A 56,174-nucleotide genomic window follows, 5' to 3' on the forward strand; every position below is an offset into this window, starting at 1 on the left:
GTGAGTGGGTGCAAAGTATCCTGACGGATGTTGGCAATACGCGCATGGAGCTTTGCCAGTTTTGCCTTGGCTTTGGTGCGGTTGGCACTGCCTTTGACCTTGCGGGACAAGCTACTGGAGAGCCGTTGCAGGCGGGAAAGCAGGGCTTTATGTGGCTTCGCCCCTGCCACCACCTCCCCCGTTGATAGCGTTGCCAGTGTGGATACGCCCAAATCCACGCCTACCACACCTTGGTCTTCGGTGGGTGGCAAGTGATTTTGGTCGGTATCCACGGTGATGCTGGCGAACCACTGGTCAGCAGTGCGGGAGACGGTAGCAGATAGGATTCTGCCGGAAAAGCGTAACGGTTCCCGCATCCGCACTTGCCCAAGGTTGGGAATGCGGATGCGGCAAGCGTCAATGTTGAATTGGTCATTCGTCAGGGTGAAACTGTCACGGCTTTTGCCTTTCTTTTTGAATTGCGGGTACTTTGCCCGACCCGCAAAGAAGTTCTTGAAGCTTGCACCCAGTTGGATAATCGCCATTTGGGGGGCATTTTTGGTGACTTCCAGCATCCACGGGAATTGCTCGCGTTTGATGGCATTCAGTTGTTTGCGGGGTGAAAATTGTGAAGGTTTGGGTTGGCTATTGTCGTCTTTCCATGCGGCGTATTGGGTTTGCCATTCGGCTAATGCCCAGTTGTAGGCAAACCGTGCCGTGCCTGCGGCTTTGGCGAAGTAAGCCGCTTGCTTGTCGTTGGGGGTAAGGCGGATTTTGTGGCTGATGATCATTGGCGTGAATCTTCCACCGCTTGCTTTACGCCGTCCAGCAACTTTTTGTTTTTGTGGGAACGTGAGCCGTACAAACGGGCGGAAAAGACGGTGATGATTTCCAGCACATCCGTTGCCAAGTCCTCTTCAAACGTGGTGTCTTCACCTGTATTCACAATCACCACTTCCACTGCTTTGGCTTCGCAGATGGAAAACACCAGTTCAGCCCCAAAGCGCAGCAAACGGTCTTTGTGAGTGATTACCAAACGCCCAACATGACCCGCAATGATTTCGTTCAACAGGCGTTTCAAGCCCTTTTTGTAGTAGTTCATGCCTGAACCCAAGTCAGACACCAACTCAAATGTCCAGCCTTGTTGGGCGCAATACAATTCCAGCACTTGCTTTTGCCGTTCAAGGCCGTCTTGCTGGTCATGGCTGGAAACGCGGGCGTAGGCAAGCGTCTTACGGACGGATGGGGGCAGAATGCTTGCTGTCGGGTCAATTTGGGAAAGGCGGTAACGGCGTTGGTTGCCTGCCGTCCTTTCTGGGATCAACTTGCCGGACGCTTCCCAACGGCGCAGCGTCATGGTACTGACACCGAGCCAGTCTGCTGCTTCACCAATTGATAGTAACTTATCCATATTGTGCATGTCAGTATAACTATGTATAAGTTTCAAGTGAACTGTAACTTACCCTTATTGGGGAGCAGGGGGAAAATATGCTGGGTAAGCGTAATCGGCCATTACCGGACTGCTTAGACCAACCAGTAACAACAAACTGGAACCCCGCATCATACCACCCTCCTGAACTTACTATTAACTTATACAAAATACCATTCAAATTGAACTAATATTAGCACGATACTTGTACATTATGGATAATCAAGTACAGGAATTGCGGTTTAAGGAGAGGTTATGAATATCAGCATCATTGGCGGCACGGGCTTTGTCGGCTCTTACGTCATCGACGCATTGCTTGATGCAGGGTACGCCCCGCGCGTGCTGGTGCGTTCCGGCAGCGAATACAAACTGACGCAGGCGGAACGCTGTGTCACGGTTCCCGGTGACATCAGCGATCCTGCCGCGCTGGGAAACTGCCTGCAAGGCGCAGATACGGTGATTTACCTGATCGGCATCCTGCGTGAATTCCCCGCCAAAGGCATCACCTACGAGGAAACCCAGTTCCGGGGCGTGGAGCGCACGGTAGCCGCAGCGCAAAAGCAGGGCGTGAAACAGTTCATCCTGATGAGCGCCAACGGCGTGAAGGCAGGCGGAACCGCTTATCAGGACACCAAATTCCGCGCCGAACAATGCGTACAGGCATCCGGGCTGGGCTGGACGATTTTCCGCCCCTCGGTCATTTTCGGCGACCCACGCGGCAACATGGAATTCTGCACTCAACTGGACAAGGAACTGGTGCAACCACCGATTCCTGCCCCGTTGTTTTTCGGCGGCCTGAATATCATGCAGGCAGGCCAGTTCCAGATGGCTCCCGTGCATGTGCAGGATGTGGCGAGCGCCTTTGCCGCTGCGGTGGGCAACCCGGCAGCCAACCAGCGCGTATTCCCATTATGCGGGCCGGATGCGCCAACCTGGAAAGCAATCCTCCAGACCATCGCGCAAGTTGCGGGCGGCAAGGGCAAACTGATGCTGCCTGCCCCGGCGGATGTCATCAAGCTGGTTGCCAGCGTGCTGGATGGGCAAGCGTGGTTCCCGATCACCCGCGACCAGATCACCATGCTGCTGGAAGGCAATACCTGCACTGACCATTCCGCCTGGGGCGTGTTCGGCATCCACCCCAAACGGTTTGCCGTTGAAAACCTCGGCTACTTACAAGGGGTATGACGTCAGCATGTACCGCGCCAAACTCCAGCGACAACTCCAAACCCTCAGCCAGCCCAGCTCCGAAACCGGTTGCTGGGAATGGCAGGGGCAGATTTCCAACAGCGGACGTGGCCGCACCATGATCCAGGATGAAAGTGGCGCAACCCGCACCGTCAGTGCCGAAGACGCCAGCTATATCGCTTTTTTCGGTACTATTCCTGACAAAGCCTTGGTGCGGCAAACTTGCGGCAACAGGTTGTGCATCAACCCTGGGCATCTGGAACTCATGCCGTTGCCGTGATGGGCAGAAACCCGAGCATAAAGCCCGGCGTTTCTGCTGGCGGACGTGCATAATGATTTCACCACGGCTAATATCTTCGCCAGGCTGGGTGGTTTGTGCCTGCTGGCGGCAAAATTGTGCGCACGGGTGGATGTGCACGGGCTTTTCTCAGCCCATCTTTGCTAGACTGGTCTTAACGGGATGATGGGGAGGTAAATCAGGATGGCGTTTCTGGCTTCAATAGGGGTTTTGCTGGTGCTGTTTGGCTTGACAGTGTTGGTCATTGGTAGCGTGCGCCATTTTTTCCCGTTTGTGGAGGACTATATCCCACAGGAATTCAAGAAGCCCCTCTCGATCCAGTTTTCTGCTTACTATTTGTTGGCGGGATTGTTACTGATATTGATCCAGCCTACCTGAGCGGCATGAGTTTTCCCTGCACATTACCCAACAGCGGCGTCTATACTTGAAAAAGTTGTGTTCTGAGCACGCGGGGTATGTATGAGGGAGCAGCGCTTGCGACGGGTGGCGGCTTATCTGGCTGTTGTCCAGTTTTTATTTTTCACGACCTGGATTGTGTATATCGTTTACCTGGGTGACCTGCTCAAGCAGGTGGGGATCGGTGAAGACAAACTGTTGTGGTTTGTATTGTTGGATCAGCTCCTGTTTGCGGTCATGGATGTGTTGATGGGGTTTGCGGCAGATCGCATCCGCTACCTGATAGGGCGGATTGGGCCTTTTATCTTGGGGGTTAATACGCTTTCCTGCATAGGTTTTGTTGCCATGCCGTGGTTGGCTGAAACGGGTAGTTTGGGTGCGCTGGGGCAGGCCGTGTGGGTAGGGGCGCTGGTCTTGTGGGTGGCAACTTCTTCGGTATTGCGCGCGCCGGCTTTTGTGCTGGTGACGCAACATGCAAGCCAGTCGCAGGTTTCGTGGCTGGTGGCGCTAAGTCTGGTGGGGCTGGCTGTGGGTGGGGCCGTGGGGCCTTATCTGGGCGTGGTGCTGAAAACGGTTGACCCGTTGCTGCCGTTTTTGCTGACTGGCGTGACCTTGTGGCTGACGACGGTCGGCCTGATTTTCATGGAACGCTATCTGGCTGAGGGGGGTAAACCTGTTGAACCAGCGCAGCCCCCGCAGACGATTGATGACCCCGCCGCGCGTAAGTTGTTGTTTAGCCTGTTGGCAGGGGCATTGCTGTTGGCATTGGGCTTTCAGGTGCATTTTTTCGTCAACAGCGCAGCGCAATACCTGCAATTTGCCGAGCCGGAAAAGCTGGCCTGGCTGATGCCGGTTTTCTGGATTGGTTTTAATTTGCTGGTGTTTCCGGGCAGTGGTTTAAGCGCAAAGCACGGCCCCTGGCTGGTGATGTTGCTGGCGGTGGTCTTGGGTGTCGTTGGGTTGTGGGTGGCCTCTTATAATTTTGGCCTGGACTCACTCATCATTGCCCAACTGTTGGCAGGTGGGGCATGGGGGGTGCTGTTCATGGCGGGTATATCGGCTTCGTTGCATATTGGTGGGGAAGCACATGGCGGTTTGGTGCTGGGTTCGTGGTTCAGCATGTTGGCCTTGGGTGCGTTGGTGCGGGTGTTGATTGTCTTGAATGGCTTGCCTAAACAGACTGCGTTTGCCGATTGGATGAATGCCTTACCGGCGATTTGCTGGGTGTTGGCGGGCATCTGTTTGTTGCTGGCGCAGCGGTTTTACCAGCAGCACCAGGATCGTTTGGCGGAAAACCGCTTGGGTGCGTAGCGGCTTGCTGGTGTTTACTGTCCGCGCAACATACGCATCAGTACCCTGTCGTGGTCGATTAGGTGGTGTTTCAATGCAGCGCCGATGTGGGCAATTATTAGCAGCGCCAAGCCATAACCGATCCAACGATGCAGGGTTACTACTTGCTCGAACAGTTCCTTGTCCTCGCTAAACAGCATGGGTACGTCGAATAACCCGAAAACGCTCAGGTGGTAACCGCCCAGCGATGAATCAAGATAGCCGGTGACTGGCAGGGTGATCATGGCTGCATACAGCAGCATATGGCCGGTATGCGCGGCGAGTTTGTCGAAACTGCTCATTGCGGCAGGCAAGGGTGGTGGTGGCGTAATGCGCCGCCACGCAAGCCGGATTAATACCAGGACAAAAACCAGTGAACCGAGGCTTTTGTGTAGGTCATAAAGTTCCCATTTTGGGTCGCCGTCAGGCAAGCTGGTCATATACAAGCCAAGCCCGATCAGGCTGATGATGATGGCAGCCATCCACCAATGGATGGCTCGTGTTACTGGGCCATAGCTGTGATCAGTGTTGCGTAGGTTCATGAGTATGTCCTGGGTGTTGTTTGAAAATGACGGTCTGAATCCGTATTAGGGTAGTCTGAATTTTTGGGATTTTCTGTAGGTTCTGCTGGGGTTGGCGAGGGTAACGGAGCTACATTGTACGCAATGCCGAACTCCATAAAACTTGTGTCGGCTAGCATCGCCAAGGGTTGACCCTAAGTTAATTAAGGCGCAGACTTGAGTGCAATAAAACCTATTGGATTATAAGCATTTTCTAATTTTCTGTAGGAGGAGTGGTGAGCTATTGGTATCTCTTATTTCCTGTCGTAGCAGTATTGCTGTTGTGCTTTTCTACGGGTGTCTGCCTCTGGGCTTTCAAAAAAGGGCGCTTCATCACCCTTGAATATCTGTTCTGGCGCAATATGGTGCGTTGGTCTGTGAAAAGCGGACACCTCAAGGAGGAGTTGCTTAAAGAGTCCCGGGGAAGGTTGAGAAAGCGCCAATATCAGTAACAACTTGCCCCAGTCTGGTTCCGCTTTTAGACTAATCGTTTTGCTTTTGCCAGAGCAGGGCAATGGATAGCGGGAGAACCTCATGCTGTTAAAGATCAAGAATGTGCTCGATGCCCAGCGCTTGCAGGAAGTGCAGGAGTTGCTGGCAACCGGCGAATTCGTGGACGGACGTTTTTCCGCTGGCATGGAAGCGGCCAAAGTTAAAAATAATCAGGAGCTTTCCCTCAATAGCCCCTTGCACCGCCGCTTGAATGCCATGGTGATGGGGCCGTTGGTGCAGCATCCCGAGTATCAGGCTGCCGTGTTGCCATTGCGTGTTGCCACGGCTTTTTACGCCCGTTACACACCCGGCATGACCTATGGGTTTCATGTGGATGACCCTGTGATGGGGCCGATGTCGGGACGCTACCGCACCGATGTTTCCACTACTGTATTCCTCAACGACGATTACGAAGGTGGCGAAATTGTCATCCGCACTTCGTATGGTGAAGAAAAGATCCGTGGTAAAGCCGGTGATGCGATTGTTTATGATTCAGGGAGTTGGCACAAGGTCGCGGAAGTGACCGCAGGCACGCGGCTGGTGGCGGTAACTTGGGCGCAAAGTCTGGTGAAAGACCCCTATCAGCGTGAATTGCTTTACCAGTTGGGCAAGGCGCGGGAAGGTGTCATGGAAAAACTGCCACAATCCGATGAAGCCTCTGCCATCAGTACGGTGCATATCAACCTATTACGGATGTGGAGTAATGTATAATTTCCTTTAATAGTTAGCCTCTTGACGGGAAAATTCATTTTTTTGTCTGGAATGCCTGTTGCGGCAAGCTGTTTTCATGCATAAAAATAAGCGGCTTTGGAGTCTGGCTTGCTGGTAAAAGGAGTTTTGCATGGCGCAACTGGTGATGAAACGCGCGTCTTGGTGGGAGTTTAATACGAAACAGGCAATGGTCTGGGTACCGGTTGCCACCCTGCAAATGGGTACGCTGGCGGGTCTGGGTTATTTTTATCACCGCCTAACCGATCTGGAAGCGCAGACGGAAGAACTTTCCAGTTTTGAAGCTGCATCCGGACAATCAGCCCGTACCGCCTTGCGTCAGGCAGACAAGCCCCAGAACGGGTCAGTCAGCGAACGCATCCTCCCCAAACCTGCTGCTGTTCCCCTTCAGATAGCACTGGATCGCCAGGATATTGTAGGCACAATGTCGGCGGGCGCAAGTTTCCTTGCCACGCTGTCACCCCCCCTCCAGCCGTCGGAAAATATTGCGCTAACTGTTGATAACAGGGCAGGGAAAGCGGTTAACAAGGAGGTTCTTCCGGCAGCGAGGGTGGTTAACTCGCCTGCCAAGTCCAGGGCGAATAGTGATGGGGCGAAAGCTAAAAAGGTTTCCACTACCCGCCTAGCACCCGTAACCAGGGCAAAGCGTGTGGGGCGCTCCGTGACAAAGCCCGTGGTTGCTGCCCGCCCGGCCAGCAGTATCCCGAGAGCCGCCACGTTACTCCATGCTGATGTGGAGGCTGCCCGTACCGCTGCGGCTAATCGTGCGGGCTTGTATGGGGTCGATGCCATGCCTCAGCTGCCAGAGCTGAGCCTGGAAGAGGCGGCGTTGCCGCCAGTGGTTCAGGCAGTTGCCGTGGTCGAGCCTGAAGCAGTTAGTTTGCCTGTTCCCGCGCCGCCCACAGCCAGCAAAAAGCCTTTGCCGGTTGGCACGGTTACCTGGGTTTATCTGGGTGAGTTGCGGGCTTACGGTTGGCATGGGCAGCGCCTGCATGTTGCGCCGGATAGTGGTTTACCGGTGGTGGGAGACAGCTATCATACCCAGGAATTGCACGGCCTTTATGATCGGCCACATGGCAACCGCGCCATGGGTGGTTTCCAGCAAGGGGATTTGATCACTATCTTGGAGGTGGTGCATGAGCCCAACAATGGTGTTTGGGCCAAAGTGCGCAAAGTGCAGTCGGTTGGACGGGTCAATCGTTAACTTTACTGGAAGAAAGTGCTGGAGATGAGAAAAGCCGCTGAAGAGCGGCTTTTTTACGTATATGCAGGCTGTGTGACCAGCTTATTTCCAGAAATTGGCTTCGGTTGAAGCGATTTCGCGGACTTGGTTGGTCAGTTCCTGATAACGCTCACGGTAAGCTTTCCATTCACCAACATAGTATTCTTCAGCGTTGAATTGGCCAGATTGTTCATACGCAATGAATTTTTTCTGCATTTCCAGCATTTCGCTAATCAGCTCTTGCTTTGTGCTCATGTCCGATGCCTCTCTATATAAAACCAGAATCCTGTCGGGCAGGATAAACGGATTGGGGTAAAAGGGGGAATACCCCCTTTCGGATAGGATTAGTAACCGCCTTTGCGGTTGGTAGCTGGCAGGCCAGCGACTTTCAAACCTTGCTTGCTAGGTGCGCGCGGGAACAGGTTGTACATGTCCTTGCTGCTCAGCTTTTTGTTGTCCCACTTTTCAGCCATGGCTTTCTGGATGATGCGTTCCATCGGCTGGTTGCCGTTGTTATTGATGTATTCATCGCGCAGGAAGTTGATAACATCCCAGTGCTTGTCAGTCAGTTCGCCGATGCCTTCTTCGTTGGCGATGACCTGGGCAACTGCTTCATTCCAGTCAGTCAGATTGACCAGATAGCCTGCTTCTGTGGTTTCGATGGTTTGACCGTTTACTTCGTAAGCCATTGTTTCCTTCCTCAAAACTTAAATGAACGGGTTCATTTCAGTGAAATACTTGACCGCAAAATTATACTGTACGGCGTGCTATCTCCCATTCCTCAAAAGGGATACGTGAAACGGGCGGGAGCTATTCCGTTGGTTTTAGGGTTTTTATGCCTTTGTGGGGCATGAACAGGCCGCATCCCAGTTTACGCCCACCACCCAGGCCATATTGTTGCAGGCGGATGGAAGGGTCATTGTCCAAGTCGGCAATCATCAGGTGGCGGGTGTGCAGGATACCATCCGGGGTGCTGATGGTATGGCTCTTGCCGCACATCATTTTCTTGACCTTGAAGCCGGCAATGTCGCGGACTTCCTTGGCCATGCGTTGCAGGAAGTCGGGTTCTTCCTCAGTCGCGTCCGACAAGACATAACGGGCGAAAATGACGGAGGCGTTGATCAGAGTTTTTTCCTTGCCTTCGCCTACAGTCAGCGCGTGCCCATCAATATCCAGCGTTGCGCCTATTAATGCCTGGGCATCCTGTAGGCGGTGCTTGGGGATGCGTAATGCCATGCGGGTGCGGCGGGAGGGCAGGAGCAGCTGGTTTGCAGCATCTTCCGGGCGTAACCAGCCATTGCCACTTTCGGCAACATGGATGGTGTGGATCCCTGCGACATCTTCTTCATGGAACCAGGGTAGCGCGTCGTGGATTGCCTGCGATAACGGCCAGGCATGATCCAGTGGCAACTGCTTGCACTGGATGGCGAAGCTCAGGTCGAGAACGTCATCCGGCGCTTGATAGGGTAGGGTCTTATCTTCATCTTCCTGCCAGAACATGCTTTACCTCGCCGAAGAAAATGCGATTTCCAGCTGGTCATACCAGTCATCTGGGCGGTCACTGTAACCGGGCGGCTCAATGTCGATCTGGAAAAAAATGGAACCGGTTTCCAGTGCACGCTTTTGCACGGTGGTTTTCAGTTCCTCGAAGGTGCTGATCGCTTCACCTTCTGCCATCAGAATCTGGCTCAAACTCAGCATGTTGTCTCCTAAAGTGTCAGGTCGGTATTGGCTACCCGGTCGTAATAACGTCCCCGGTAGAGCAGGCGCTTTTGTTCGGGTTCATCACTGTCTGTGAATGCAGTCCGGCAGTGCAGGACGTTATTGCATATCAGGCCTTCGCCCGCCCGCAATGTGTACCTTATTTTATAAGGTGAGTCCTGTTGCCATAAATTCAATAGGAATGCTTCAGCTTCTTTGGTTGCTGTGTCATCGCGCCAGATGACATTGCGTTGGCGGGCAGAGTAGCGCATGTGCAGGTTGCCCGCCGGGGTGATGCTGAAAACCGGGCCGGACTGTTCCGGGCGCACTACTTCGCCGTTCAGTATATTGGCTGGGATGGTGAGCGCCTGTGGGTGCGTGAGTGCGGCAATCCACTCGGGATTGGCGTCACGCAACAGGATGTAGGCAATATCGTGATCCATCAACCAGCTTTCACCGCCTTCAATGGCCTGCTGGGCGCAATGTAGCACCATGCCGTGGATTTGCTCTTCCGGCAGGTTGTAGTAACCGTCGGTATGCCAGCTTAGCTTTTTATCGGTATAGGGGATGTAATCGTGTTGCCCGGCATGGGTAGTGACATGCAGGGAAGTGAGGCTATCTTCGTCGGCGCACAAGTTATTATCCAGGCGGTACAGTCCTGCTGAGGCTCCCAGCCGATGGACGGAACGCTTGCTGCGTAGATCCCCTTGCTCAAAGTGATAGAGCGCCATGTTGTGCTGGCGGCAGGTCGTTTGGATACGCTCAAGTTCCGCCGCTGAAGGGGATTCTGGCGTAGTAATCGGCGTCAATAGGCTTTCGGTAGACAAAGGGTACGCAGATAGTTTTTTTTCGCGCCACTGCTGATAGGTTTCCAAGTCATTGATGTTGAAGGGTGATGGGGTCATATGCTGGATCCTGCCTAATCCACTAGGATTGATTGGCTATTTGCAATATTAAAAAATGCGAATATGCTATTGTACCGCTCTTGAGGCACTTATGACGGTTATGTTGTAGACCTATCCCCTTGGGGATACAGCCCGGATTCAGGTAGCACCCCATGGGTGAGATTCTCTGATCAGGATGCTACGCATACACTTAGCGCACTCGTAACTTGAGCAAACCAAGTTCTGTTAATTGTTTACTTTTTCGTCTGACCGTCTGATTTGTAGAGCACGTGTCAGAGGGAAACGCCATAGATCGTTTTACTGAGGAGGCAGGTATGGCAACGAAACATTATCCAACGCCGATGCTAGACGTGCTGGAAGAAGGCCCATGGCCTAGCTTTATCAGCGGCTTCAAGAAACTGCGCGATGAGCATCCAGATGAGCGCATCCGTAATGTCATCAATGGCCTGATGGGTCAGTTGGAACATTCCTACGAAACCAAAATGGGTTACTGGAAGGGTGGTACCATCTCTGTCTTCGGTTACGGTGGCGGCATCATCCCGCGCTTCTCTGAAGTCGGTCATATGTTCCCTGAATCCAAAGAATTCCACACCCTGCGTGTCCAGCCGCCAGCAGGCAACTACTACACCACCGACATGCTGCGTCAGCTGGCTGATAGCTGGGAAAAATGGGGTTCCGGCCTGCAAACTTTCCACGGCCAGACCGGCAATATCATGTTCATCGGCGCGAATAGTGTCAACTACCAGCATTTCTTTGATGAAATCAATGAATACGGCTGGGATCTCGGTGGCGCTGGCCCTTGCGTCCGTACTGGTATGTCCTGCGTGGGTGCTGCCCGTTGCGAAATGTCTAACTGCAACGAACATGCGATCCATCGCCGTCTGATGAATAACTTCACTGACGACGTGCATCGCCCTGCGCTGCCTTACAAGTTCAAGTTCAAGGTTTCCGGCTGCCCGAACGACTGCCAGAACGCTATCGAGCGTGCTGACTTCGCTGTTATTGGTACCTGGCGTGACGACATGAAAGTCAATCAGGAAGCCGTCAAGGAAATGATCATGAAGAAGGCCAAGGAAATTGGCAAAGAAGGTGATCGTTCCGCAGGCCGTCAATACATGTTCGACAACGTTATCAGCCGTTGCCCAACCCAGGCTATCAAGCTGAATGACGACGACACTATCACCGTTGACAACAGCAACTGCGTGCGCTGCATGCACTGCCTGAACGTCATGCCAAAAGCACTGCAAGTCGGCGATGACAAGGGCGTAACCATCCTGATCGGTGGTAAGCGTACCCTGAAAATCGGCGACCTGATGGGTACTGTAGTTGTGCCATTCATGAAGCTGGATACCGAAGAAGATTACGAGCGCATCGTTGAGATGGCTGCCGAAATCATCGACTTCTGGGCTGAAAATGGTCTGGAACATGAGCGTTGCGGTGAAATGATCGAGCGTATCGGTTTGGTGAACTTCCTGGAAGGCATCGGCATCGATCCGGATCCAAACATGATCAAGCAACCACGTAACGTTTCTTACGTGCGTACTGACGGTTGGGATGAGGCCGCTGAAGAGTGGTTCAACCGCAAGCGTGAAGAAAAAGCTGCCGCTTAATGGCATCGTTGGCAGGGTGGGGTAGCCCATCCTGCCGACCTGAATTCGACGATATTTTATAAAGTAATTCTCTGACGGAGGCTTTGCAATGGCCGCACCAGAAATGCGCGATCCTATTGAATCTGGATGCCCGGACGGTTTCCAGTACATGCACCCTGTTATGCGCCGCAACTACGGTCTGTGGGCATACCATGAAGACCCACGCCCAGGCGTGCTGGTTCACGTTTCCAAAACTGGCGAAAAAGTCTGGACTGTTCGTGCAGGTACCCAGCGTATTCTCGACGTGTTCACCCTGCGCAAGCTGATGGACATCGGCGATACCTACGGTGATGGTTACGTTCACTTCACTATCCGTTCCAACATCGAATTCGTTGTGGATACCGAAGCGAAGGTTGAGCCGCTGGTCAAAGCACTGGAAGACGCTGGTTTCCCGGTTGGCGGTACCCGTAACTCCGTTACCTCACTGTCCCATACCCAAGGCTGGCTGCACTGCGACATCCCTGGTACTGACGCTTCCGGCGTTGTGAAAGCCATGATGGATGAGCTGCTGCCTGAGTTCAAAGCGTGGAACATGCCTAACCGTGTTCACATCACCACCTCCTGCTGCCAGATCAACTGCGGCGGCCAGGGTGACATCGCGATCAACGTACAGCACGTCAAACCACCCAAAATCAACCACGCGCTGGTTGGTAACGTGTGCGAACGTCCTTCCGTTGTTGCGCGTTGCCCGGTAGCAGCTATCCGTCCTGCGATGGTTGATGGTAAGCCTTCTCTGGAAGTTGATGAGAAGAAATGCATCTGCTGCGGTGCTTGCTACCCGCCTTGCCCACCAATGCAGATCAACGATCACCAGTACACCCAGCTGGCTGTCTGGATCGGTGGTAACCACTCCAATGCCCGTGGCAAGCCTACCTTCCAGCGTCTGGTTGCTGCCGGTATCCCGAACAACCCTCCTCGCTGGCCTGAAGCCACCGCGATCGTCAAGAAGATCCTGGCTTGCTACAAGGAAGGTGCGAAAGATTGGGAACGTATCAACGAATGGGTTGAGCGTATCGGTTGGCCACGTTTCTTCGAAGTGACCGGTCTGCCGTTCACCAAGTACCACATCGACAACTGGCGTGGTGCACGTGCGAACCTGAACTCTTCCACCCACATCCGTTTCTGATCTGACCGGCACGAGGAATAGACAGAATGAAATACACAATTCTGGTCAACGAAGGCCCTTATCAGCACCAGTCTGCTGATTCCGCCCTTCAGTTTGCCCGTGCCGCGCTGGAGAAGGGACACGAAATCTTTCGTGTCTTCTTCTACCATGACGGTGTAAACAACGGTACTCGCCTGACAGTTCCACCTGCTGACGACCGTCTGATCCAGAAAGCTTGGACAGAGCTGGCTGAAAAGCACGGTCTGGATCTGGTTATCTGTATCGCAGCGGCACAGCGCCGCGGCATTATGGATGCAGACGAAGCCAAGCGTCAGGGTCTGGACGCCAACAACATTGCGCCTGGTTTCCGGATTTCCGGTCTGGGTCAGCTGGTTGAAGGTGGTATCCAGTCCGACCGTCTGGTTGTGTTTGGCGATTAAGGAGAACTGCGATGTCTACCAAGAATTTTCTGTTCGTAAACCGCAAGGCTCCTTACGGCACTGTATACGCGCTGGAATCACTGGAAGTCGTACTGATTTCCGCTGCATTCGAGCAAAACGTCAGCTTGGCTTTCATTGATGACGGTGTTTACCAGATCACCAAAGGCCAGAACAGCAAGGGTATCGGCATGAAGAACTTCTCGCCGACCTACCGTGCGCTGGGTGATTATGACATCACTAAGCTTTATGTTTCCAACGAGTCTTTGGCAGAGCGTGGCCTGACGGTTGATGACCTGATGGAGCTGACTTACGAAGACGCTGACGACGATTACGCTGAAAAGCCTTCCATCATTCTGGTCAACCGTGACGAGATGGCTGCGATGATGGCTGAGCAAGACGTAGTTCTGAGCTTCTAACGGAGGATTTGAAAAATGGCTATGTTGCATATCGTAAACAAGTCCCCGTTTGAACGTGTGGCTTTCGATTCCTGCCTTGCTCATGCACGCGCAGGTGATGCGATCCTGATGATTGAAGATGCCGTGGTCGGTGCAGTCGATGGATCAAGCTTTGCCGGTAAGCTGAAAGCGGCAATGGCTGACAAGTCCGTGTATGTGCTGGGTGCAGACCTGGCAGCGCGCGGTCTGGAAGGCAAAGCAATGGAAGGTGTAACTGTTGTTGATTATGCAGGCTTTGTTGACCTGACCGCTGACAACGACCGCACCCAAAGCTGGTTGTAAGTTTTAAACAATTTTTAGACAGGAGGCCGATCATGGCACTGGAAGTAGGTGGTAAATCCATTCCTCTGGACGAAGAAGGTTATCTGGAAAATCTGAGCGACTGGACTCCGGAAGTTGCGGCAGCTCTGGCAACCGCAGAAGACGTTACCCTGACTGACGAACACTGGGAAATCCTGAACTTCCTGCGTGAGTACTATGAAGAGTACCAAATCGCTCCGGCAGTTCGCGTTCTGACCAAAGCCGTTGGCAAGCGTCTGGGTGCTGACAAGGGTAACTCCAAGTACCTGTACAGCCTGTTCCCATACGGCCCTGGCAAGCAAGCATGTAAATATGCTGGTCTGCCGAAGCCAACCGGTTGCGTGTAATCCGCAAACCGGCAGGTTGGTCGCAAGACATTGAAGACAGCTCCGGTTCGCCGGAGCCTCTTCTTAAGCTTTGATTTGCCATTCCGCAAGACAAATTTTCAGAAGAGAGAATCTGGAATTCAGGAGTACGCAGTGACATTCGTAAGTATCCTTTACGGACTGTTGTTTTGGGCGGCAACGTTAATCCTTGTTGTTGGTGTCGCCATGAAGGTTCGCCAATACTGGAACACACCAGCCCCGTTGAAAATCCCGACTACGCCAGCACCTGTTACCCAGGGCGGTGTGGTGTGGCGCATGTTCCGCGAAGTCGCTTTCTTTGAAAGCCTGTTCCGTTCCAACAAGATTTTGTGGCTGTTCGCCTTCCTGTTCCACATGTCTTTGTGGCTGGTATTGATCCGTCACAGCCGTTATTTCGTTGGCATGAATGATTTTCTGGTGTTCATGCAGCCGTTTGGCCGTTATGCAGGCATCACCATGGTGCTGGGTTTGGCTGGCTTGTGGGCGCGCCGCTTCCTGGTTGACCGGGTACGTTATATTTCTGCTCCATCTGATCATCTGATGCTGGCGCTGCTGATTGCCATCGGCATGAGTGGTTTGATGATGAGCTTTGTCTCCCATACTGATGTAACCCAGGTCAAGGCGTTCTTTGGTGGCATGTTGACGTTTGGTTTCTTCGGTGAGGAAGGCGGTTTGCCTGCTGATCCGATTGTGTTGGTGCACCTGTTGTTGGTGGCCATCCTGATGATCATCTTCCCGATCAGTAAATTATTGCACGCGCCAGGTGTGTTCTTCAGCCCGACCCGTAACCAGGTGGATAACCCGCGTGAAAAGCGCCATGTTTCCCCTTGGGCATTGGAACTGGAACGCCAGGGAAAAACTTTCCTGAGCGAACTGAATAAATGAGCGTGTGACTGATCCGATTTGAGAGGCATCTATTGTGGCTGATTACGAGATTCCAAAACTGACTGGCGAAGGGTTCGTGGAAGTTCCTGCGGTGCAGGACGATACCATGAAGGGCACTGGCCCATTCATTGCCAAGCAGGATTTCCAGAAGGCAATGGGTTTCCCGGTCGATTTTGATGCGGTCGGTGATCTGGTTCCCAACTGGAAAGAGCGTGCGCTGGACAAACTGTCAGATTTGCGGGGCCGTTATCGCTCTTTACAGGTTTATCTGGATATTTGCGTCAAATGTGGCGCGTGTACCGACAAGTGCCACTATTTTATTGGTACACATGATGCTAAAAATATGCCGGTCGCCCGTCAGGATTTACTGCGCAAGGTTTACCGCCGTTACTTCACGTTCGCTGGCAAATATTTCCCGAAACTGGTTGGCGCGGTTGATCTGACTGAAGACGTGGTGCGTGACTGGTATAACTATTATCACCAGTGCTCCCAGTGCCGCCGTTGCTCTGTGTTCTGCCCTTATGGTATTGATACAGCTGAAATTTCCATGGCTGCGCGGGAAATCCTTGACCATATCGGCATGGGTTCCAAGTACAACAACGAGATCATCGGTAAGGTCTTCAAAATCGGTAACAACCTCGGTTTGCCTGAGCTGGCGCTTGATGACACGCTGCTGGGCATCGAAGAAGATGTGTTTGATGACACCGGTATTGCTGTCCGCTACCCGATGGATCTGGAAGGTGCGGAAATCCTGCTGGTTACGCCGTCTGCCGACTTCTTCGCTGAACCACATATTGATGGTTTGATCGGCTATGGCAAGGTGTTCCACGAAACCGGCGTGACCTGGACATTCAGTTCATATGCTTCTGAAGCCGCCAACTTCGGTATGTTTATCGGTTCTTACGAAAACATGCGCCGGGTTTCCATGCGTATCCGCGAAGCGGCGATCAAGCTGAAAGTAAAACGTATCGTGTTCGGCGAGTGCGGTCACGCTTGGCGCGTTGCCTACAGCTTCCTGAATACGCTGGCTGGCCCATTTGATTTTCTGGATCAACGTTATCCAATCCCTCAGCATATTCTCGAATTCACCCTCGGTGAATTGGAGAAAGGTACGCTGAAAATCGACAAAAGCGAAAATGATGACAAAGTGCTGACCTTCCACGACTCCTGCAACGTCGCACGTGGCAGCCGTATGGGACCCAAACCCGGCGGTCAGTTCGAGATTCCCCGCAAGGTCATCAGGGCAGTTTGTAACAACTTTGTCGACATGCCGACTGACACTATCCATGACGCAACCTTCTGCTGTGGTGGTGGTGGTGGTCTGTTGACTGATGATTTGATGGAATTGCGTGTTAAAGGTGCTCAGCCGCGCGCTGAGGCTCTCAGACATGTTTCTACCCATCATGGCGTAACACACATGGCTGCAATCTGTGCCATTTGTAAGTCTCAATTTACTAAGGTGCTGCCTTACTATGGCTTCACCATGGATCAGATTGTCAGTGTCCACCAGCTGGTGAGCAATGCGATCATCCTGCAACGTCAGGAGTCCGTGATTCCGCCACGGCCACCTGAAGAGGATGAAGACGACGATTGATCGTCCGTCACTGGATTTGAGTGGATTTTAAGATATTGATTTTTCTAACTTGGTATTTTCCGGGTTATTAACAGGAGAATAGGCATGGCAACCGCACCTAACGACAGCAAGCTTCAGGCTCATACATATCGCCGTTTCAAGGACGGGGATCATGAATGGGGCAGTATGCACGACAAGATTTTCGTGCAGGATACTTCTCATAAGTGCCCAACCTACATTCACAAAACTCCACCTTGCCAGGGTAGTTGCCCGTCTGGTGAAGATATTCGTGGCTGGCTGCAAATCGTGCGTGGCATTGAAAAACCACCTGTTGGCATGTCCATGCAGGAATACGCTTTCCGCCGTTCCACCAACGCTAACCCGTTCCCATCCATGATGGGTCGCGTTTGCCCGGCTCCATGTCAGGATGGTTGTAACCGTAACGACGTTGATGACTTCGTTGGCATCAACTCCATCGAACAGTACATTGGTGACAGCGCCATCGCCGGCGGCTTCAAGTTTGAAGCACCGGAAGAAATGAGTGGCAAGAAAGTCGCCATCATCGGTGGCGGCCCTGCTGGTATGGCGGCTGCTTACCAACTGCGCCGTATGGGTCATGCTTCTACTGTATTTGAACAGCACCCTGAACTGGGTGGCATGATGCGTTACGGCATCCCTGGCTATCGTGTCCCACGTGACAAGCTGGCAGCTGAAATGCAGCGTATCGTCGACATGGGTAGCATCGAAATCCGTTGCAACACCAAGATCGGCACTGATGTGACTGTTGAGCAACTGGAAGCGGATTACGATGCTATCCTGTGGACAGTTGGTTGCTGGAATGGCCGTGGCCTGTTCGTTGACAAGTGGGCAGAAACGCCCAACTGCGTATCAGCGGTTGACTTCCTGGAAGCCTTCAACAAAGGCACCATGAAATACACAGCACCGCGCGTGGTGTGCGTGGGTGGTGGTGATACCTCCATCGACGTGGTATCCGTTTCCCGTCGTATCGGCACACTGGCCAACTACAGCGAAAACCCTGAAGATTCCGCGACCAGCAAGCTGGTGCACGGCGATGTGGCTGACAAAGTGCCTGCCACTGTTACCCTGACCACCCTGTTCCCACTGGAGCAAATGACTGCGGCTGAACACGAAGTTCAGGATGCGCTGAAAGAAGGCGTTACTATCCTGACTGAAGTGATGCCGAAGGAAATCGTTTTCGGCGCTGATGGCCGTGCGATTGGCCTGAAAGTGGTCGAGTGCGTGATGAAGGGCAACATGCCTGAAGCCAAAGAAGGCGGTAAGGAAACCATCATCGAAGCTGACCTGATCGTTTCCGCTATCGGCCAGTTCGGCAAGCTGGATGGTCTGGATGACTTCAACAATGGCCGCAACCAGATCAATGCTGACTCTTTGTACCGTGTGCCGGGCAAAGCCAAGCATTTCGCAGCGGGTGACATTATTCGCCCACACCTGCTGACGACGGCAATCGGCCAAGCTTCCATCGCTTCTGAAACCATCAACCAGTTCCTGCGTAGCGAAGAGCTGAAAAAGCGTCCGAAAGTGGACAAGCACCACTTCGACCTGATGGAAAAACTGCATGAAGCGGGTTTGGATCCGAAAAGCTTTGAAGAAACCAAGGCAGAAGATTTGCGTGGCACTTCCTCCGCTGACTTTGCAGTACACAACTACGATGACCGTTCCAAGAACGTGATCGTGCCTTCCAGCGACCTGTTCCTGGGGCATTTTGCCGCTGTTGTACGCAACAAGCGTACTGAAGATGTGCCAACTGCGGAGGAAGTGCTGGGTCATTTCGCCGAGCGTATGAACCCGCTGGCTGAAGCCGATGCTGTCAAGGAAGCAGGCCGTTGCATGAGCTGCGGCATGTGCTTTGAATGCGATAACTGTGTTATCTACTGCCCGCAGGATGCGGTTTACCGTGTACCGAAGAAGCAGGCTACCCTGGGTCGTTATGTTGCTACCGATTACAGCCGCTGCATTGGCTGCCATATCTGTGCAGACGTATGCCCAACTGGCTACATCGAAATGGGTCTGGGTGAGTAAGTTCACCCCCTTCCATGAGTGCAGTCCCGACAGGAATCAGCATGACTAGCAAGTTTTCAAAGGTAATCCTGGCATCAGCGCTGGCTTTCGCTGCGCTGCTGGCTGGTTGCAGCAAGGCCCCAACCGAGGCTGACCTGAACCTTGCCACAGCAAAGCAAAAGGCCGAGGAATGCGTTGAGCCAGAAAACATGATCCGTACCAAGCACATGGATTTCCTCATGCATCAGCGTGATGCAACCGTGATTGAAGGTATCCGTACCAAGCAGCATAGTTTGAAAGAGTGCATCAACTGCCACGTTTCACCTACCAAGCAGGACGGTTCGCCTTTGCACTACGGTGACAAGGAACATTTCTGCACTACCTGCCATGCAGCAGTTGGTCAGAAAATTGACTGCTTCCAGTGTCATGCTGATCGCCCTCAGGTTGATCAGAACCCGAATTACCAGCACGCTGTAGGCAGCGCTGAGGGTCATCACTTTACCCAAGGTGTTGCTAATGCACCCGCACCAACTGCTGCGGAAGTACAGATGGTCACCCAGCAACCCCAACAACAAGGAGCTGCACAATGAGCCAGAACCGTGTTGACGAATACCGCCGCAAATTTGTGACGGCATTGGGTGGTGTTGCTGCGACTGCCGCTATTGCACCTGGCTTTGTGCTGCGTGAAGCGCAAGCTGCTGGTGAAGTGGCTGCCAAACCCGCTGACCAGGCTGTTACCAATGCCAAGCGTTGGGGGATGTTGATTGACATTACCAAGCTGCCAGATGGTGGCGCGGGTATGGTCGCTGCTTGCAAGCAGGAGCATGGCTGGGGTAGCGAAGAGCATTCCGATGAGGCGCAGAAAGCGCATTGGGCGCGGGTGGTGAAGGTCACTGATAAATTGACCCAACACAGTTTCAGCTTGCCGGTCATGTGCCAGCACTGCGAGAACCCTCCGTGCGTTGATGTATGCCCGACGGGTGCGTCCATGAAACGTGCAGATGGCATTGTGCAGGTCAACAAGCATATCTGTATCGGTTGCCGTTACTGCATGATGGCTTGCCCGTACAAGGCGCGCAGTTTTGTGCATGAGGCGTTGACTGACCAGCGCCCTTACTCGCCACGTGGCATGGGCACGGTTGAATCCTGCAACATGTGCGTCCATCGCATTGATGAGGGCAGGTTGCCAGCGTGCGTTGAAGCTGCGCCGGATGCGGTCATTTTCGGTGACCTGAATGATCCGAACAGCAGCGTCAGCCAGGCATTGAAGGCGATGGGTGGCAAGCAGATTCGCGCTGACCTCGGTTTGAACACTGGCGTGCGTTACCACGGCATCTAAAGGAAGGACTGCAAACCAATGGCTAGTCAAGCAATTACATTTAGCGAGACCAAACAGGGCAAAGGCTTTTTCGCCTTGCTGGCGGTTTTGGGCGTATTCCTCCTGCTGGGCGCAATCGCATTCTTTCATGCCGAGCATCATGGCCACTATGTGACTGGCATGAACAATCAGGTTGTCTGGGGAATACCGCATGTATTCGCGATTTTCCTGATCGTAGCGGCTTCCGGGGCGTTGAACGTAGGTTCTATCGGGACGGTATTTGGCAAGAAACTCTATCAGCCGATGGGGCGTTTGTCCGCGTTGCTGGCGATTTCACTGCTGGTGGGTGGCTTGATCGTGTTGGTGCTTGATCTTGGGCATCCTGACCGTTTGATCGTCGCCATGACCACGTACAATTTCAAGTCGATCTTTGCATGGAACATCATCCTGTATAACGGTTTCATTGCACTATCTGCGATTTACATCTGGACGATGATGGATCGCCATGCCAAAGACTTCTACAAGCCCGCGGGTGTGGCTGCGTTTACGTGGCGTCTGATCCTCACCACTGGTACGGGTTCCATCTTTGGTTTCTTGGTGGCGCGTGAGTTCTATAACTCTGCGATTCTGGCTCCGCTGTTTATCGCCATGTCATTTGTGTTTGGTCTGGCAGTGTTCATCCTGGTGCTGTATTTCGCGTACAAATGGACTGGCCGTGAGCTGGGTGATGTGGTGCTGAACCGTTTGCGCTACCTGCTGGCAGTGTTCATCGGTGCAGTGTTGCTGCTGGAGTTGGCGCGTCATCTGACCAACCTGTATATCGCGCAACGTGTTGGCGTTGAGGCTTTCATCCTACGGGACGGTGGGATTTACACCCAATTGTTCTGGGTTGTGCAGATTCTGCTGGGCAGCATCCTGCCCTTGTCACTGATTTTCTGCCGCAAGCTGAAAAACAACCATGTAGCTCTGTTGCTGGCCGCTGTTTTTGCTATCATCGGTGGACTTGCGCAGCTGTACGTCATCCTGATTGGTGGTCAGGCATATCCGCTGACCCTGTTCCCAGGGGCGGAGGTATCCAGCGATTACTTTGATGGTGCAATCAATAGCTATTCACCCAGTATCTGGGAAATTATGCTGGGTGCTGGCGGTGTGGCTCTCGCGTTAGTTATGGTGACTATCGGGGTCAAGGTGCTGCGCTTCCTGCCACAGTCGCTGTCTGACAAGGTGGCTGACCCACACGGCGGCAAGTGATGGATAAAACCCATTAAATTTAAAAACCGGCCTTGTGCCGGTTTTTTTATCTGAAACGGACAACAAAGGGAAGTACATGGCGTACAGTGGCAATACTGGCCTTAAACGCATCATCAAGGCAGGGCAATACTCTTGGCAGGGTTTCCGCGCCGCCTACAAGCATGAGGAAGCTTTCCGGCAGGAAGTCTGGGTGTTGGTCGTTGCCGTCCCGTTAGCTTTGTGGCTGGGTGAAAATGCGGTAGAAAAAACCCTGATGATCGGTAGCGTGTTGTTATTGCTGATTGTGGAATTGCTGAATTCGGCAGTGGAGGCGGTGGTTGACCGTACAGGCATGGAACCGCACAAACTGTCGGGGCGCGCCAAGGATATGGGGTCGGCAGCGGTATTCTTTGCCATCCTGATGGTAGGGGTCGTTTGGTTTTTCATGCTTTCTTGATATAGGTCAAGGCAGTGCTGACTACCCAAAAAACCGCATTCTGAAGCGGTTTCGTTTCCAATATTAACGTTTTCTTATCTGGTTTTTTCCTGTATGCTTGCGCCGGTTCAGAACTTAAATTTTGTCTTTTAATCTTGTTAACCAGAGGGCATACGATGGCTCATAGTGCTGCACTCTCTTCGGAGCAATACAACTATGATATCGTGAAGAAATTCGCGATAGCTTCAATCTTCTGGGGTATCCTCGGCATGACTGCCGGGGTGTATATCGCGTCGGAACTGGCTTGGCCGTTCCTGAACTTTGATATTGCCCAGATCACGTTTGGACGTTTGCGTCCGCTGCATACCAGTGGTGTTATCTTCGGCTTCGGTGGTAATGCGTTGTTTGCAACTTCTTATTATGTGGTGCAGCGCACCTGTCAGGCGCGTCTGGCGGGTGGTACTTTCTGGCCGACTTTCACCTTCTGGGGTTGGAACCTGTCTGTCCTGACTGCTGGCCTGCTGTATCTGGCAGGTTATACCCAGGGCCGTGAGTATGCAGAACCGGTCTGGTTCGTTGACATCGCTATTACTGTTGTATGGGTTGTTTACTTCCTGATCTTTACTGTAACCCTGATCAAGCGTAACCAGCCACACATCTATGTTGCCAACTGGTTTTACATGTCATTCATTCTGGCGACTGCGCTGCTGCACATCTTCAACAACTTGGCAGTGCCGGTCAGCCTGACTTCCGCGACTTCCTACAGCTTGTTCTCCGGTGCGCAGGATGCGATGACCCAGTGGTGGTACGGCCACAACGCGGTTGGTTTCTTCCTGACTGCTGCGTTCCTGGGGATGATGTACTACTTCGTTCCGAAACAAGCTGGTCGCCCGGTTTATTCTTATCGTCTGTCCATCATCCACTTCTGGGCGCTGAGCTTCATGTACATGTGGGTAGGTACTCACCACCTGCATTGGACTGCGATTCCTGACTGGACTTCCACGCTGGCGGCGACTTTCTCCATCCTGCTGCTGATGCCATCCTGGGGTGGCATGATCAACGGCATCATGACCCTGTCCGGCGCGTGGGACAAACTGCGTACTGACCCGATCATGATGTTCATGATCACTGCATTGTCCTTCTACGGCATGTCTACCTTTGAAGGCCCGATGATGTCCCTGAAGAGCGTTAACGCACTGTCCCACTACACTGACTGGACAGTGGGTCACGTTCACTCCGGTGCACTGGGTTGGGTTGCCATGATTTCCATCGCTTCCTTCTATCACATGATCCCTCGCCTGTGGAACACTACCCTGCACAGCATGAAGCTGGTTTATACCCACTTCTTCCTGGCGACCATCGGTGTGATCCTGTACATTACGGCACTGTGGGTGTCCGGTATCGGCCAAGGTCTGATGCTGCGTGCATTCGATGAGTACGGCAACTTGGCTTACACCTTCGTTGAAACCGTTGCCTTCATGCACGGCCCGCTGGTTGCACGTGCTGTTGGTGGTGCGTTCTTCCTGTCCGGCATGTTCATCATGGCTTACAACATTTACATGACCATTGCACATGCCAAGCAGGAAGAAACTGCTCCGGCTGCTGCTGCGGCTCAGGCGTAACCAGGGAGGGTTGAAGCTATGTTTAAACACGAAAGTATCGAAACCAATTCCGCGATGCTGATTGTGCTGACGCTGGTAGCGATCAGTATCGGCGGTCTGGTTGAAATCGTGCCGTTGCACTACATCAACGAAACCGTTGAAGAAGTGAAGGATCCGGTGACCGGCGTGGAAATGGTGCGCCCATACACGCCACTGGAGCAGCGTGGCCGTGACATTTACATCCGTGAAGGTTGCTATACTTGTCACTCGCAGATGATCCGCCCATTCCGTGATGAAGACCTACGTTATGGTCACTATTCGCTGGCGGCTGAATCCAAGTTCGACCACCCATTCCAGTGGGGTTCCAAGCGGACTGGGCCGGATTTGGCACGTGTTGGTGGCAAATACTCCAACGAATGGCATGTGCAGCACCTGAAAGCGCCACGTTCTGTTGTGCCTGAGTCCATCATGCCCAACTACCCGTGGCTGACGCAGACAGAACTGCAATATGCGGATATTCAGGATCGCATGATTGCCCTGAAGCGTGTGGGTGTCCCTTACTCCCTGACAACGGTTGAATATGAAGCCAATGTCAAGCGCTTTGGTGAAGATGTTGCCAAGACACTGGACATCAATACAGCTGAAAACAACCTGCTGGCGCAGGCGCAGAAAGGTAACTATGACGGTAATGCTGGCGGTGTATCTGAAATGGATGCACTGGTTGCCTACCTGCAAGTGCTGGGCACTATGGTTGATTTCAAGAAGTTTGATGAAGACCACTTCATCCAGTTCCGTTAATTTGCTACTGGATGTGGCTTCTGCTGAGAGGGTGAGGAAGATCGGATGCTGACAGATTTCTGGACATGGATCATGGATCTGGGTAACAGCAAGACTGTTGCGCTGTTAATCTTTTTCACCACTTTTGTTGGTATTGTCATTTACGTCTATTCCAGCCGCAAACGCAGTGAGCGGCTGGAATCCTACCGCTACATGCCGCTGATGGATGAAGATGACGCCGACCGCAAAGTGAAACAAGCAGAAGCCGCCGCCCAGGCTAAAGGTGAGAAATAGTTATGGCAACTCCTGTAAAAGACCCGCTGACCGGTGCGGAAACTACCGGCCACGTATGGGATGATACGCTGCAAGAATTCAACAACCCGCTGCCACGCTGGTGGTTGTGGACATTCTACGGCACCATTATCTTCGCGATTGTTTACTGGATCATGTATCCGTCTTGGCCCATTGGCAAAAGCTACCTGAAAGGTATTGGTAATAGCATTACCTACAAGACGGATGCAGGCGAAGAGAAATCCACCCACTGGAACATGCGTGCGCTGCTGGCTCACGACATGCAAAACAGTACTGAGGCGGCCAAGCAGCAGGAATACTTGGCCAAGGTTGGCGCGGCTTCCTACGATCAGATTGCGCAAGACCCTGACATGTCCGCTTTCGTCCGTTCCTATGGCGTGGGCATGTTCGGTGACAACTGTGCGGCTTGCCATCAGTCCGGTGGGCAGGGCGTTGTCGGCCAGTATCCTAATCTGGTGGATGACGACTGGCTCTGGGGTGGGGATCCGGCAACCATGGAAACGACCATCCGTGGTGGCCGTCTGGGTTACATGCCTGCCTTCAAAAACACCTTCAATGAAGAGCAGTTGAACCAGGTTGCCAACTATGTATTGAGCCTGTCTGGCGAGCCTGCTGATGCGGCTGCGGCTGCGGAAGGCCAGAAAATCTTCCAGGGTGAGACTGGCGGTTGCTACATGTGCCACACCAAGGAAGGGACAGGCATGCACGCGCAAGGTGCGGCCAACCTGACCGACAAGGTCTGGACTATTGCCAACCTGCCAGCGGCGGAAACGCCTGAAGCCAAGCTGGCGGCAGTGAAAGCGGTTATCCACAATGGCGTCCACCGTCAGATGCCAGTGTTTGGTGCGCAAGGCCGTAACCTGTCCGACACCGAAATCAAGGTATTGGTTGCCTACCTGCAACAGATGTCAGGTGGCGCTGCTGCCCAATAAGTATTTCCCTGTCAGATATGCTAAAAAAGGCCGGACTTGTTCCGGCCTTTTTGCGTAAGGAAAACCAGACATGCAAATCCGCGAAAACCACAATATTAAAGCCCTCAACACCTTTGGCCTGAGTGCGCACGCCCGCTATTTCTGTTCCCTGCACAAACTGGGAGGCTTGCGCAGCATTATGCAATGGGCAGACACATATCCCGAGCTGCCCGTCATGTTTTTGGGTGGTGGCAGCAACATGCTGTTTGTGAAGGATTTTCCGGGGTTGCTGGTACATGTACGCTTGCAGGATCGGGAAATACTGGGGCAGGATGACGATTATTTCTACGTGCGAGCTGCTGCGGGCGAAAACTGGCATGAGTTTGTGCGCTGGACGGTCGACCAGAACCTGGCCGGGCTGGAAAACCTCTCGCTGATCCCCGGCACGGTAGGCGCAGCCCCTATGCAGAACATCGGCGCTTATGGGGTAGAGTTGAAAGACTGTTTCTACGAATTGCAGGCACTGGACTGGCGCAGCGGCGAAATCCGCGAGTTCAGTCTGGAAGCATGCCGCTTTGGCTACCGTGACAGTTATTTCAAGTCGGTGGAGCCAGGCCGTTGGCTGATTGTTAGTGTGGTGTTCCGTCTGCCACGCAAGCCTGAATGGAAAACGGATTACGCGGGTGTGAAGGAACGACTGGTCGGCAAGGTATTAAATGCACGGGTCATCAGCGACGCAATTATCAGTATCCGCCAAAGCAAGCTGCCTGACCCCGCACGGCTTGGCAACGCAGGCAGTTTTTTCAAAAACCCGCTTATCCCGCTGGCTCAGTGGGAAAGCCTAAAGGTGCAATTCCCGACGATTTCAGGTTGGCCGCAAGGAAATAAGATTAAGACATCGGCAGGCTGGCTAATTGATCAGTGCGGCTGGAAAGGCAAACGGGAAGGTGACGCAGGGACTTACGACAAACATGCACTGGTGTTGGTTAATCATGGGAGTGCTAGTGGTGAGCAAATATGGGATTTCGCCCAGAGCATTATTGCATCAGTCCAGGACTCGTTCGGGATTACGTTGGAACCGGAGCCACGGGTTATCCTGTAAGCTTTGGGTGGCAGGCACTTCAGGATGCCGGGGTAATGTCAGGTTGCTCTAGCCAATGCCTGACTAGCTTCAATAGTTCATCTTGCTTGACGGGCTTGGGCAGGTAATTATCCATGCCCATCTTGATGCAGCGTTCGCGGTCGCCCTGGAGCGCATTGGCGGTCATGGCAATGACAGGCGTATGCTGGGGAATAATGCCTTCACGTTCCCATTTGCGGATGTAGCGGGTGGCGGTGTAGCCATCCATTTCCGGCATGTTGATGTCCATCAGCACCAGCCGGTAAGGGCGGGTGCGGATGGCCTTGAGTGCTTGCTTGCCGGTGCTGACATGATCGACTGGCAGGTTGAGTTTTTCCAGCATGGTGATGGCGATCAGGGCATTGACCGGGTTGTCTTCCGCCAGCAGGATAGCCCCGGGATGTGTTGCCGGGCTTGGGGTCTTTGTGGTTGGCTTGGTTGCCAGTTCCGGAAAAGGGGGAAGTGCCAGTGCCGCTGGTTTGGCGGTCAGCTTGTGGTGACGCCGCAGGGTGTCGGTCAAGACATCGCGCAGGGTAACGGAACGGACGGGTTTGGTAACGGCAGCCTGTATCCCGGCCTGTTGCTGCTTTTCCTGGGAAAGGCCGTAAGAGGTGAGCATGACAATGGGTGTGGCGTCATGCTGTGGGTCGCTGCGGATAGTGCGGGCGAGGGTGATGCCGTCCATTTGCGGCATGAACCAATCCAGTAACATAATGTCGAATGGCTTGCCGTTGTCCAGTGATTCATCCAGTTTGTGCAGTGCGTCGTGGCCGTTGCTGACAATGGTGGCTTCGGCTTGCCAGGCATTCAGGTAGTTTTCCAGAATCCGTCGGTTGGTTTCGTTATCGTCAACCACCAGTACGCGGCGGTTTTCAAGGTGTTTTGCCTGTTGCTCGTCGTGGCTGTTTTCAACAATTTGGCAATTGATTTCAAACCAGAAAGTGCTGCCTACACCGGGGGTGCTCTCCAGGCCGATGCTTCCTTCCATCAGTTCCGCAAATTCTTTTACGATGGTCAGGCCGAGACCCGTGCCACCGTAGCGGCGGTTGATGGAGGCGTCAACTTGCACAAAAGATTCGAATACGCTCTTCTGCATGGCAGGTGGGATACCGATGCCGGTGTCGCGCACCTCAAAGCGCAGGAGGGCATTGGTATCACTGACTTCGCGCAGTTCCAGGCTGGTATAAACTTCCCCCTGCTCCGTAAATTTGATGGCATTGCCGATCAGGTTCATCAACATCTGCCTCAGGCGGGCGGGGTCGCCTTTTACCCGGGCGGGAATTTCTGCGGGGATATAGCATTGGACTTCGAGCTTTTTCTCCTGTGCCATGGTGGACATGATGTTACAGATGTTTTCCAGCAGTTCACGGGGGGAAAATTCGATGATTTCCAGCTCAATACCGCCTGCATTGAGTTTGGAAAAATCCAGGATGTTGTTGATGATGTCGAGCATGACTTCGCAGGAAGCATAGGCGGTGTCGACAAACAGTTTCTGCCGCTCATCCATATCCGTGCCCTTGACGATTTCCAGTGAGCCAAGGATGCCATGGATGGGGGTACGTAGTTCATGGCTCATGTTGGCCATGAAACGGGTTTTTTGTTCGGAACGGTGCAGGGCTTCGATGCGTTGCTCGGTTTCGGCCTTCAGGTCATCGTAGAGTTTGCGCATTTCCTGCGAAGAAACTTCCAGTGAGCGTTCCAGCAGGTACTGGGCTTCACTGGTGCCGGTGTAGGAGCGGTCAACCAGATGTAAAAAATCCTGCCATTTGATCAGGTCGTCAGGTAGCGCACTCTGGATCATGCCTGTACGTTTGAGCTGCTTTTGCAGGCGGCGGTGTAATGGGTTAACTTCCTTCATACAATACTGTCAATGTCATGGTTTCATTATGCAGGCTACAACCAGTGCCGCCAAAAGGGGGAGCCAGTTCGCCAAAAGAGTAAAAACCGATTTGTTGGCTACCGGCAGGCAATATATCCAGCGAGGCTTCCAGTTCGAGGAAGGTATCTTCTTTCATGACAAGCTTGCGTCCTGCACAACTGATGGCAAAGCTTAAGACGGGGGCATCAGGATGTGGAATTTTTTTAACCAGAGCATGCGCCGCAGATTCCGCTCCGTCCACCAGGTTATCAAAACTGCCGTACATGAGCTGGGTTTGGTTACTGTTGGGAATATCCCCAGCGAACCTGATGCTGTTGGTGGCTTCGTCTATGCCCAGAATCGTGCGTACCACGTAAAAGCGTTTGTCTTCATCCCAGATAGCGAGTGGGAAATGCAGTGCTGTAGCAGGTAAGCCAGTGGCATGTTCGCCCAAGTATTCCTTGTATAGGTCAAGGGCAGGGTGGTGGTCAATTTCGTAAAGGATATTGCCTGCCGAGCGCGTGATGCGCCGTTCCGGGCCAAATGGACGCCAGCCATCTTCGGTCTGGGTAGCGAAAAAAAGGTTCTCGCCATAAAAACCGATGCCACAGACCAGATGAGAGCAGGGAACGCCGTTATAAAGCACCCAGGTGGATTTGAAGTCCATTTTGTCGCTGGCCAATCCACCCGTGACCATCACGTTAGCATCCAATACCGACATCAGGCCGTTAGCCAGGTCACTGCCATTGGTGTTCAGCCCATCGGCCAGAATCAGGACGCCTTTTAGCGTGGGGGCAGTGAGGGATTCTGCCAGCTGGATACCTGCCCGCCGTGAGTCCGTTGAGCCATGTACTTCGGCAACAGAAAGCGCAATCCGGCTGGAATCGAATTTGATGATGCCGATCGTCAGCGCGTTTTCCATTAAATGGTCGTTGTAAATACCGGCAACGGTTGAGCAGCCTGCAATGATGGAAAGCGGGTATTTAGTTTGTAATTCATCCAATAAAACCGGGTAGCCAGATGCATCTGCTTCACCAAAGACCAGCACTAACGTATTATGGGAATCTAGGGCGGGCAAAGGTTTATGCCAACCCGTTGACGGCGTGTAAAAAGTTAAAACCACTTGCACGATTGTTTACTCCCCTGGGCAAAAGGTATTTTTACTTATAGTTTTTTCTTATTCATGCGTGGTTAAAAATGATACCACAGAAGTCTGTCGTAATGTCCACTTTTCGGGTTACCTTTTGTCGGGATAGTTGAACCCGGTTAATGCTGTTACTATAATTTTTGTTTTGACAGACCATCGGATTTCCCAGCTTCTTGACCACCATGACAACCACTGGCGCGGAGAGTGACAGGCACACCGCCCAGACTGAACTTGAACCTGCCGATAGCGCCCGCCTGATGAACCTTGTCGGCCAGTTTGACCAGCACCTGCGCCAACTGGAAAATCGTCTTGGCGTTGACATCAGTAACCGTGGCAATTTGTTCCAGATAACCGGCTCCCCCGAGGCCAGCCAGCTCACCATCAACCTGTTGCAGGGTTTATACCGCGAAACGGCTGAGTCGGTGCTGAACCCCGAAAGTATCCATCTGTTTTTACAGGAAGCCAACCTCGACAAGGTGGCGGCCAACACCAGCGATGACGTGCGCATCCGTACCCGGCGTGGTTTCATCAAGCCCAAAGGTTTGGCGCAAAGCCACTACATCCAGAATATCCGTGCCCATGATGTTACGTTTGGTGTAGGCCCAGCGGGTACGGGCAAGACCTGGCTGGCGGTGGCGTGCGCGGTGGAAGCGCTGGAGCGCGACGAAGTGCGTCGCCTGGTGCTGGTGCGCCCGGCAGTGGAGGCGGGTGAACGCCTCGGTTTTCTGCCCGGTGACTTGTCGCAGAAAATCGACCCTTATCTACGCCCCATGTATGACGCCCTCTACGAAATGCTCGGCATCGAAAAGGTCAACAAGCTGATCGAACGCAATGTCATCGAAGTGGCACCGCTGGCTTACATGCGCGGGCGTACCCTGAACGACGCTTTTATCCTGCTGGATGAAGCGCAGAACACCACCACCGAGCAGATGAAAATGTTCCTCACCCGCCTGGGGTTTGGTTCCTCCGCCGTGATTACCGGCGACATCACCCAGATTGACCTGCCGCGCAACCAGAAATCCGGCCTCAGACAAGCGGTGGAAATCCTCGACGGGGTAAAAGGCATCAGTTTCAATTACTTTACCGGGCGTGACGTGGTACGGCACAAACTGGTGCAAAAAATTGTGGAGGCGTATGACAGCCATGACGCTGTTGCTCGACATCCAGAATCCTGAAGACTATACGGCTATTCCCGCCGAAACCGACCTGTCGCATTGGGCGCAGGCCGCGTGGCTGGGTGACGGCGAAGCGGGCGTGGTGGTGCGTATCGTGGCGGAAGCGGAAAGCCAGGCGCTAAACCGCGCTTACCGGGGCAAGGATTACCCCACCAACGTGCTGTCGTTTCCCTACGACCCGCCCCCCATCCCGCTGGAAGACGATGAAACCGACTATCTCGGTGACTTGGCCATTTGCCAGCCAGTCATGGAACGTGAAGCCCGTGAGCAGGGCAAAACCATCCAGCAACACTGGGCGCATTTACTGATACATGGCTTGTTGCATTTACAAGGTTATGACCATATAACGGACGCCGAAGCTGAAGAAATGGAAGCGCTGGAAACCAGCATCCTCGGCAAACTCGGCTTTCCCGACCCTTACCAACTATCCACAGAGGAAAAATGAAAACTGACACAGGTGAGTCGCGACCTCGACCGCGATGGAAACAATGGCTAATAGAAAAATTCGACCTCACTTCCCAAAGCCGGGAAGATTTGATGGACGACTTGCAAAGGGTTAATGAAAAAAATCTCCTGCCGGGCGACACGGTGGGGATGTTGCAGGGGGTACTGGAATTTGGCGCGCTACAGGTGCGCGACATCATGGTTCCACGTTCACAGATCAACTTTATTTACCACGAAGACAATTTTATCCAAATCCTTGAGCGCATTGCGGAAACCGAGCATTCCCGCTACCCGGTGGTCGACGAAGACCGCGATGACCTGGTTGGCGTCCTGCTGGCCAAGGATTTGCTCAAATATAACGGGCGCGAACAGGAATTCGATATCGACGACATTATCCGCCCAGCCCTGATCGTGCCGGAAAGCCAACGCCTCAACCGCTTGCTGACCGAGTTCCGCAATACCCGCAACCACATGGCGATCGTCATTGATGAATATTCCGGTGTCTCCGGGCTGGTCACGTTCGAGGATGTGCTGGAACAGATCGTCGGCGACATTGATGACGAACACGATGACGAGGAAGACACGTCCAGCAATGTCGTGCCGCAAGAGGACGGGCGTTTCGTGGTGGAAGCCATGACGCCGATTGATGAGTTCAATGCGGTGCTGGGCACTGCCTTCGATACCGATGAGTTCGATACCATCGCGGGGATCGTCATCCACGAACTGGGGAAAATTCCCCGCCAGGGTGAGGAAGTGGTGCTGGAAGGCTGGTTGTTCCGTGTCCTGCGCAGCGATTCGCGCCGCATCCTGTTGCTGGAAGTCTTGCCGCAAACGGATTGTCATATTCCGGAAGAAACGCCTGCGCTATAATCCCGGCACATTGCTTTGTGCTGGGTGACTAACAAAATGCTGTCTTTCCGAAATTCCTTGTCGAAATTCGATTACCTGCTGGCCTTGCTGGCGGGTGCTTCCACGGCACTGGCGTTTGCGCCACTGGCGTGGTTGCCGTTTGCCTTCCTTGCCCCTGCATTGCTGTTCTGGTTGAACCTGAAAAACATTTCGCTAGGGCAACGGTTGCGCTTGTCCTGGGTATTTGGCGTTGGCCTGTTTGCCGCTGGGGCGCACTGGATTTATGTCAGCATCCACTTCTTCGGTGGGGCAAATGCGTTCATTGCTGCCTTCATGGTGTTGCTGTTTGTGGTGCTGATAGCGCTGTTCCTGCTGGTGTTCGGCTGGCTAGCATCCTATTGCAGTCATTTGCCGGTAGCGGTGCGGCTGTTGGCAGCGTACCCGGCTATCTGGGTGTTGACGGAGTGGTTCCGGGGCTGGTTCCTGACCGGTTTTCCCTGGCTGCAACTGGGTATCACCCAGATTGACACCTGGCTGGCAAATTATGCACCTGTCACCGGCGTGTTGGGGGTCAGTTGGCTGGTGGCGCTGGGCGCGGGCGCGCTGGTGTTGCTGGTATTGGGCAGTATGCGGGACAGGATTATCGCGGTTAGCCTGGTGGTAGTAGCGGTCGTGGGTGGCTTCGCCCTGGGGCAAATCCGCTGGACGCAACCTGCCGGGGAGCCGCTGTACGTCAGTATGTTGCAAGGCAATGTCGACCAGCTGACCAAGTGGGAACCGGCATTCCGCAACGACAATATCCAGGCATATCTGGATCTGATGGATCCCGATCGTTACCCGGATGTGGAGCGCTCTCATCTGGTGATCTGGCCGGAGACCGCGCTGGCGGATTACTACCCGCAAGCGCTGGACGTGATGCTGCCCTTGCAGGACTGGGCGCGCGAGGCCAAGGCCGATTTGCTGGTAGGCGGTTTCCACCTCAACCGCGATACTGAGGCTGTCTATAATGCCGTGATGGCGGTTGGCGGCGAGCGGGATGTGGAACAGTCCATCGCCACCGGCGAGAACGTCTACGCCAAAAAGCATCTGGTACCCTTCAGCGAATACATCCCGCTGCTGAAATACCTGCGCTTTCTGGAAAGCATCATCCGACTGCCGTATGACAACGTGACGGCCTGGGAGGGCGGCGACAACCTGGTGTTGGCCGGGCAACCCATGCGTATGTCGGTATGCTACGAAGATGTTTACGGCGAAGAAATCATCCGGGGTTTGCCGGAAGCCACCATGCTGGTGAATGTCAGCAACGATGGCTGGTTCACCGGTTCCATTGAGCCTGCCCAGCACGCCGAGATTGCGCGGATGCGGGCGTTGGAAACCGGGCGTTTCCTGCTGCGCGCCACCAACAACGGCGTCAGCACCATCATCAATGAAAAGGGTAAGGTGATGAAAACGGCTCCCCCGTATGTGGCGACCGTCATTTCCGGCTATGCCGTACCCATGCAAGGCGTGACGCCGTTTATAAAAATGGGTAACTGGCTGATTATTCCCTTGATGTTGGCTATGCTTGGGATACCGCTTGTTTTGGTGCGCGGCAAGCTCCGGTAAGGGAAAGGTTGCATGAATTCAGAGAAGGTGATTTTCGGTTTTTTCATCGTGTTGGCGTTGACGCTCAACTTTGGCTTTTTCATCGGTGACATTGACAATCCCGCGCACCATAACGTTTACGAACTGTTTGCGGCCATTGTTATCAGCATGATTGCAACCGTGCTGAAATTCGGTGACCGCACCCACTTGGGGGCAATCTTCCTGGCCACCAGCCTGGTGGCGGATTTGCAACTGATCGTGGCGGCCATCATCTGGGGCTACGTCGAGCATGTGCAGCCTGCGGGAATGGATGGCGAATCCATGGTGGCGATCGTTTCCCTATCGGGTGGGGCATTGCTGGCAAATATCGTGTCGGTCGTATTGCTGGTGGCGGAAACTATGACGGTGCGCCGTTAGCCGCGGGGGTGGCTGATGCCTGACATTTTCTACATCCTGTTGCGGCGGCTGCGTACCCCCATCATCAGCCTTTTGGTCATTTATGCGGTGTCGATCCTCGGCTTTGTGCTGATTCCGGGGCAGGATGCAGATGGCAAGCCTTGGCCCATGTCGTTTTTCCACGCCTTCTATTTCGTCAGCTATACCGCATCCACCATTGGTTTTGGCGAAATTCCCTATGCTTTCACCGATGCGCAGCGCATGTGGACGATGGTGGTCATTTACCTGACCGTTATCGGCTGGCTGTACAGCATCGGCGCGTTGTTGGCCATCATGCAGGATCCGGCGTTCCGCAAGCTGCGTAGCGAGTATGTATTCCAGCGTGCGGTATGCAGGTTGCGCACGCCGTTTTATCTGGTATGCGGTTATGGCGATACCGGCTCGATCCTGGTGCAGGCGTTGGCAGATGAGGGTATCAAGTCGGTTGTGATTGACAAGGAAGAAACCCGCATCAATGAGCTGGAATTGAGTGACCATATCCGCCGTCCGCTGGGGTTGGTGGGGGATGCGTCCATCCCCGCTGTGTTGCAAGTGGCAGGCATCACCAACAACTACTGTGTCGGTGTCATTGCCTTGACGGATTCCGATCAGACCAACCTGATGGTGGCCTTGAGTGCGCACCTGCTCAACCCTGGTTTGCGGGTGTTGGCGCGGGCGGATTCGTCGGAAGCGGAAGCGAACATCCGCTCCTTCGGCAAAAATGAAGTCATCAACCCGTTTGAGACCTTTGCTGGCCGGTTGGCGCTGGCGCTACATTCCCCCGGCATTTACACCCTCTACACCTGGATGACGGGCATACCGCACGAACCTTTGCAGGAACCCCTGTTCCCCGTGTGTGGTTACTGGGTCATCTGCGGCTACGGGCGCTTTGGCAAGGCGTTGCATCGGCGGCTAACGGCAGCCAATATCCAGTGCGGCATCATTGAAGCCGACCCGGAAAGCGCCCGGGCGCCTGCGGGGACTGTGCATGGCTCTGGTGCGGAAGCCGCTACCCTGCTGGATGCCGGGCTGAAAAAGGCAGTCGGCATCGTGGCGGGAACCAACAATGACGCCAACAACCTTTCCATCCTGATGACTGCGCGGGAGCTTCAGCACAAGCTTTTCATGGTGGCGCGGCAAAACCAGCGCGATAACGCCATTATTTACGAAAAGGCTGGTTTCGACCTGATTATGAAGCGCGGTGACGTAATCGCCCACAAGATTTTCGCCTTGTTGCGTACCCCCTTGATCAGCGATTTCCTTGACGCTATCCACCAGCGTGACAATGCATGGGCCAACCAACTGGTCAGCCGTATCCTCGGCATTACCAGTGATGAAGTGCCGTATCTGTGGGAAATCAAGATCAGCAAGGGGCGCACGCCTGCTTTGTACCGTAACTGCCTGAGCCGGATCGTGACGCTGGAGGATCTGCTGCGCGACCCGCGTGACCGTTTACGCAAGCTGCCTGCCATCCCCCTGCTGCTCAAACGCGATGGCGAAAGCTTGGTGTTACCGGAAGGGGATACGGTGCTGGAAGTCAGCGACCGCCTGCTGATGTGCGCCGACTACCCCACCAGCCATGAAATGGAGTGGGCAACCCAGAATGAAAATGTCCTGCATTACCTGTTGACTGGGCAGGAAACCTCCGGTGGCGGCTTATGGAAGGTTTTGATTACAAAATAGTTACAAATGATTAAATATTAATCTAATTTTTCATCATTTTCCGGGCATTCCAATGTTACGATTTTGTTACATCAAAACAATCATGTAATGGGAAAAACAGGAGATTCCAAGATGGAACAAGACATTGCTTCCGTAAAGTATGTAGGCCCGGCCACGGTCAAACGTCTGGCAGAACACGGTATTACCACCATTGAGCAACTGGCAGCGATGCCGGTAGAGGAGCTGGCAGCGCTTTCCGGTATTGGTGAGAATACGGCCCCGCTGATTATCGCCAGCGCCCAGAGCCTGTTGGCTCAGCCGGAGGAAGCTGACGACGGCCAGGAAGCTCAGGTCGTGGATATGATTGAGGATGATGTAGAAGCCGTTGCCGACCAGGAAGCTCTTGGTGCCGAAGTGGTGGAGGAAACAGTAGCCGTAGGGGCGGATAGCGAACTTTCGCCCAAGCAGAAAAAAAAACAGGTCAAAAAAGCCAAGAAGGTGGCTAAAAAAGCAGTCAAGAAGGCAAAGAAGCTGGAAAAAGAAGCTAAGAAAGCTGCCAAGAAAGCCAAAAAGGACAAGGGTTGATAATAAAAAGGGCGCTGGTTTGCGCCCTTTTTCAAACCAAGGAGTTTCCTTACTACGCAGCCAAGGCCAGTAACCCGGCGCGCGTGTCCGCTGTAACGGGTTGCTGGCCTTGGTCTTTCAGTATGCCATTTAGGTCAGCAGCCAGGCGTTCCGCTGTGCGCAAGAAATCGTGGATGGCTTCCCCATTGTCAATCGGGCTGGGCAGGTTCAGGATCATGGAAAGGCCGGGTGTAGACTGTGCAACCATTTCTTCTGGTGCCAGCGTCCAGGGTTTGACGCCATTGGCGACGCTGAACAGGCTGGTTTCGCCAGTATCAGTCAGCACCATGCGGTGGTAAATATCCATCTCACCAAAACTCAGGCCAGCGTTATCCAGGGCTTTCAGGACTTGCTCGCCAGCGAAGCCGGCGTCAATGTCAGCAGCTATGAACAACACCAGCTGCGGTGGCAGGGCAATGGTTTCACCAGCCGGTTGGGTGGGTTCTATTGCGGCCGGTTTACTGGACATGCCAGACATCATCACATCGGAGAGATCACGCGCCTTAGGGGAAGGGCGTTTACCGTCCCGAGCAGCTATATCTTCCAGCACGCTGGACATTTCGTTGCCGCCAACATCACGCAGCATAGGGACGCTTTCATCCCGTTTCTGCGGCAGGTTACGGCGCGAAACCCGGCTGATGACGTAAATCCCTATCAGGGCCGCCAGCCCCAGTACCATGATAATCAGGCTAACCAGTTCCATTCAAAAATCCTTTAATCCTTACTCGTTGTCATTTTCATCCATTTGCCAGCTTGACAGCTTCTGCTACATCCACAGACACCAGCCGCGAAACGCCCGCTTCACGCATGGTAACGCCGATTAAATTGTTGGCGAGTTCCATGGTGGTCTTGTTGTGGGTAATAAAAACGAATTGTACCTGTTCTGACATGTGTCTTACCAGTTCACAAAAGCGCCCAACGTTGGCTTCGTCGAGTGGGGCATCCACTTCGTCCAGCATACAGAACGGTGCAGGGTTCAGCTCAAAAATGGCGAATACCAAGGCTACCGCCGTCAGCGCTTTTTCTCCACCCGACATCAGATAAATGTTGGAAATACGCTTACCAGGTGGGCGGGCCATAATCGCTACGCCAGTCGTCAGCAGGTCGTCCCCGGTCATTTCCAGATAGCATTCGCCGCCACCGAACAGGCGTGGGAACATGTCGCGCAGACGGCTGTTGACTTTGTCGAAGGTGTCCTTGAAGCGGGCGCGGGTTTCGCGGTCGATCTTGCGGATGGCGTTTTCCAGCGTTTCCAGCGCAGAAACCAGGTCGTCATTTTGCTGGTCGAGGTATTGCTTGCGTTCGCTTTGTTCGCGGAATTCGTCTATGGCGGCAAGGTTGATGGCACCGAGGCGCTGGATGCTGCGCTGGACGGATGCGAGTTGTTGTTGCAAATGATGCAGGCTGTCGCTTTCAGCCAGTTCGGCGTGCAGGGTTTCGGCATCAAATTCGGTTTTGGCGAACTGCTCGGCGAGGGTTTGTTCGCGTATCTGTACGGTTTGCCATTCGAGTTTGCGGGTTTCCTGTTCGGTGCGGGTTTGCTCGGCGAGGCGTTCGGCTTGCACGCGCTCGTTTTCGTGGCTGCGGATGTCGGCTTCCTGTGCGTGTACTGTCTGGCGGGCTTCGGTTAACCGGGACTCGACTTCGGCGCGGCGTTCCAACGCTGCTTCGAGTCCGGTTTGCAGGTCGGCGGCGGGGTCATCCTGCATGTGCATGTGTTCCAGCAGGGTGTCGCGTTGTTGTTCGAGGAGTTCGAGGCGGCTATTGATACGTTCGAGCTGGCGCTGGCTGTTGTCGCGTTGCTGGCGGTTGGTTTCGAGGTCGAGGCGGATGTCCTGGGCTTCGTCCTGGAGTTCGCGTTGGGTGCGGCGGGCTTCGGCGACGGATTGTTGCAATTCTTCGCGGGCGGCGGCCAGTTGGTCGCGTTCCTGTTGGGCGTCTTCGAGTTCTGCCAGCGCGGCGTTGCGGCTTTCGGTGGCGGTCAGGTGGTCTTCTTCCTGCTGTATCCGTTGGGCGTCGAGTTCTTCGCGTTCGGCTTCTACCTGTTGTCGGCGGCTGTGTAACTGGTCGATGCGCTGTTGAAGGGCGTGCAGGCGGCTGCGGTGTTCGGCTTCGGCGCGGTGCAGGCGGTTGGCTTCGGCTTGCGCTTGCTGGCGTTGTTGCTCGCGGTCGCGGATGGAATCATGCAGGGTGTCGGTGCGTTCCTGCAACTCAGCCAGCGTGGATTCCAGCGTGGAAAGTTGTTTGCGTAATTGTTCGATTTCCTGTTGGCGTTGCAACATGCCGCTGTGGGCATCGGCGCTGCGGCGGCTGCGTAGCCAGTTGGGGCCGAGCCAGAGGCCGGATCGGGTGATGATGGATTCGCCTGCGGTCAGGGTGTGGCGTTGGGCTAGGGCGTCTTGCAGGGTTTCGGCGCAGTGGATGTGGGTTAGTAAGGGCAGGGCTGTGCTGGGATGGTGGATTTTGCTGGCGAGGTTTGTTGGGTTGAAACCCGACTGATTACCCGTGTTTTCCAGTAGGGTTATGCCGGATGTGGGAAAATCGGTCAATTCGGGCAGCGTATCAAGACAAACTGCATCCAGATCATCCCCCAACACTGTCTCCACAGCAGTTTCCCAACCACTTTCCACCCGCAATTGTTCGGCCAGCCGTGGATTGCTAGCCAGCCCATTCTCTTTCAACCACTGTCCACGCGCCTTGTTGGCCTTGTCCAGACCTGATTGTTGCAGGGTTTCCAGTGAGGCTAACCGCCCTTGCAGGGATTGGCGGCGGGAACGTGCCTGATCCAGTTGCGCTTGTACATCGCGTTGCTCCTGTTGCTGTTGGTTGAGCAAACTGGAAACATTGGCAAATTGTTCTTCAGCGGCGGCGCGGGTTTCACCTGCTTCGGCCAGTTGTGCCTCCAGTAGCTGCACGTCTTCGACGAAACGGCTGGTGGAGAGGTTGGCGGCTTCCTGTTGCAGGCGCTCGAGGCGCTGGCTGGTCTGGTTTAGCTGGCGTTCGATCTGCTCCATGCGGGCTTTTTCGACTTGCGCCTGACGGGTAGGTTCGGCGACGCGCTGCTGGCTGGTGTGCCATTGTTCCTGCCAGTCGTTGAGCCGGTCTTCGGCGTCGTACAGGCGTTCTTCTGCCATGCCGAGCTGTTCGGCCAGTTCTGCTTCGCGCGGTTCGAGGTCGGCGAGGGTGCTTTCGGCTGCGGTCAGCTTTTCGCGGTCTTCTTCAGCGTGGAGCAGGGTTTCTTCGATGCTGTGTTCGGCGTTGCGCAAGGCTTCCTGCTGGCGGCGCTGGATGTCGCGCTGGTGCTGGATGCTTTGCTCAAGGCAGGCAATGTCGGAACCGGCCTGATAGTACTCGCCTTGCACTACGTTCAAGGTTTCGTTGGCGTCGGTGTATTGGTCGCGCAATGCCTCAACGATGGCTTCCAGGTGGCGTACCTGGGCAATTTGCGCCTGATAGGCGGTGGAACGTTGGCTGAGGTCGCGCAGGCGTTCTTCCCCGTCGCGCTTGAGCTGATCCCATTGCAGTAACAGGACGCTGGCTTCGAGTTTACGTTCTTCCTCGCGCAGTTCGCGGAAACGCTGGGCGGCTTTGGCTTGTTTGTCGAGGCGTTCGAGTTGTTTTTCGACTTCTTCGCGCAGGTCGGTGAGGCGTTCGAGGTTTTCGCGGGTGTGCGCCATGCGGTTTTCGGTTTCGCGGCGGCGTTCCTTGTAGCGGGAAATCCCGGCGGCTTCTTCCAGTGTGTTGCGCAATTCTTCCGGTTTGGCTTCGATCAGGCGCGAAATCATGCCTTGTTCGATGATGGCGTAGCTGCGCGGCCCCAGACCCGTGCCGAGGAATATGTCGGTAATGTCGCGGCGGCGGCATTTGGAGCCGTTGAGGAAATAGCGGGAATCGCCGTCACGGCTGACCTGACGCTTGACCGAAATTTCGGCGTATTGGGCGTATTCGCCGCCGAGCGTACCGTCGGAGTTGTCGAACACCAGTTCGACGGAAGCCAGCCCGACCGGCTTGCGTGAGGAGGAGCCGTTGAAAATAACGTCTTCCATCGACGATCCGCGCAGGTTCTTGGCGGAGGTTTCACCCATTACCCAGCGTACTGCGTCAATGGTGTTGGATTTGCCGCAACCGTTCGGGCCGAGGATGCCGGTCAGGTTGCTGCGGAAATCCAGCGTTACGGGGTCGACGAAACTCTTGAATCCGGCGATGCGGATTTTGCTTAGGCGCACAGGTCAGTTCTTTTTACAATGGTAATTGCGAAGGGGAGATTTTACTTGAGGGTATTGGGGAAATGCTAGCGGGATGTCGGGATGCCTCTAAGTGTCATAAATTGACCAAATTAGTCAGCTAATATACAGTGGCAGCCTCCTTCAGCGAGGATGGGGTGTCTTGCTTATGTTGACCATTTGCCGTGTGGTGCTTGGGATTTGCCTGCTGGCATCTGTCCAGCCCGTTTTTGCCAAAGAGGCCATCGACTCAGAGCAAACCACAGGCATTTCCTTTAGCATCAAGACCCAGCAACAAGACCTCACCCTGAACAGTCTTAGCCTCGAATCCGCCCCGCCCCAGTTAGCTTCATTGGCAAACATGGCGGATCAGATAAAGGCAAGCAGCGACACACAAACTACGTCCATCCAGTTAAGCCGCCGGATTGCCCCCGGCATCAATGTGTTTGGCTCGATTGGCCAGGTCAGTGGGGAAACTATCGCCAAGATTCCCGCATTACCACGCATACAGTTGCCCGACATCAAAATTGATACCGATGGCATGATTTATAGCGTGGGGGCAAGAGCCGTAGTCAAAAAGGAGCAATATCTGGCTTCTTTGACCTATGTTCACACGCTATACAAACCGGATAACACCCTTAATGCGGCCAGCCATTCTTATTCCATCACGCCTTCGGTTGGTGTAATCACCGATGCGGGTGTTTTCAGCCTGGGTCTGACGTATCAGGAAAACAAACGGGATTTCACCGGCAAGCTCAACACCCCGCTGGGGGAGGCTGCTGTCAAGGCCAATGTTGAGAACAAACATAAGACAAGCTGGGTTGCCGCATACCGCACCGAACTGGGCAACGACCTGTATTTGCGCGGCGGCGTGGAACTGGGTGGCAAGGAAGGGGTAAGCCTCGCCATCATCAAACGTTTTTAAGGCTGATCAGTGACAAGTTGTGCGTGATCAACTCGTTGAATTGTTCCCAGTCAATCTCAGCATCATTTTCACCATAAACCTCAATTTCCCGTGCTGCCTCTGCATTCTCATGCAAACCCAATGCGCGGCTGGAGCTGACAATACGGTGCGCGGCAATACGCATGTCTGATACTTCCTGTCTGGATGCTCCATGCGTAATACGCCCTATATCTTCGGCTAACTGTTGCCTGTAATGCATGATAATCTCGGCTGCCGTTTCCTCACCCAAACGATGCTGGAGATCAGCAAATACTTTGGACAAAACCGGCTGAGACTGTTCAGCGCTTGCTGGGGCAACCCCGTGTACGCAGGCCAGCAGTTCATCCGGCGTATAGGGTTTGGCCAGAACAGTTGTGCCCATTGCCGCCAGACGTTCCCGCTGTTCCTTGTCAAAGTGGGCGGAGGTCAATACAACAACGAGTTCCGACAGGGCATCCTGCTGGCGGATTTTTTCCAGCAGTTGGAAACCATCCATCCTCGGCATACGCACATCGCTGAACACCACATCAAATGCCTGTTCTTGCAGCAACTCCCAGGCATGTTCCCCGTCTTCGGCCTGACTGACCTTATGCCCAGCCGACATCAGTAGCTCACTGGCAATCATGCGGTTACTGGCGGCGTCATCAACCACCAGAATCGTGAGGTTCTTGTGGCTGGAAGCAGCGGGCATCGCCTGTTCAGCAGGATCAGAAACCGTTGGCAGCCTCATACCCAGGGTAAAGCGGGCTTTGGTACCGTACCCCAAACGGCTTTCCAGCGACAAATCACCACCCGCCGCGCGGATCATTTCAAAGCAGATCGGCAGGCCGAGGCCGGAACTCGCATTCTGGCTGTAAAGCGCCTCGACACCAGTGTTGAAACGGGCTTCGATATGGGCGAGTTGTTCCTCAGACATGCCCCGCCCAGTGTCTTCGACGACTACATGCAATTCGCTTTGTTCCGGTTTCCATGCAACCGATACGGAAATGTCACCCACCTCGGTATTCTTGATGGCGTTGCTGATCAGGTTGATCAACATGCGCCGTAACACGACCGGCTTGCCGATCAGGCAAGGGGGCAGGTTGTGGGTATGCAGGCGCAGCTCCAGATCTTTTTCAGCGGCACGGTGATGCAAGAGCTGGATGAGGGCTTCCAGCAGGCGCTGCGGGTCAAATTCCGTATCCTTATCCATCTTCTGGATATTTTTGAACTGGATACGATCCAGCAAATTATCCACCAGCGCATACATCGACTCTGCCGCATAATGCGCGGTTTGCCAGTACTGCTGCTGCTTGCCGGATAAATCAGTGCGCCCCAGCAGACAGGTTGCGCCCAGCATCGCGTGTAACGGCGTGCGGATTTCGTGGCTCAGGGTGGAAATGAAACGTTCCCGCTGCCCGAGCATCAGCTCCGCATTTTCACGCGCCATTTGCGCACGTTCCCTACCCTGCATGGATTCCTTCACATGCATCCCCAGCGCCATCGACAGCATGATCATTTCCATTGCCGTTACCGAAGTTGTGACAAGCCTTCCCCAACCTTGCATGTCGATAAACTGGAGTACGCCGAGGATAGGGACAATGTGACCAACCACCAGAATCGTCCAGGCCGGGAACAAAACCCAGGCAGGCCGGTAGCCGCCCAAAGCGACGGCCAGCGATAACAACGGGATCAGGGTCAGGGAAGTAGCAACGATGTAGAAATGTATAAACAGTTTGGTGTTGGTGATACCTTCTGGCCATGTGAAAACATACGCAAGAAACCCGACCATCATGAGCAAAGATACAATACACAGGGTGATCAGTGTTTTGATGACCGTGAACAACTTCTGCCGCTTAGGGTTATGGCGGATGGTCTGGATTCCCGGTCGCATAAAGCTGAGTGTGAACAGGATCAGGGCGATCATGGTCATCGCGCTCAGGATATGCAAAGAGATTTTCGGGTCAGTGAAAAGCGCGGAAACCCCGGAAAAAAGCTCACGGTACAAACTGAGCTTCACCATCATGGAAAAATGCAGGCTGCCATACAAGGTATAGAAGAGATAGGACGCATTGCGTATGGAGATGAACAACAGAAAATTATAGACAATTAATCCGGCGATAATCCCAAGCATCATCAGATTTAACACAGTGCCCAGATTGGAATTTTGTACCGCAGAAGATGCTGGCAGCAAAAACACCTTTGTCGGAATCAGCGTTGTGGCGCGTACACGTTGCAAAAAACCACATTCCGTATTTTGGGGAAGATTTATAGGCAAGTAATAGGAAGATGCCAATGTTGGGCTGGAGACTCCGAGGGGAGGCGTGGACAAGGGTTGCAGCCCACCCCCCTGGCAATACAGGTAAAAGTCCAGCTCCCTTAAAAGCCCATTCCTGACATTAATCACCCATGCAGCGTTGTCTATGCGGTTTATCAGGGGAGTATAAAACCATGCTTGCTTGCCATCAGGGTCAAGCGTGCCGGATTGATAACCCGGCTGGCTCATGCGGTTGAGCGCTGCTTCGGGGCTGATGGCGTTGTTGGTGTCGGGCAGGCTCAAGGTATCCGCTTTCAGGCTCACAGGTTGCCCATGCGATTGTGCATCCACGATTTCAAAGGCGTGGGCTGGTTGCAAGGCAAACAGCAGGAAGAAGAGGAAAGCGGTTAAATAGCGCACAGCTGCTCTCATGCTCGGTCATTTGGGAGTGATTGCGATTTCATCACATAACAACCTCTGTTGACAGACTGTTGACAAAACTTTCCTTGCTGCCGGATTTTCGGTGGGATTTTAGCGCACCCGTTCCACCCCGACGCTTTCGCCATCCGTCACCAGCACCCATGCTGCCAGATCACGCAGGGCTGCCACTTCGGGCAGTTGCAGATAGCCATGCACCTGGTTAATGCCTTCCTGCCTTTTGGCTTCCCACCCGGCGGGTTTGTCGCCCTTCTTGCAATATTTCAGTTCAATCAAATGCTGGTAAGGGATTTTCAGCGGGTTGCGCTCCAGCAGCAGGATGTCGGGGTAGTGCCTGCCCATTTCGCGCTCGCTGTGGATGAAATAGATTTGTGTCTGGTAAATCAGGGTCAGCAAAATCACTTTCAGGTGCTTTTCATCCATCTTCAGCGCATCGTGGTTGGAAAGCAGTTGCATGACCCGTTCCAGTTGCGTGATCAGTGGCTGCATGTTGGCGTGCAACGCCAGTTGCTCCACCGCGAGCCGTAATTCGTGGTTGGGGATGCTGAACTGGTTGCGCCGTTCCAGTTCCACCTTGAAGTAATGGAAGTAAAACTCGCGGATGGCGTAGTTGGGGATGACGAACACCTCACCCGCCAATGCCTTGCGTTCCAGGGTGATAAAACCCATGTACGCCAGCAGGCTGATGAAATCGTCACGGTCAAAACCCTTGTCGAATTCGAACTTGCGGCGTTGCGCGGCCTGTACTTCACCCGCGTTGATCAGCTCGTCCAGCACCGCGAAATTCTCGTCCCGGTTGCCAATGCTGAACATGCCCATGATCTTGCCATAATCAGAGGCGATGTTTTCGTCCAGCATGGGTTCGGGATATTCGCAACGCTTACGGTCGAAATTCTTCACGAAATACAGCAGCATGTTGGCGTTATACACGCTGTTTTCCGCCCGGAGGTTGAAACGGTAGCCGTTGTACCACAGGCGGGTATCGTCCAGCAGTTGCGCCAGTTCCAGTTGGCAATGTTCCGCCAACGGTTGCAGCAGTGTCACCACTTCCGCTTCAGTGAAACCGATGGCCTCGTTGAAATCCTCATGCAATGACAGGTTCTGCCCGATATTGAAACCGCTGGTCATGCTGTCGAGCATGACCGGGGTCACGCCCGTGACAAACAGGCGGTCGAGCACGCCCGTCAGGGTGGCGGTTTTCAGCACCTCATAGAAACTGCGCACAAAGCCACCCTTGCCCATGATGCGCTGGAACAGTTTCAAATCGTCGGCGAGGATGCTGTTGGCAAAGTGATCGTATTCGTCGATCAGCAGCAGAACTTTTTGCCCGTCCAGCAAGGTAAAGAATTGTTGCATCTTTGCTGCCGGGTCAGGTTGTTGCCCGATGCGTTGTCTGTAATCGTCCGGGTAATCGTAGCGCCCCAGAAAGCCATGCAGGTATGTTTCCACCTTGGCATTGACACGTTGGAAAACCGCGTCATGCCCGCCATTCGTGTCAATGCCACTGAAATCCATGAACAGCACCTGATAACTGTTACGCAACGGGGTCGGGTGTTGCCCGATATACAGCGTCTCAAACAGCACCTCGAATTCATTCCGGTACACCACATCGTAGTAATGCCACAGCATCGACAGGAACAGGCTTTTGCCAAAACGGCGCGGGCGCAACAGGAACAGGTACTTGCCTGCCTCTTCCAGTTGCGGGATATAAGCGGTCTTGTCGATGTAGACATAACCCTCAGTCATGAGGGTCTTGAAGTTGCTCTCGCCGTAAGGGATTTTCGGGAACATGGGCAAATCCGGCCAGTCAGGGACATGGCGTCAGTATATCACACAGGCGGATAGCCACCGATGACCTTCGTACAACCAGCCCTGCCCAGCTAGCGATTCACTTGCCTGGCGAAAGCAAAGGGGCAACGCAGTGAATTAGGCACACCCGTTGACAGACTGTTGACCAACTTTTCCTTACAGTAGGCACTTTACGGCAGCAAGCACGAAGTGAGGGAAAGGCGATGCGGGCAACTAATTTTTTTGTTTCCCTGTTATTTCTGGGTTGCAGCTTGGGGGGCATGGCATTTGCAGATACCACGGGGTTGGAACATACGGATGGTTACGGCCTGTTACCCCAGGCAGCGCGTTTTTCCAAAGAGGAAAGCGAGGCGATATTTCAGACAGGGAAACAAGCCTGCCAGTCTGATTGTGTCTCGCCTTTTGCTGAAAAACTGGGTGAAAACAACCATGTCGCCGCGTATTCCAACTGCAAATCGTCGTGCATCACACCTGAATATACGTTCATGGATGTAGCAACAAAGGCGATGAGCGTCCACACGCAAGACCCGCAGAAAGCGGGGCTGCATTATGTGGGGGTGACGTACCAATGCGTCGAATACGCCCGCCGCTGGTGGATGAGCAATGAAGGGATCACGTTTGGTGATGTTGACGGCGCGGCTGACATCATCTACCTGACTGAAGTGGAAGCTATTGCTTCAGACAAAAAATACCCAATGGGGCGGTCAATCAATGGTACGGCGCAACGCCCACCTGCAAAAGGCGATTTGGTTGTTTACTACCCCAACCGTAAAGACCCGAAGTGGCGTTTTGGTGTAAGCGTTCACGCCCTCTGATAGGCATTGCAGCGATTTTATAGTAAATTCACCCCATCCCAATAACGAGCCATTATCCCCTTGCCAGCCCTAGCCCACCCACTGCCGACCACCCTTGATGAAGCACATCAGCTGATCGTGCGCCAACAGGAACGGATAGCCGGGTTGGAGAAGCAAGCGGCACGGGGTAGTGGTGTTGGAACAGCAAGTCGAAACGCTGCAAAAACAGCTCGAAGAACTGGTGGCCAAACTGGGCAGCAGTTCCCGCAACAGCTCCAAACCGCCGTCCTCAGACAGCCCGGAACAACGGGCAGCCCGTCCAAAACGCAAGGGGAGTGGCCGCCCGCATGGCGGGCAACCCGGCCATCCACGCCACGAACGGGCGTTATATCCCCCCGAACAAGTGACCCGCACTGAACAGTATTTCCCGGAAAGCACCTGCGCCTGTGGTGGGGCAGTGGCGGTTGACTGGGAAAACCCTTACCGCCATCAGGTCACGGACATCGCCCCTCCGCCGCCACCCGAGGTGACGGAGCACCAGTTTTACCACGGTGTCTGCCAATCCTGCGGCAACCAACACCACAGCCAGTGGCCGGACTGGGTCCCCAGCGGGCAAATGGGTGCGGGTGTGATTGCCTGGATTGTGGTGCTGGCCGGACAGTTTCGCCTGTCGATGCGCCAAACCCAGCTCCTGTTGTGGGAAGTCTGGCAGGTGCGCTTCAGCACCGGGGCGATCAGCAAAGCGCAAGGCAAATCCATCCCGTGGATGGGGCCGCTGTACCGTCAGGTCGGTGAGCATGTGCGTGGGCAGGCGGTCTGCCATGCCGATGAAACCCGCCATTACCGTGGCACGAACACCTACTGGTTATGGGCATTGGCGGACAACACCGTCACGTACTTCATGACCCATTACTCACGCGGCAAGGCTGCCGCCGATGCCTTGTTGGGCAGTTTTACCGGTTATCTGGTGACAGACCACTTCAGCGGTTACGGCAATGTCCCGCCCGAACGGCGGCAACTGTGCTGGGCACACCTGATCCGGCACTTCCGCAAGATGGCCGGGCGTTGTGGCGGAGGGGGAATGGTTGGCAAACGCCTGCTGCTGATTGCCTGCGCCACCGTCCGCACCCATCACCGCTGGCAACAGCACCCCGAAGGGGCGGCACGCTACCGGCGGCGGATACTGCGCCTGCGCCGCAGCTTCCAGGCCACCCTCAGCCTGGGCGAAGCATTGGATAACTGCAAACGCACCCGCAACCAATGCAAACATCTCCGTAAAGATGAGGCCATGTGCTGGACTTTCCTCAAGGATACACGCATTCCCCTCACCAATAACCGCGCTGAACGGGTGATCCGCCCCTACGTGCAATGGCGTAAGACCAGTTTTGCCAGCCAGTCGGCACAAGGGGACAGGTTCCGGCCAACCGTGCTGACCGTGTTGGGGACTGCCCGGCAATTGGGGATGGATATGGCAACCCTGATGCGCTATGTGTGCTCCCAAGGCTTGGCTCATAAGCCGGTCGCCGTGCGCTTCCCCTTGGGGCAGGTCTGTACCCGCAAACCGCTACAAATGGCGTGAACGCTTACCGTTTTGGTCATGTGGCGGTGGTGGTTAATGTCGACCTTGACAAGGGTGAAGTCGCTTTGGCGGAAGAAAACTACAATAATAAACCCTGGCCTGCCTCCACCGATTACTCCCGCAAAATCCAGATTTTCAATATAAGTGGGCGTTATCGCCTACTGGACGTTGAAACCTTGCAAAACAAGAATATTGAGGGAGGTCTGATTGCCGGATGGGTTTATCCCTTGCTTAACAAATAATTCTGGGCGATTTCAGCACATAACGACATCTGTTGACAGACTGTTGACAGAGTTTCTTTTATGATGTTTCTGGCAGCCAACCATATCAGGTTGGCAAGCAAAATCCAGATTATTGAACGAAGGAGCGTTATACCCATGAAGAAAGTTGCCATGATGTGTGTGACAGCGATGGCTGTCTTTGCCATGTCTGCCGCCTCAGCAGATTGTACGTTGGGATGGTGTAAAGCCAATACACTTTCTGCCACCGAAAAGCTGATTTGTGCTGATGCAGGTCTGCAAGCAGCGGATAACCTGATGGATAGCCTTTACCAAGAGGTCATGAGTTATAAAGGCAAGCCTGGGCATGAGGGTATGTGGTCGGGTGAAGTGCAATCTGATCAACAGGATTGGTTAAAAAGCCGCAATCAGTTGTCTGCTAAAAATCCACTGATGGATAGCTATTTGCAACGAATTGGGGAGTTACAAACTACGCTGAAATCCATGAGCCAGTAATACGGAGAGAGTCTATGAAATCAGGAAAAATGATACTGGCATTGCCGCTGGTATTCATGGTGGCTTTGGCGAATGCCAACGATGACATCGTATTGGTAGCTGAACCAGCACAAACCTATGTTTGTCAGGATGGGAAAAGTGTGACTGCGCAGTATTTCAATAATACGGAAAAAACCATTAGTCTGGTTAAACTGACGATGGCTACAGAAGCCCGGTTCTTACCGAGCATAGTTTCAGGTAGCGGTTCTCGTTATACCGATGAACGTGATATTGAATGGTGGCTTAAAGGCGATGAGGCGTCATTGAATTACGATTTACATAGTGATGATGCCAGTAAAACAACCCTGTGTTCAATAAAGCCATAAAGCTTTTTCTCAAAAACTTCCCGCCAAAAAAGTGCCGTTTAATTATAATTTAAACGGCATATATTCATTTGAAATTCTGCCAGTCATCCTTCCAAATTTTCTTATTCTAAATTTGCTGATGAGTTAGTGACGGATGCGCTACTAATAATTCCCATCATCAAATTGGAAATCCGCACAAAAAATGGTTGCTGTTGATAGTTTGTTGACAAAGTTTTCTTTATAGTTGTTTATATGAACAGGCAGCGAGTCACGCATTAAAGTGATAATACCGTATTTTTGGGTGAGTTCCTATTGACTGAGAAAGGAGGTTGAATAGTATGTTATCTGCCACTACGACAAACACGAAGAGAGAATATACTCGATTTTTACGCAATTGGTCAGCTACTTTATTATTGATGATAGTTAGTATCAACAGTGTGACTGTTGAAGCAGGCGGCATGGGAATGGGCAATGTGGAGGGTGAACGTATTAGACAGGGATTTGTTATTACGCCAGTTCCTCTCAATTTACATAGCAAAAACCGTGCCTTGGTAGGGCTTGGCAGTTACTTGACGAATGGAGTAGGTGGGTGCAATGACTGCCATACCTCTCCGACTTATGCACCGGGTGGTAATCCGTTTAATGGTGAAGCAGAGAAAATCAATACGGATGGCTATCTCGCGGGCGGCGGGGTTTTTGGTCCATTTGTAGAAAGCAATATTACGCCGGATGCTTCTGGTTTACCTGCCGGACTGACCCGCAAAGAATTTATCAGTTTAATGCGTACAGGCAAAGACCCTCATGAAGCCAATAAAACCCTTCAGGTAATGCCATGGCCTATTTACGGAAACATGACCTATCGGGATTTGTCTGCTATTTATGAATATCTACGCTCCATCCCCGCGTTACCGAATAATTATTAAATCCAGATAGCTATACCTATAAGTGTAAGTACTGTATCTGCATGATCATAATGCGGGTAGGTCACTTGATGGCCTATCGGGGAGTTTTTGTATGAAAGTTAATTATTTATGGCTATCTGGTGTGCAGTTATAGTCTGGTGGAGTATTTTGTCATGAATATTGTATTGTTATCTGTTTTGCTCGTTGTCACATGGCTATTGGCGGCATACTTTATACATCGGGTGGCTCACATAAAACATAAATGGAACATTTTGTTCTACATTCATAAAGCTCATCATGAAATTAATTATTTGGCTTCGGATGAACAGAATTCTGCGTTCAAGATGCGCTACTTGCTGTTTTTATTTGGTGACTATCGAGGCACATTAGATGTTCTATTGACTTTAACGTTACCTGCTCTTCTTGTGTTATTTGTCCACACAGAGATTGGCCTGGGAATTTTGATCTTTCATTATATTTACGAAGTTTTTCTTAGTGAGCATGTGCTGGATCATAATCCGCGTATACGCAAGTGCGGTGCGCGCTGCTTTGCCTGGGGTGAGTACCATCTTATGCATCATCTAAAGCCATCGTGCAACTTCGGCATAATCTTGCCGATTGGTGATTACTTGTTTGGAACTTATAAAAAGCCCGCATTCAATCAATCACTTACATCAATCAATGGATATTATAGCCATGAGTTAAGCAAATAATTCATACTGTTGACAGTCTGTTGACAAAATTTTATTTATAGTTAAGTCACATCAACAAGCAATCAAACAGCAATAAGTTTTCATCGCTGTGAGCGTGTAACACTGTAGAGGAAAGGGTTATGAGTAAAGTTCAGGTACATCGTGTCTCTGATTATCTGCATGACGAGAAAACCATACGCAAAATTGCCGGGGACTTCGCCGCCTTAAATAAAAAGGTCTGGAGCAATATAACGGATGATTTTTACATCTGGGATGCGGAAAAAGTATTGGAACAATTCAGGAATTACCCGTATGGCTCATTCTTTTCAAGCAAGGATGGCAAGATAGTATCCACCTTGACCGTCATGAAAATGAACGCAAATAATTATTTGCAAGGCCCGGATAAATCGTGGGAAAGCATCACAGGCAACGGGACGCTGAATACCCACGACCCACAGGGTGACAGTGCGTATGGTGTGGATTTAACGGGTGGGTCAGGCAATACCACCAAAATGGTTAAAGCCGTTATTTTGATAGGTTTGCTTGGCGAAGGTGTCAGGTCGGTATTTTTAAGCTCCAGAATTCCACTCTATCATAAGTATGATAATATGGATGTGGATGATTATGTCATAGCTAAGCGGAAAAGCGGCAAGCCATTAGACCCGGAACTGGCTTATTATAAAAACCTCGGTTTTAAAGTTGTCGATGTGATTCCTGATTATATGAATGACCCCAAGAGCCTGAACTACGGAGTCATTATCAAGTATGACAATCCATTCTATTGGCTGACAAAGGCGATCCCTTTTATTAAATATGCCATGAGCGCACTGGGAACCCGCTTTCTTTTGTCAAGACAGCCTGTTTATCAATAAGCCAGAGGTATCCCATGAAAAATACGCTTGAATGCCGGGCAGAAAACCCGGCCATACCAGACGCTGGGCAGGAAATCGAGTTGCCCAAAAGCCTTATCAACAAGATGTCCCAAATCTCCAGGGAAGAACCTGAGCTTCTTTATTATTCGCCGCAGGAAATCGAAAAACTCTGGAAACAACAGCGGATCATTGTTTATCCCGATGTCAATGAGCCTGAGGGGTTTATTTTCAAGATTCCCATTATGAAAGGCTGGACTGAGATTACCGGTCTGTACACCTTGCCCAGCAAGCGTCCGCGCAGTTTACGCCAGAAAAGTGTTGCTGAACGGATGGTGAAGACTTGTATGGATCAATGTGCCCCCGGCGAACGGCTCATTACCTTTACACAGATTCCTGGCGTGGCGCGTTTCGCACAGAAACTGGGTTCCCAGCGCATTGGCTATTTTGACCTGCCGCTGCGGGTCTTGCTGGCTTCGTTTCTGGAAAAATGCGCTACGCCAGCCAGGTTATGGGAACTATTGCTCGGTTTACCAAGGGAACGTAACGTTGCTGTCGTGATGTATACGGCTCCTGACAAAATGCCATGAACCTGCCTGATGAGGTAAATAACCATGCGTCCTGCTTCTTTTCCGTTAGCCAGCACCGCTATGGGCTGGCGCTTTCCCGCCAGTACTCACCCGCTGTTGGGGCGGATGCAGGCCACGCCCCATCCCTCCTGGAAACTGGCGATAAGCGACCGCCTTGCATGGCTGGAAGGGCATCGCATCAACGGTGTCCCCTTGTTTCCCGCCACAGGCTACGTGGAAATGGCGCTGGCTACCGCGCGTGCACAGTTTGGCGGCGAAGCTTTCCTCCTGACCGATGTAAGTTTCCTTGCTGCTTTGTGCCTGTGCGAGCCACTGGAGCAAACCTGCCTGCGCACCAGCCTGTTCCCGGAAGACGGGCGTTTTGAAATCCATTCCCGCAACGATAGAAACATGCCCTGGCGGTTACATGCCAAAGGTGTCGTGCAAGCGTTGCCTGCCAATACCGGGAACCATCGCCTATCGCCGGATGTGCTGTACAGTCGTTGCGGCACTTTGTCACCGGCGGCTCCGGCCTATGCTGCCCTGCAAGCAGCGGGATTCGGGTATGCGGGTTTGTTTCGCGGCATGGTCAGCCTTACGGCTTGCGGGCACGAAACCCTGGCGGAACTGACGCCAGGGCGGGCAGGCTGGATCATCGACCCGGTACAGCTCGATTCCGGGCTGCAAAGTCTGCTGGCCAGCCTTGGGGGAAATGAGCACGGCCTGTTTCTGCCGGTCGGGATCAAGCGCCTTCAGGTCAACGGGGCGACAGCAGATGCCGTACTGGCTTACGGTCATTCTGCTTTCGGGGATGGTGCGGTAAGGTTACATGCCGACCTGTGCCTGCTGGATCGGAACGGGCGGGTCAGCATGGATTTGCAAGGGCTAACGGCACGACCCATGACCGCAGGTCTGGCGCAAAGGGTGTTCCGCTACCTGGGTGTGGCGGATTGCGGGAGCCGTCAACCAACCTGACGGAGAATCGCCGCCGGGTATTTTCAACTCCCTTCTTTAAACCTGACACAAAAGGTAATCAGCATGAAAAAGACTATTAAATGGGGCACAACCGCCCTGGCATTTGCCGCTATCACAATCAACACCGCCGCGTTCGCGGGTGACGGTTCCTATGCACGCGGGGATCCTGGCTTGATGGATATACAATTTAACTGGACCACCCACCAGTCAGGAGACACTGTCAAAGCCAATGAACCCGTCAAGATTGGTTTTGAGGTCGGAAACGCGGGTATGTATATCCCCCTAGGGTGGCAATATACAATCCATGTAAAAGGTGCAACTATCCAAAGCTGGGATTCTGCACCTGGCGTAACGTGCACGACTGCCGAATCAAAACTCTTTTGCTCTTCTCGCAAGCCGATACTGAAGCTTGATCCTTTCCTTAAAGGTTCCATCACTGTACTGCCACCAGCCCAGAGTGGACGCAGGATGAGATTCGCCGGTAGCATGGTGGCCCTCGTCGGTAGTCGTCCTGATGAGGCGACAATGCTCAGGGATACTAACCGTACCAATGATACGAAGATCATGTTGGAAATGAGCGCTCAATAAAAATCCCGCCAATCATTTTATTTTCCTGATAACCTCCCAGCGTTTCAGCCGGGAGACGTCATAATCCTGACTTGTACTGTCATGCCAAGGCGCAACGACGTTACTTCCTTGAGCGTGATCTTGACCTTGACTATTTTGAGGCCGAGGTTGACGGCGGGGTTATCCGGGCGGATGCCGCGTGCGCCCGCGTAGTTGGCGATTTCGCTGACTGTGCCCGCGAATACTTTGCCAGGGTAGGCGTCGGAGGTGACGTTCACCTTGTCGCCAAGCGTAACCCTGCCGACATCGGTTTCGTCCACTTCGGCATTAATCCACGTCTTGCCAAGGTCAGCAATAGCCAGGATCGGGGTTTGCGGGGTCACGCCTTCGCCTGCATCGAGATAGCGTTCAATGACTGTGCCATCAATCGGTGAGCGGATAATGGTCGTTTCCAGACGTTTGCGGTTGTATTCGCAGGCAGCCTCGGCCAGCCGCACCTGATCGCGGTAGAGGCGGATGGTTTCCGGTTTCGGCCCCGCTGCCAGCAGGTTCTTGCGTTGCTGTGCTTCGTCGGCGGTTGCCTGGGCTGCCTTGAATGCAGATTCGGCACTGTCGAGGCTGGCTTGCGGGATGGTCTTTTTCGTGATCAGTTCACGGTTGCGCTGTAACTGCCTGTGCGCTTCTTCCTGATTGGCCAGCGCACCCCGGAGCTGCGCGTCTGCCTGCAAGCGTTCTTCCTTGCGCGCGCCGGATTCGAGTTCCGCCAGCCGTGCTTTTGCTACCTGCAAATCCTGTTCACTCTGCGCCACCAGGGCTTGCAAGTCCTGATTTTCCAGCACTGCAACGGTTTGCCCGCTGTGTACCCGGTCACCTGTCTTGACCCGAATCTCCGCGACCTTGCCATTGAGTTCGCTGGTGCCGAGGTCTATGTCGTAACCGGGCATGGTTTCGACCCTGCCTTCGGCGGCAATATGGGCAGGCCGCAAGGGCGCGGTTGCCGGGCTTGTCTCGGCAGGGCGCGGCCATAAAGCGAGATAGGCAATCAGGGCAAGTAAGGTGACGGCTACGCCGATCCAGGTTTTTTTCATGATAAGAGCCTGCCATCCTGTATTTCGATAATGCGGTCGGCCACCGCTTCGGCTTTGGGGTCGTGGCTGACAATTGCTACGGCTTTCCCGGTTTCTTTGGCCAGGTTGCGCAACAGCGCCAGCACTGCGTGGCCGGTTTTGGAATCAAGGTTTGCGGTCGGTTCATCCGCCAGCAGGATCGGCGGGTCGCCTGCCAATGCCCTGGCAAGTGCGGTACGCTGCTTTTCGCCGCCGCTCATGTCACGCGGGTAAGCGTTGGCGCGGTGCGCAAGGCCGACCTGCTCCAGTAAGGCCAGCGACCGCGCTGTGATGGAACGCCGGGGTGCGCCTTTCAGCCGCAGCACGACGCCGACGTTTTCCTGTGCCGTCAGGGTGTTGAACAGGTTGAATGCCTGAAACACGAAACCAAGGTCATGACGGCGGATGTCCGGCAGCGCTGACTCCGCCAATTCGCTGACACATTTACCGGCGACCGTGACGTTACCCGTGGTCGGGCGCAGGATGCAGCCCATGATCGACAGCAGTGTGGTCTTGCCGGAACCGGATGGCCCCATGATCAGCAAGACTTCCCCCGGATACAGCGTGACGGATACGTCATCGAGGGCTTTCACACGGTTACTGCCTGCGCCATACAGTTTGCTGATGCCTTCTACGGCAAGGACGGGTTGGGTTGCATTCTTCATCCGCGAAACACCATGGCAGGGTCGAGGGTTTTGGTCTTGCGCACGGATACCCATGCAGCACTGAGACAAGTCAGGACAATGATCACGAACATGACGACGAACAATTCCCACGGCGTGGTCAGCGGTACACCGCTGCGCTCAACACCGCCGCGCACCAGCACGAGCACGGTGACGCTGATGACGAACCCAAGAACAGCGCTGACCGCCGC

60 protein-coding genes (2 of these 60 only partly in view) are annotated in these 56,174 nt (G+C 53.5%); 43 read left to right on the forward strand and 17 right to left on the reverse strand.

What is annotated here, in order from left to right; translation table 11 throughout:
- Both THINI_RS18955 and THINI_RS18960 read right to left on the reverse strand, forming a co-directional pair.
- Positions 1-770: the 5' portion of an RNA-guided endonuclease InsQ/TnpB family protein gene (locus THINI_RS18955; protein ID WP_002710130.1), read on the reverse strand. The gene continues 454 nt to the left of window position 1, outside the view; the window shows 770 of its 1,224 coding nt (coding positions 1-770); it begins with the start codon at positions 768-770; its stop codon lies beyond the left edge, outside the window.
- Positions 767-1,390, reverse strand: a complete 624-nt coding sequence (locus THINI_RS18960; RefSeq protein WP_040841102.1) for an IS607 family transposase — start codon at positions 1,388-1,390, stop codon at positions 767-769. The genes THINI_RS18955 and THINI_RS18960 overlap by 4 nt, the downstream gene beginning before the upstream one ends.
- 273 nt (positions 1,391-1,663) lie before the next feature.
- Here THINI_RS18960 and THINI_RS18965 point away from each other — a divergent pair, with 273 nt between their 5' ends.
- The 4 genes from THINI_RS18965 to THINI_RS18980 all read left to right on the forward strand — a co-directional run bounded on the left by THINI_RS18965 (position 1,664) and on the right by THINI_RS18980 (position 4,598).
- Positions 1,664-2,593 carry an NAD(P)H-binding protein gene (locus THINI_RS18965; protein WP_002710132.1) on the forward strand — a complete coding sequence of 310 codons (930 nt, stop codon included), beginning with the start codon at positions 1,664-1,666 and terminating at the stop codon, positions 2,591-2,593.
- A 7-nt stretch (positions 2,594-2,600) separates the two neighbouring features.
- Positions 2,601-2,873, forward strand: coding sequence for an HNH endonuclease family protein (locus THINI_RS18970; protein WP_002710133.1), 273 nt, complete (start codon positions 2,601-2,603; stop codon positions 2,871-2,873).
- A 201-nt stretch (positions 2,874-3,074) separates the two neighbouring features.
- Complete coding sequence (locus tag THINI_RS18975) at positions 3,075-3,269, forward strand: hypothetical protein (RefSeq protein ID WP_002710134.1); 195 nt, start codon at positions 3,075-3,077, stop codon at positions 3,267-3,269.
- Between the two features lie 81 nt (positions 3,270-3,350).
- Positions 3,351-4,598 carry an MFS transporter gene (locus tag THINI_RS18980; protein WP_002710135.1) on the forward strand — a complete coding sequence of 416 codons (1,248 nt, stop codon included), beginning with the start codon at positions 3,351-3,353 and terminating at the stop codon, positions 4,596-4,598.
- A 14-nt stretch (positions 4,599-4,612) separates the two neighbouring features.
- Here the strand turns inward: THINI_RS18980 and THINI_RS18985 are convergent, their stop codons facing one another.
- On the reverse strand, positions 4,613-5,158 hold the full coding sequence (locus tag THINI_RS18985; protein WP_002710136.1) for a cytochrome b: 546 nt from the start codon (positions 5,156-5,158) through the stop codon (positions 4,613-4,615).
- 552 nt (positions 5,159-5,710) lie between these two features.
- Here THINI_RS18985 and THINI_RS18995 point away from each other — a divergent pair.
- Together THINI_RS18995 and THINI_RS19000 are read left to right on the forward strand one after the other, a co-directional pair.
- The gene (locus tag THINI_RS18995; protein WP_002710138.1) at positions 5,711-6,379 is read left to right on the forward strand and encodes a Fe2+-dependent dioxygenase; all 669 of its coding nucleotides are present in this window, start codon (positions 5,711-5,713) and stop codon (positions 6,377-6,379) included.
- Positions 6,380-6,509: 130 nt separating this feature from the next.
- Positions 6,510-7,601, forward strand: coding sequence for a hypothetical protein (locus THINI_RS19000; protein WP_002710139.1), 1,092 nt, complete (start codon positions 6,510-6,512; stop codon positions 7,599-7,601).
- Positions 7,602-7,682: 81 nt separating this feature from the next.
- Here the strand turns inward: THINI_RS19000 and THINI_RS19005 are convergent, their stop codons facing one another.
- The 5 genes from THINI_RS19005 to THINI_RS19025 all read right to left on the reverse strand — a co-directional run bounded on the left by THINI_RS19005 (position 7,683) and on the right by THINI_RS19025 (position 10,225).
- Positions 7,683-7,874: a hypothetical protein gene (locus THINI_RS19005; RefSeq protein WP_002710140.1), complete on the reverse strand. Its 192-nt coding sequence runs from the start codon at positions 7,872-7,874 to the stop codon at positions 7,683-7,685.
- Between the two features lie 89 nt (positions 7,875-7,963).
- Entirely contained in the window at positions 7,964-8,308 is a 345-nt protein-coding gene (locus THINI_RS19010) for a TusE/DsrC/DsvC family sulfur relay protein (RefSeq protein WP_002710141.1), read from the reverse strand.
- A gap of 121 nt (positions 8,309-8,429) precedes the next feature.
- On the reverse strand, positions 8,430-9,119 hold the full coding sequence (gene cas6, locus THINI_RS19015; protein ID WP_002710142.1) for a type I-MYXAN CRISPR-associated protein Cas6/Cmx6: 690 nt from the start codon (positions 9,117-9,119) through the stop codon (positions 8,430-8,432).
- Positions 9,120-9,122: 3 nt separating this feature from the next.
- Entirely contained in the window at positions 9,123-9,320 is a 198-nt protein-coding gene (locus tag THINI_RS19020) for a hypothetical protein (protein WP_002710143.1), read from the reverse strand.
- 8 nt (positions 9,321-9,328) lie between these two features.
- On the reverse strand, positions 9,329-10,225 hold the full coding sequence (locus tag THINI_RS19025; RefSeq protein ID WP_002710144.1) for a TauD/TfdA family dioxygenase: 897 nt from the start codon (positions 10,223-10,225) through the stop codon (positions 9,329-9,331).
- Between the two features lie 314 nt (positions 10,226-10,539).
- Between THINI_RS19025 and dsrA the strand changes: the two genes are divergently transcribed.
- The 18 genes from dsrA (at position 10,540) to murB (ending at position 26,724) form a co-directional block, all read left to right on the forward strand.
- A complete protein-coding gene (gene dsrA / locus THINI_RS19030; protein ID WP_002710145.1) occupies positions 10,540-11,835 on the forward strand; it encodes a dissimilatory-type sulfite reductase subunit alpha in 1,296 nt (431 codons plus the stop codon).
- Positions 11,836-11,923: 88 nt separating this feature from the next.
- Entirely contained in the window at positions 11,924-13,000 is a 1,077-nt protein-coding gene (gene dsrB, locus THINI_RS19035) for a dissimilatory-type sulfite reductase subunit beta (RefSeq protein WP_002710146.1), read from the forward strand.
- Positions 13,001-13,026: 26 nt separating this feature from the next.
- Entirely contained in the window at positions 13,027-13,419 is a 393-nt protein-coding gene (gene tusD / locus THINI_RS19040) for a sulfurtransferase complex subunit TusD (protein WP_002710147.1), read from the forward strand.
- An 11-nt stretch (positions 13,420-13,430) separates the two neighbouring features.
- Positions 13,431-13,835 (forward strand): sulfurtransferase complex subunit TusC, encoded by a 405-nt coding sequence (gene tusC / locus THINI_RS19045; protein ID WP_002710148.1) that lies wholly within the window; start codon positions 13,431-13,433, stop codon positions 13,833-13,835.
- 15 nt (positions 13,836-13,850) lie between these two features.
- Complete coding sequence (gene tusB / locus THINI_RS19050) at positions 13,851-14,156, forward strand: sulfurtransferase complex subunit TusB (protein WP_002710149.1); 306 nt, start codon at positions 13,851-13,853, stop codon at positions 14,154-14,156.
- Between the two features lie 32 nt (positions 14,157-14,188).
- Complete coding sequence (locus THINI_RS19055) at positions 14,189-14,521, forward strand: TusE/DsrC/DsvC family sulfur relay protein (protein WP_002710150.1); 333 nt, start codon at positions 14,189-14,191, stop codon at positions 14,519-14,521.
- A 204-nt stretch (positions 14,522-14,725) separates the two neighbouring features.
- The gene (locus THINI_RS19060; protein ID WP_245536647.1) at positions 14,726-15,424 is read left to right on the forward strand and encodes a respiratory nitrate reductase subunit gamma; all 699 of its coding nucleotides are present in this window, start codon (positions 14,726-14,728) and stop codon (positions 15,422-15,424) included.
- A 34-nt stretch (positions 15,425-15,458) separates the two neighbouring features.
- Positions 15,459-17,018 carry a sulfate reduction electron transfer complex DsrMKJOP subunit DsrK gene (dsrK, locus tag THINI_RS19065; RefSeq protein WP_002710152.1) on the forward strand — a complete coding sequence of 520 codons (1,560 nt, stop codon included), beginning with the start codon at positions 15,459-15,461 and terminating at the stop codon, positions 17,016-17,018.
- A gap of 84 nt (positions 17,019-17,102) precedes the next feature.
- Complete coding sequence (locus THINI_RS19070; protein WP_002710153.1) at positions 17,103-19,058, forward strand: NAD(P)-binding protein; 1,956 nt, start codon at positions 17,103-17,105, stop codon at positions 19,056-19,058.
- A gap of 41 nt (positions 19,059-19,099) precedes the next feature.
- On the forward strand, positions 19,100-19,627 hold the full coding sequence (locus THINI_RS19075) for a hypothetical protein (protein WP_002710154.1): 528 nt from the start codon (positions 19,100-19,102) through the stop codon (positions 19,625-19,627).
- On the forward strand, positions 19,624-20,376 hold the full coding sequence (gene dsrO / locus THINI_RS19080) for a sulfate reduction electron transfer complex DsrMKJOP subunit DsrO (RefSeq protein WP_002710155.1): 753 nt from the start codon (positions 19,624-19,626) through the stop codon (positions 20,374-20,376). Before THINI_RS19075 ends, dsrO begins: the two co-directional genes overlap by 4 nt.
- 18 nt (positions 20,377-20,394) lie before the next feature.
- Positions 20,395-21,606 (forward strand): NrfD/PsrC family molybdoenzyme membrane anchor subunit, encoded by a 1,212-nt coding sequence (gene nrfD, locus THINI_RS19085; RefSeq protein WP_002710156.1) that lies wholly within the window; start codon positions 20,395-20,397, stop codon positions 21,604-21,606.
- A gap of 76 nt (positions 21,607-21,682) precedes the next feature.
- Entirely contained in the window at positions 21,683-22,042 is a 360-nt protein-coding gene (locus tag THINI_RS19090) for a diacylglycerol kinase (protein WP_002710157.1), read from the forward strand.
- Between the two features lie 155 nt (positions 22,043-22,197).
- Positions 22,198-23,643 (forward strand): cytochrome-c oxidase, cbb3-type subunit I, encoded by a 1,446-nt coding sequence (gene ccoN / locus THINI_RS19095; RefSeq protein ID WP_002710158.1) that lies wholly within the window; start codon positions 22,198-22,200, stop codon positions 23,641-23,643.
- Between the two features lie 18 nt (positions 23,644-23,661).
- Positions 23,662-24,420: a cytochrome-c oxidase, cbb3-type subunit II gene (gene ccoO, locus THINI_RS19100; RefSeq protein ID WP_002710159.1), complete on the forward strand. Its 759-nt coding sequence runs from the start codon at positions 23,662-23,664 to the stop codon at positions 24,418-24,420.
- Between the two features lie 45 nt (positions 24,421-24,465).
- Complete coding sequence (locus THINI_RS19105; protein ID WP_002710160.1) at positions 24,466-24,693, forward strand: cbb3-type cytochrome oxidase subunit 3; 228 nt, start codon at positions 24,466-24,468, stop codon at positions 24,691-24,693.
- 2 nt (positions 24,694-24,695) lie between these two features.
- Entirely contained in the window at positions 24,696-25,643 is a 948-nt protein-coding gene (ccoP, locus tag THINI_RS19110) for a cytochrome-c oxidase, cbb3-type subunit III (RefSeq protein WP_002710161.1), read from the forward strand.
- 70 nt (positions 25,644-25,713) lie between these two features.
- Positions 25,714-26,724 carry a UDP-N-acetylmuramate dehydrogenase gene (gene murB, locus THINI_RS19115; protein ID WP_002710162.1) on the forward strand — a complete coding sequence of 337 codons (1,011 nt, stop codon included), beginning with the start codon at positions 25,714-25,716 and terminating at the stop codon, positions 26,722-26,724.
- Positions 26,725-26,743: 19 nt separating this feature from the next.
- Here murB and THINI_RS19120 read toward each other — a convergent pair whose 3' ends face one another.
- A complete protein-coding gene (locus tag THINI_RS19120) occupies positions 26,744-28,600 on the reverse strand; it encodes a response regulator (protein ID WP_002710163.1) in 1,857 nt (618 codons plus the stop codon).
- A complete protein-coding gene (locus THINI_RS19125; RefSeq protein ID WP_002710164.1) occupies positions 28,587-29,729 on the reverse strand; it encodes an FIST signal transduction protein in 1,143 nt (380 codons plus the stop codon). The genes THINI_RS19120 and THINI_RS19125 overlap by 14 nt, the downstream gene beginning before the upstream one ends.
- A gap of 200 nt (positions 29,730-29,929) precedes the next feature.
- Between THINI_RS19125 and THINI_RS19130 the strand changes: the two genes are divergently transcribed.
- The 7 genes from THINI_RS19130 to THINI_RS19160 all read left to right on the forward strand — a co-directional run bounded on the left by THINI_RS19130 (position 29,930) and on the right by THINI_RS19160 (position 36,481).
- Positions 29,930-30,922: a PhoH family protein gene (locus THINI_RS19130; RefSeq protein WP_002710165.1), complete on the forward strand. Its 993-nt coding sequence runs from the start codon at positions 29,930-29,932 to the stop codon at positions 30,920-30,922.
- Positions 30,882-31,367: an rRNA maturation RNase YbeY gene (ybeY, locus tag THINI_RS19135; protein ID WP_245536649.1), complete on the forward strand. Its 486-nt coding sequence runs from the start codon at positions 30,882-30,884 to the stop codon at positions 31,365-31,367. The genes THINI_RS19130 and ybeY overlap by 41 nt, the downstream gene beginning before the upstream one ends.
- A 92-nt stretch (positions 31,368-31,459) precedes the next feature.
- Positions 31,460-32,236, forward strand: a complete 777-nt coding sequence (locus THINI_RS19140) for a CorC family transporter (RefSeq protein ID WP_245536650.1) — start codon at positions 31,460-31,462, stop codon at positions 32,234-32,236.
- Between the two features lie 57 nt (positions 32,237-32,293).
- Complete coding sequence (gene lnt, locus THINI_RS19145) at positions 32,294-33,820, forward strand: apolipoprotein N-acyltransferase (protein WP_245536651.1); 1,527 nt, start codon at positions 32,294-32,296, stop codon at positions 33,818-33,820.
- A 12-nt stretch (positions 33,821-33,832) separates the two neighbouring features.
- The gene (locus THINI_RS19150) at positions 33,833-34,216 is read left to right on the forward strand and encodes a DUF6394 family protein (protein WP_002710169.1); all 384 of its coding nucleotides are present in this window, start codon (positions 33,833-33,835) and stop codon (positions 34,214-34,216) included.
- Positions 34,217-34,231: 15 nt separating this feature from the next.
- Positions 34,232-35,917 (forward strand): potassium channel family protein, encoded by a 1,686-nt coding sequence (locus THINI_RS19155; RefSeq protein WP_002710170.1) that lies wholly within the window; start codon positions 34,232-34,234, stop codon positions 35,915-35,917.
- A gap of 111 nt (positions 35,918-36,028) precedes the next feature.
- A complete protein-coding gene (locus tag THINI_RS19160; RefSeq protein ID WP_040839604.1) occupies positions 36,029-36,481 on the forward strand; it encodes a helix-hairpin-helix domain-containing protein in 453 nt (150 codons plus the stop codon).
- Between the two features lie 52 nt (positions 36,482-36,533).
- Here the strand turns inward: THINI_RS19160 and THINI_RS23770 are convergent, their stop codons facing one another.
- On the reverse strand, positions 36,534-37,223 hold the full coding sequence (locus THINI_RS23770) for a cell division protein ZipA (RefSeq protein ID WP_002710172.1): 690 nt from the start codon (positions 37,221-37,223) through the stop codon (positions 36,534-36,536).
- 34 nt (positions 37,224-37,257) lie between these two features.
- Positions 37,258-40,746: a chromosome segregation protein SMC gene (smc, locus tag THINI_RS19170; protein ID WP_002710173.1), complete on the reverse strand. Its 3,489-nt coding sequence runs from the start codon at positions 40,744-40,746 to the stop codon at positions 37,258-37,260.
- A gap of 166 nt (positions 40,747-40,912) precedes the next feature.
- On the opposite strand from smc, the gene THINI_RS19175 reads away from it, so the two are divergent.
- Positions 40,913-41,668, forward strand: a complete 756-nt coding sequence (locus THINI_RS19175) for a hypothetical protein (protein ID WP_002710174.1) — start codon at positions 40,913-40,915, stop codon at positions 41,666-41,668.
- Here THINI_RS19175 and THINI_RS19180 read toward each other — a convergent pair.
- Complete coding sequence (locus THINI_RS19180) at positions 41,655-44,342, reverse strand: response regulator (RefSeq protein WP_040839606.1); 2,688 nt, start codon at positions 44,340-44,342, stop codon at positions 41,655-41,657. The genes THINI_RS19175 and THINI_RS19180 overlap by 14 nt on opposite strands.
- 111 nt (positions 44,343-44,453) lie before the next feature.
- Positions 44,454-46,151: an AAA family ATPase gene (locus THINI_RS19185; protein ID WP_002710176.1), complete on the reverse strand. Its 1,698-nt coding sequence runs from the start codon at positions 46,149-46,151 to the stop codon at positions 44,454-44,456.
- Positions 46,152-46,429: 278 nt separating this feature from the next.
- On the opposite strand from THINI_RS19185, the gene THINI_RS19190 reads away from it, so the two are divergent.
- The 11 genes from THINI_RS19190 to THINI_RS19240 all read left to right on the forward strand — a co-directional run bounded on the left by THINI_RS19190 (position 46,430) and on the right by THINI_RS19240 (position 54,215).
- Entirely contained in the window at positions 46,430-46,984 is a 555-nt protein-coding gene (locus THINI_RS19190; RefSeq protein ID WP_154724458.1) for a hypothetical protein, read from the forward strand.
- 172 nt (positions 46,985-47,156) lie between these two features.
- Entirely contained in the window at positions 47,157-48,542 is a 1,386-nt protein-coding gene (gene tnpC, locus THINI_RS19195; protein WP_245536652.1) for an IS66 family transposase, read from the forward strand.
- Positions 48,539-48,784 (forward strand): hypothetical protein, encoded by a 246-nt coding sequence (locus tag THINI_RS19200; RefSeq protein WP_040839608.1) that lies wholly within the window; start codon positions 48,539-48,541, stop codon positions 48,782-48,784. Before tnpC ends, THINI_RS19200 begins: the two co-directional genes overlap by 4 nt.
- Positions 48,785-48,919: 135 nt before the next feature.
- Positions 48,920-49,276: a lysozyme inhibitor LprI family protein gene (locus THINI_RS19205; protein ID WP_002710178.1), complete on the forward strand. Its 357-nt coding sequence runs from the start codon at positions 48,920-48,922 to the stop codon at positions 49,274-49,276.
- 14 nt (positions 49,277-49,290) lie between these two features.
- Positions 49,291-49,641, forward strand: a complete 351-nt coding sequence (locus tag THINI_RS23775) for an MliC family protein (protein ID WP_002710179.1) — start codon at positions 49,291-49,293, stop codon at positions 49,639-49,641.
- 317 nt (positions 49,642-49,958) lie between these two features.
- The gene (locus tag THINI_RS19215; protein WP_002710180.1) at positions 49,959-50,543 is read left to right on the forward strand and encodes a hypothetical protein; all 585 of its coding nucleotides are present in this window, start codon (positions 49,959-49,961) and stop codon (positions 50,541-50,543) included.
- A gap of 152 nt (positions 50,544-50,695) precedes the next feature.
- Positions 50,696-51,235 carry a sterol desaturase family protein gene (locus tag THINI_RS19220; protein WP_002710181.1) on the forward strand — a complete coding sequence of 180 codons (540 nt, stop codon included), beginning with the start codon at positions 50,696-50,698 and terminating at the stop codon, positions 51,233-51,235.
- A gap of 119 nt (positions 51,236-51,354) precedes the next feature.
- On the forward strand, positions 51,355-52,086 hold the full coding sequence (locus THINI_RS23780; RefSeq protein ID WP_002710182.1) for a YceB family lipoprotein: 732 nt from the start codon (positions 51,355-51,357) through the stop codon (positions 52,084-52,086).
- 14 nt (positions 52,087-52,100) lie between these two features.
- The gene (locus THINI_RS19230) at positions 52,101-52,673 is read left to right on the forward strand and encodes a GNAT family N-acetyltransferase (RefSeq protein ID WP_002710183.1); all 573 of its coding nucleotides are present in this window, start codon (positions 52,101-52,103) and stop codon (positions 52,671-52,673) included.
- A 24-nt stretch (positions 52,674-52,697) separates the two neighbouring features.
- On the forward strand, positions 52,698-53,627 hold the full coding sequence (locus THINI_RS19235; protein WP_002710184.1) for a polyketide synthase dehydratase domain-containing protein: 930 nt from the start codon (positions 52,698-52,700) through the stop codon (positions 53,625-53,627).
- A 63-nt stretch (positions 53,628-53,690) separates the two neighbouring features.
- A complete protein-coding gene (locus THINI_RS19240) occupies positions 53,691-54,215 on the forward strand; it encodes a hypothetical protein (protein ID WP_002710185.1) in 525 nt (174 codons plus the stop codon).
- A gap of 44 nt (positions 54,216-54,259) precedes the next feature.
- On the opposite strand, the gene THINI_RS19245 is transcribed toward THINI_RS19240, so the two are convergent.
- The 3 genes in view from THINI_RS19245 to THINI_RS19255 are tightly spaced (each overlapping or abutting the next) and all read right to left on the reverse strand, a layout consistent with a single transcriptional unit that may run on beyond the window.
- Positions 54,260-55,282, reverse strand: a complete 1,023-nt coding sequence (locus THINI_RS19245; protein WP_002710186.1) for an HlyD family secretion protein — start codon at positions 55,280-55,282, stop codon at positions 54,260-54,262.
- On the reverse strand, positions 55,279-55,965 hold the full coding sequence (locus THINI_RS19250; RefSeq protein ID WP_002710187.1) for an ABC transporter ATP-binding protein: 687 nt from the start codon (positions 55,963-55,965) through the stop codon (positions 55,279-55,281). The genes THINI_RS19245 and THINI_RS19250 overlap by 4 nt, the downstream gene beginning before the upstream one ends.
- On the reverse strand, positions 55,962-56,174 hold the final stretch of the coding sequence (locus tag THINI_RS19255) for an ABC transporter permease (RefSeq protein ID WP_002710188.1). The gene runs 927 nt beyond the window's last position; the window shows 213 of its 1,140 coding nt (coding positions 928-1,140); its start codon lies off the right edge, out of view — the gene reads right to left on this strand; the stop codon is at positions 55,962-55,964. The genes THINI_RS19250 and THINI_RS19255 overlap by 4 nt, the downstream gene beginning before the upstream one ends.

It is taken from the genome of Thiothrix nivea DSM 5205 (genome assembly GCF_000260135.1).
In the GTDB taxonomy this organism is placed as follows: Bacteria; Pseudomonadota; Gammaproteobacteria; order Thiotrichales; family Thiotrichaceae; genus Thiothrix; species Thiothrix nivea.

What these genes read in the sequence shown, in the direction of transcription:
- THINI_RS18960 (WP_040841102.1), bottom strand. Translation starts at nt 1,390, where the DNA reads ATGGATAAGTTACTATCAATTGGTGAAGCAGCAGACTGGCTCGGTGTC.
- THINI_RS18965 (WP_002710132.1), top strand. Translation starts at nt 1,664, where the DNA reads ATGAATATCAGCATCATTGGCGGCACGGGCTTTGTCGGCTCTTACGTC.
- THINI_RS18970 (WP_002710133.1), top strand. Translation starts at nt 2,601, where the DNA reads ATGTACCGCGCCAAACTCCAGCGACAACTCCAAACCCTCAGCCAGCCC.
- THINI_RS18975 (WP_002710134.1), top strand. Translation starts at nt 3,075, where the DNA reads ATGGCGTTTCTGGCTTCAATAGGGGTTTTGCTGGTGCTGTTTGGCTTG.
- THINI_RS18980 (WP_002710135.1), top strand. Translation starts at nt 3,351, where the DNA reads ATGAGGGAGCAGCGCTTGCGACGGGTGGCGGCTTATCTGGCTGTTGTC.
- THINI_RS18985 (WP_002710136.1), bottom strand. Translation starts at nt 5,158, where the DNA reads ATGAACCTACGCAACACTGATCACAGCTATGGCCCAGTAACACGAGCC.
- THINI_RS18995 (WP_002710138.1), top strand. Translation starts at nt 5,711, where the DNA reads ATGCTGTTAAAGATCAAGAATGTGCTCGATGCCCAGCGCTTGCAGGAA.
- THINI_RS19000 (WP_002710139.1), top strand. Translation starts at nt 6,510, where the DNA reads ATGGCGCAACTGGTGATGAAACGCGCGTCTTGGTGGGAGTTTAATACG.
- THINI_RS19005 (WP_002710140.1), bottom strand. Translation starts at nt 7,874, where the DNA reads ATGAGCACAAAGCAAGAGCTGATTAGCGAAATGCTGGAAATGCAGAAA.
- THINI_RS19010 (WP_002710141.1), bottom strand. Translation starts at nt 8,308, where the DNA reads ATGGCTTACGAAGTAAACGGTCAAACCATCGAAACCACAGAAGCAGGC.
- cas6 (WP_002710142.1), bottom strand. Translation starts at nt 9,119, where the DNA reads ATGTTCTGGCAGGAAGATGAAGATAAGACCCTACCCTATCAAGCGCCG.
- THINI_RS19020 (WP_002710143.1), bottom strand. Translation starts at nt 9,320, where the DNA reads ATGCTGAGTTTGAGCCAGATTCTGATGGCAGAAGGTGAAGCGATCAGC.
- THINI_RS19025 (WP_002710144.1), bottom strand. Translation starts at nt 10,225, where the DNA reads ATGACCCCATCACCCTTCAACATCAATGACTTGGAAACCTATCAGCAG.
- dsrA (WP_002710145.1), top strand. Translation starts at nt 10,540, where the DNA reads ATGGCAACGAAACATTATCCAACGCCGATGCTAGACGTGCTGGAAGAA.
- dsrB (WP_002710146.1), top strand. Translation starts at nt 11,924, where the DNA reads ATGGCCGCACCAGAAATGCGCGATCCTATTGAATCTGGATGCCCGGAC.
- tusD (WP_002710147.1), top strand. Translation starts at nt 13,027, where the DNA reads ATGAAATACACAATTCTGGTCAACGAAGGCCCTTATCAGCACCAGTCT.
- tusC (WP_002710148.1), top strand. Translation starts at nt 13,431, where the DNA reads ATGTCTACCAAGAATTTTCTGTTCGTAAACCGCAAGGCTCCTTACGGC.
- tusB (WP_002710149.1), top strand. Translation starts at nt 13,851, where the DNA reads ATGGCTATGTTGCATATCGTAAACAAGTCCCCGTTTGAACGTGTGGCT.
- THINI_RS19055 (WP_002710150.1), top strand. Translation starts at nt 14,189, where the DNA reads ATGGCACTGGAAGTAGGTGGTAAATCCATTCCTCTGGACGAAGAAGGT.
- THINI_RS19060 (WP_245536647.1), top strand. Translation starts at nt 14,726, where the DNA reads ATGAAGGTTCGCCAATACTGGAACACACCAGCCCCGTTGAAAATCCCG.
- THINI_RS19070 (WP_002710153.1), top strand. Translation starts at nt 17,103, where the DNA reads ATGGCAACCGCACCTAACGACAGCAAGCTTCAGGCTCATACATATCGC.
- THINI_RS19075 (WP_002710154.1), top strand. Translation starts at nt 19,100, where the DNA reads ATGACTAGCAAGTTTTCAAAGGTAATCCTGGCATCAGCGCTGGCTTTC.
- dsrO (WP_002710155.1), top strand. Translation starts at nt 19,624, where the DNA reads ATGAGCCAGAACCGTGTTGACGAATACCGCCGCAAATTTGTGACGGCA.
- nrfD (WP_002710156.1), top strand. Translation starts at nt 20,395, where the DNA reads ATGGCTAGTCAAGCAATTACATTTAGCGAGACCAAACAGGGCAAAGGC.
- THINI_RS19090 (WP_002710157.1), top strand. Translation starts at nt 21,683, where the DNA reads ATGGCGTACAGTGGCAATACTGGCCTTAAACGCATCATCAAGGCAGGG.
- ccoN (WP_002710158.1), top strand. Translation starts at nt 22,198, where the DNA reads ATGGCTCATAGTGCTGCACTCTCTTCGGAGCAATACAACTATGATATC.
- ccoO (WP_002710159.1), top strand. Translation starts at nt 23,662, where the DNA reads ATGTTTAAACACGAAAGTATCGAAACCAATTCCGCGATGCTGATTGTG.
- THINI_RS19105 (WP_002710160.1), top strand. Translation starts at nt 24,466, where the DNA reads ATGCTGACAGATTTCTGGACATGGATCATGGATCTGGGTAACAGCAAG.
- ccoP (WP_002710161.1), top strand. Translation starts at nt 24,696, where the DNA reads ATGGCAACTCCTGTAAAAGACCCGCTGACCGGTGCGGAAACTACCGGC.
- murB (WP_002710162.1), top strand. Translation starts at nt 25,714, where the DNA reads ATGCAAATCCGCGAAAACCACAATATTAAAGCCCTCAACACCTTTGGC.
- THINI_RS19120 (WP_002710163.1), bottom strand. Translation starts at nt 28,600, where the DNA reads ATGAAGGAAGTTAACCCATTACACCGCCGCCTGCAAAAGCAGCTCAAA.
- THINI_RS19130 (WP_002710165.1), top strand. Translation starts at nt 29,930, where the DNA reads ATGACAACCACTGGCGCGGAGAGTGACAGGCACACCGCCCAGACTGAA.
- ybeY (WP_245536649.1), top strand. Translation starts at nt 30,882, where the DNA reads ATGACAGCCATGACGCTGTTGCTCGACATCCAGAATCCTGAAGACTAT.
- THINI_RS19140 (WP_245536650.1), top strand. Translation starts at nt 31,460, where the DNA reads ATGGACGACTTGCAAAGGGTTAATGAAAAAAATCTCCTGCCGGGCGAC.
- THINI_RS19150 (WP_002710169.1), top strand. Translation starts at nt 33,833, where the DNA reads ATGAATTCAGAGAAGGTGATTTTCGGTTTTTTCATCGTGTTGGCGTTG.
- THINI_RS19155 (WP_002710170.1), top strand. Translation starts at nt 34,232, where the DNA reads ATGCCTGACATTTTCTACATCCTGTTGCGGCGGCTGCGTACCCCCATC.
- THINI_RS19160 (WP_040839604.1), top strand. Translation starts at nt 36,029, where the DNA reads ATGGAACAAGACATTGCTTCCGTAAAGTATGTAGGCCCGGCCACGGTC.
- THINI_RS23770 (WP_002710172.1), bottom strand. Translation starts at nt 37,223, where the DNA reads ATGGAACTGGTTAGCCTGATTATCATGGTACTGGGGCTGGCGGCCCTG.
- THINI_RS19175 (WP_002710174.1), top strand. Translation starts at nt 40,913, where the DNA reads ATGTTGACCATTTGCCGTGTGGTGCTTGGGATTTGCCTGCTGGCATCT.
- THINI_RS19185 (WP_002710176.1), bottom strand. Translation starts at nt 46,151, where the DNA reads ATGTTCCCGAAAATCCCTTACGGCGAGAGCAACTTCAAGACCCTCATG.
- THINI_RS19190 (WP_154724458.1), top strand. Translation starts at nt 46,430, where the DNA reads ATGGCATTTGCAGATACCACGGGGTTGGAACATACGGATGGTTACGGC.
- THINI_RS19205 (WP_002710178.1), top strand. Translation starts at nt 48,920, where the DNA reads ATGAAGAAAGTTGCCATGATGTGTGTGACAGCGATGGCTGTCTTTGCC.
- THINI_RS23775 (WP_002710179.1), top strand. Translation starts at nt 49,291, where the DNA reads ATGAAATCAGGAAAAATGATACTGGCATTGCCGCTGGTATTCATGGTG.
- THINI_RS19215 (WP_002710180.1), top strand. Translation starts at nt 49,959, where the DNA reads ATGTTATCTGCCACTACGACAAACACGAAGAGAGAATATACTCGATTT.
- THINI_RS19220 (WP_002710181.1), top strand. Translation starts at nt 50,696, where the DNA reads ATGAATATTGTATTGTTATCTGTTTTGCTCGTTGTCACATGGCTATTG.
- THINI_RS23780 (WP_002710182.1), top strand. Translation starts at nt 51,355, where the DNA reads ATGAGTAAAGTTCAGGTACATCGTGTCTCTGATTATCTGCATGACGAG.
- THINI_RS19230 (WP_002710183.1), top strand. Translation starts at nt 52,101, where the DNA reads ATGAAAAATACGCTTGAATGCCGGGCAGAAAACCCGGCCATACCAGAC.
- THINI_RS19235 (WP_002710184.1), top strand. Translation starts at nt 52,698, where the DNA reads ATGCGTCCTGCTTCTTTTCCGTTAGCCAGCACCGCTATGGGCTGGCGC.
- THINI_RS19240 (WP_002710185.1), top strand. Translation starts at nt 53,691, where the DNA reads ATGAAAAAGACTATTAAATGGGGCACAACCGCCCTGGCATTTGCCGCT.
- THINI_RS19245 (WP_002710186.1), bottom strand. Translation starts at nt 55,282, where the DNA reads ATGAAAAAAACCTGGATCGGCGTAGCCGTCACCTTACTTGCCCTGATT.
- THINI_RS19250 (WP_002710187.1), bottom strand. Translation starts at nt 55,965, where the DNA reads ATGAAGAATGCAACCCAACCCGTCCTTGCCGTAGAAGGCATCAGCAAA.